The following is a 57,671-nucleotide window of genomic DNA, read 5'->3' as shown; positions in this document are numbered from 1 at the left end:
TCACTGAGCTTTTTAAGAAAACAAAGAACTTTAAGGAATTTGTTTTTAATTATTTTAAGCTCAGTGATGAGGAAATAAGACTTTTTGATATGTTTTTAAGAATTTGCGTTCGATACGATATTAAATGGCCCATTACTCCTTATCCAAAAGGTAAGGTTCGTGATTTTGCTATTAAATATGGTTTCGGTCAAAAGCATGTTGTTTTAGGCTATTACTCTTTTGAAGACGATGAAAGAGTTTTGATTGATGATATTATTGAAAGGTTTTTATAATAAAATAAAAAAATCAAGCTGAAAAAATCCAGCTTGATTTTTTATTGATTATTAACTTCGACTTGGTCGACAACGTCGACAATTTTCGACAACCTTCGACAGGATAATTTAAATATATAAATATTTTACTTTGCCTGAGAGTTTATAAGTTCCGTTTTGCTCTATAATTATTCCCAGTTCTAATAGTCTATCAAAAATTGAATATGCAGTTGATCGAGGTAATTTATTTTTTGAAATAGCTTTTTTTACAATCTCTTCTCTACTTCCAGGATATAAACTTTCATCAATAAATGTTTTTTGCTTTTCTGTTAGCGAAATTTCATTTAAATATTCTTTTACAATGTTTCTCATTAGAGTTCTTACCAATTTTTCGTCAATTCTTATAATCTTTTGAGACAACGCTTCAAAAATAATCTTTTGTGTAATCCAGAATGCATCTCGTGGATTACCATCTGAAAAATCAGCAATTAATTCCAATGATTTATCATCAAAAAAATCAATATGTTCTTTTAACCTTTTAATAAGAATTTCCTTGATTTCAGATGAGGTAAATTCTCTTAAAAAAATTATATCTTTTATTATATTTTCAAGGTTTCCACTTTCATTTCTATGCATTCTATCATTTTTATATTCTCTATATATAGAATACGGCAATGAAACAATTACAATAAGTCCTTCTTTTTGCAATTCCAATTTTAAACTATCCAATACGATTAATACATCACGTTTTTTTTCTTTATCCAATTCATCAATTATTATAATCACTTTATTATATTTTTTTATCAATTCATCAGTTAATTTATTTAAATATTCTTTTGCTTTAAAATAATTAAAACGTGGTGCTTTTTGATTTTGAGAACCAACTGATGCATTTCCAATAAAACTTATTCCTAATGAAAATCCCTTAATATATGAAATTTCTTCAAGAATCCATTCTTTAATTTCCTTTGCAATTTTTATATCTTTTTCAGATACCAAAGATAAATTATAAAGTATATCATAAAGAATTGTATCCTGATTTTCTCTTTGAGTTAATGTTATTTTTATTGTATGAAAAGGTATTTCAATATTATTTATTACAGTTGTTTTTCCAATACCAGTTTCTCCGCAAATACCATAAATTCCATATGGCTGATACTGCGTCAAAAGATTTATTAATTCAAATTCTTTTTCTCTATTCACAAGCAATTTTTTATCTGTTTTATTTAAAGGTTTATCAACTACTTTTTCAATTATCTTCCCTAATTCCATAATCTCACCCCAGATATTATTATATCACATTAGTTCGACTTAATCGACAACGTCGACAATTTTCGACAACATTCGACAGGATATTTAATCAAGCCGCTTCCTATTCCAAAAAATTGCTTGACAAAATTATCTATCAAGGAGTTTTTATAACAAAATCCCTAGAATCTAGGGATTTTGTTAATTTTATGATTTTTCATTTTTTATAATACTGCGAAATGTAATCATCAATAAAATCATTCCATAATCTTCTTACATCGATATTTTTTATTCCATAGGATATATATAATCCCAATGTGTCCATAGTTACAAAAATTTTTTGAGCTAATAAATTTATATCTACATCTTCTTTTAACTTTCCATTTTCCGATATTTCCTGTAATTTTTCTCCGATTTTATTTAGAACCTTTGTTATATATTCTTCAAGCAATTCCTTTATTTCTTTGTTTTTTAGTGATTGTTGAAATAATACCATAGTAATATTTTGAGATTTTTGATCCTGTTCATATATATCTATAGCCATAAAACCAAATTCTTTTATTTTATCAAGAGAATCAAAGGAATATTGGTCAAAGATTTTTACAAACTCTTCGAAATATGATTTTATTACATGATAAAATAATTCATCCTTACTTTTAAAATAATGATAAATAGCTCCTTTGGAAACTCCTGCAGTTTCCTTAATTTTATTTAAACTCGCATTTTCATAACCATTTTCTGAAAAAACCAGATATGCTGCTTTTAAAATTTTTTCATAAGTATCTTCCATATTAATCACCAAGCTTCTTTACTATTTCATTTGCCCATTTTTTTACTTTATCTCTATCTTTTTCATTAATTTTCCTTATCCATCCCCAAAAAACTCCACTCTCAACAACTAAATCTCCAACTTTTTCTTCAAGCGGTCTTAAATAGTGATTTTTTATATATTTCTCTGTAGCTTTCCCAAATAATTGAGCCATACAAACAATAAATACAGCTGTTTTTTTCTCTTTTAAGATAGAACTATTTTCTTCTAAAAAATTCATAATTCCTTTTAGGGGTTTTTCATAATAAATAGGACTTCCTATTATAAACAAATCATAATCATATTTATTGTTAAATTCATTATATTTAAATATATCCACATCTATATTGTGTTGTTGGATATCTTCTTTAATCCATTTTGAAAAGACCTTTGTTGAATTCTTTTTGGTATCATATATTACACATATTTTCATTATTAATTCGACTCCTTATTATCTTTGCTTTCCATATAACTGATAATAGACGTAATTACATATGCTGTAATTAAAAAACTAAATATAACTCCCATTAACAATAATAGTCCAAATCCTACGAATCCTCTATATTTAGCCAGAACAAATGAACCAAAAGCTGCTCCTGTTGTTAATGTTGTCATTGTAATAGCTTTTCCTGTACTCCTTAACGCCTCTCTTAAATTCTTTTCTCTTCTATATCTATGTATCAAATGAATTCCATCATCTACACCTATACCAATAATTAATGGTAAGGCAATAATATTTACTACATTAAATTTAATATCAAACCAACCCATTATTCCTAACATTAATACAATTGCAAGTAGCATTGGTAATAACGCTAAAATCGAGTATTTCAAACTTCTAAGATCTATTAACAGAACAACAAATATCAAAATTAATGTTAATATCAATAGATTTTTTCCTTCTTCAGCAGAGATTTTCACAACCTTATAGAATAATAAGGAAGTGCCTGTAACATTATCAACATTCAAGCCATCTAAAATCTTAAAATATTCTTTTTGGAAGTCTGCATTCCATATATCTCCTGCTGGATATACTGTAGTTAAAACTTTTCCATCATCACTGACATAATTAGATTTTATTTCTTCTGGAATCTTATCTATAGTAATAAATTCAGAATCATTTAAATCCTTTTTTAGTAAATTTATCTGGCTAATAATAGTTTTTTGAACTGCTAAGTAATCTTCATAATTCTTATCCATTAATTTATTTATAATTCCAGACTTTACAATTTCATTTACTTTTTTCCCTAAATCTTTGTATCCAAAAGTATTTAAGGATAACGAAGCTTTTAGCATATTAAGATTTAACCTTCTCAATTCATTTTTTAATTTATTCATATCAAAATTAATAGGTTCTACATATAATGATTTTACCGTTTTTGCATTTTTTAACCTAACAACCTGTTTTTCTGTTTCGGGAATAAATGGAATTATACTATCTACTTCTGAAAATACTTTTACATTTTTAATCTTTTCATATAGCATCTTTGCTTCAGCCAGATTATTACTTATAAATATTGTATTATCAGGTGAAAGCTCAAATTCTTCAAGAATTTTGTTATTAATAGCTATACTTTCTAAACCTTTTGCTTCAATTTCAAGCATATTTTTTTCAAATTGCACCTTAGTTATTTTTACGGCAGAAAAAATAATTAATACAACAAGAAGAATTATACTAATCATTCTATATTTTTTTATATCATAATCAATTACAAATGTTTTTCCAGGATCTTTAAAACTCTTACCAAACCATTTTAATAATATAGGCAATATTGTTATTGCAGAAATCAATGTAAAAATAATACCTGCAGATAAAACAATACCAAATTCTCTAAATCCTGGAAATTCACTTATTATAAATATTCCCATTACTATAGCCGTTGTAACAGCACCGGCAACAATACCTCTAACGTTCTTTTCAAAAACACCATATAATGCATCTTTTACATTATTTCCTTTACTTCTCAATTCAAGATATAGGGATATAATGTGAATTGAATAATCAATTCCTAATCCTGCAAGTATTGCACCCATCATTACTGTCATAATATTTAATGAACCTATAGTTATTTTTGCATATCCTAAAGCAAGAATAATACCTGTTATCAACGGAATAATTGAAAGTATCATAAACTTAAAACTTCTAAATCCAAGATAGAATATTATAAGTATCAATATAACGGACACAGTTGTTGTAATTGCCATATCCCTTTCTGTAGTAACCATTTCATCTCTTTCAATAACAGCCGTTCCTGTTAAACCGGCTTTTACATTATAATTTTTTGCTTCATCCTTTACAACCTTTTCAATTTTATTAACCAATTCAATAGTTCTATTTAAATCATTAAAGGATATACCAGGTCTAACAATAACTATTCCAAACTTTCCGTCATCAGAAATCATATATTCTTTGCCAAATAACATTCCCTGGAAATTTTGTTTAACTGCTTCTATATCATTATTATTTATTGAAACAAGTAAATTATTAAAAGAATCAAGAATATAGTTAAATTGCCTCTTTTCCTGTTCTGAAATATGATAACCGTTATCAGGAGTTTCAAACATCTGGTTTAAAGAATCAAAAAAATCAACAATATTTTCCGAAGAATATAATTTTAAAAGAAATTTTTGTTGTTCGTCTGGTGACAACAAAAATATATTTTTTTTCATAAAATCCATGGGATTCCTGGCATATATTGCATCAACCCCATCCATTGTTTTTAATTTAGATGAAATAGCATCTATATACTTTATGATATCTTCTTTATTTCCTTCAATACCAATCATAATATTATCTATACTTTTAAAGCTCTTAGACGCTTCTTTATAAACCTGAACATATGGATCATCTGCTGGCAATAAATCCAAAAAGCCAGGTTTAATATATAACTTTGTCGTAAAATATAAGGCTACAAGAGTTAAAACCATCATTAAAGCAAATACAACTTTAGAGTGTTCAATGATTATTTTTCCAAGCTTTTTCACAAAATATCCCTCCTTCTAGACCGGCTGGTCGGTATAAAAAATACTACACCTATTTCTTTACAAAAAGATAAACATAAAATAAAAAACAGAGCACTAAAAATTTAGTGCCCTGCATTAATAATTATCTTACTTATTCAAGAAAAATTTTAAATCTTCTTCTACTGTTGTAATTGGATTAATTCCAAAATTATCTACTAATACTTTTAATACATTTGGTGAAATAAATGCTGGAAGTTTTGGACCTAATTTTATTCCTTTTACTCCTAAATAAAGTAATGCAAGTAATACTGCTACTGCCTTTTGTTCATACCATGCAATATTATATTCAATTGGTAATTCATTTATATCTTCAAGGCCAAATGCTTCTTTTAACTTTAATGCTGTTACAACTAATGAGTATGAATCATTACATTGACCTGCATCCAATACTCTTGGAATACCATCTATATCTCCAAGATCAAGTTTGTTATATCTATATTTTGCACAACCTGCTGTTAAGATAACTGTATCTTTTGGCAAGTTAGCTGCAAATTCTGTATAGTATTCCCTTTCCTTATGTCTTCCGTCACAACCAGCCATTACAAAGAATTTCTTAATAGCTCCTGATTTTACGGCATCTATAACCTTATCTGCAACCTTTGCAACCTGTTCATGAGCAAAACCTATAACAATCTTTTTACCTTCTCTTTCTGGAATTGGACCCAATTCTAATGCTTTCTTGATTACTGGTGAGAAATCTTTTGGTTTTCCATCTGTTCTATTTGGAATATGAGTTAATTTATCAAAACCAACAAGTCCTGTTGTGAATACCCTATCTTTATATGATTCTTTTGGAGGTACTAAACAGTTAGTTGTCATTAAAATTGCTCCACCAAATTCAGCAAATTCTTTATCCTGTTGCCACCATGCTCCTCCAAAGTTTCCAGCTAAATGCTCGTATTTCTTTAATTCTGGATATGCATGGGCTGGTAACATTTCACCATGTGTATAAATCTTTATGCCTGTTCCTTCAGTTTGTTTTAATAATTCCTCTAAATCTAATAAGTCATGACCACTAATTAATATAGCTGGTGTATTATATGTTCCTGTATAAACTTCTGTAATTTCAGGATTTCCATATGTTGATGTATTTGCTTTATCAAGTAATGCCATTACATCAACAGCATATTTACCAGTTTCAAGTGTTAAATTAATTAATTCATCTGCTGTAATATCTTCTCTTAATGTTTCAGCCATTCCTTTTTGTAAGAAATATAAAATATCATCATTTGTATATTTTAAAACATAAGCATGATCAGCATAAGCTGCAATACCTTTTAATCCATATATTACTAATTGTTTTAAAGATCTGATATCTTCATCTTTATCAGCTAATACTCCTACTTCAAAACCTTTTTGTGCATATAAATTAGCGTCGCCTCTCTTATCCCATTCTGCTGCTTCTGGTACTTTTTCATCAAATGATTTGCCTTCTTTTTTAGCATAAGCTTCAAGAAATTTATGCTTTACTCTGTCTTTTAAATCTAAAGCTTTTTCTATAAATTCAACCATTCTTTCAACAGAAAAGTTTACATTTGTGATTGTAATAAATAATGCTTCTGCTACAAATAAATTAGCTTCATCGTCTTTAATTCCATATTCTTTTGCTTTTAATCCCCAATACGATAAACCTTTAGTTACCCAAAGCAACATATCCTGTAAATTAGCTACTTCTGGTGTCTTACCACAAACACCCATTGCTGTACAACCTACACCTCTTGCAGCTTCTTCACATTGATAACAAAACATTCCCATATTAACACCTCCGTGTTCATTTAAAAAAAATTGATTTAATATATGATTTTGTGAATTTTTTTATTTTATCTACATATTAATTATAACCTTTTTTGTCGGTTTTTGTCCGTAACCTATGTTACACTTTTTGAATCTTAACATTTTTTACACAGAATTAAATTTATAATATTTACTTTATTATATCTTTTCTTAAATCTTTTGCTTTATGCAAGTAAACAAAATTTTGTGTATCGCTCTCACAATGAATTAGTAATCTAATAATTGCTTTTGGAGAATTTTCAAAAACGGCTTCTTGAAGTGTAAATAATGCTACATTATCCAATTTGAAGTTTTCTCTAATAACAGTGATAGGATTATAAGCAGTTATATCAGGGGTTACAGAGCAAAATATACTAATAATTCTCTTTATGTTGTTTTTTTCTACAATTTGGGTGTATAATTCTATTGTACGAGAGATTATTTCTTCTTTGGTATTATTTTCAATTGAAGTTGCACCACGTATTCCTACTATCATTAAAGCTCACCTCCAAATTATTGAAAAATGAAAGAAGGGGTATTATGAATTTTGCCATTGTAATTAATACATATATTCGTACTAATGATAATAAAAGAGATTTTTTTGATCATCCTACACCTTTAAATGATTTTGAAAACAAAAATACATTACATAAAACTATTGATAGCATCAATAAATTAAATGTTGGTAAAAACGACAATATTAGCGTCTATATTTTCGCAGTAGCTGCACATGAAGATGTTTCAAAAGATGGAATTATAATCGAAAAAATTGAAAAAATAATGGAAGGTTTTAAATATAACTTTTATATATATACTAACACAGATATTCAATGTTGTAAAGAAAAATACAATTCCCTTTTTTTCTCTTCAAAAGGATATCCTGAAATTAGAAATCAGGGCTTTATTTTCCCGATTATGAATGGTGAAGATGTGATTATACAAATTGACGATGATGAGCTTTTACGTGAAAATTATATTTTAAAAACAAAAGAATTATTAGAAAAAAATCCTGATAAATATGTTTTTACAGCACCATATGAAAAAAATGGAACTATACGAATTACTGGAGAAGATAAATTGAAAACCTGGAAGAAAACTACCTCTATGGATATTGATATTGTTAGGTTTATGAAAAGTCCCAAACCGCAGGAATCTATTTTTGGATTCGGTGGGAATATGATTATACGAAAGGAATTTGCAGAAAAAATGTATTATCCACTTGATGTTCCACGTGGTGAAGATTTTTCTTTATTACTTGCTTCAAGATTAATATATGAAAATGGGAATGAGTATGCTGAAATTAAAGAAAAAAACCCTATTTTCAAAAGCTATTTTATTTATGATAAGGATATTACTATTATTCATGAACCGCCATATGAAGCTAATGACGATTTTCTATTTTATGTTGAAAAGAATTTAAAGCGATTTATTCTTGAATGGCTTATGATAAAAGGACAAAGTAATTTTAAGTTCAATGATCTAAAAAAATATTCTTATTATCTGTATGAAATGATTGGTTATGATGATTATATTTCTAAAATTTATGAAATTCTGGAAGAATTAAAAGAATTTTATCCAAAAGAATCAATCGAAAATCTCAAAAAAGAATTAATAAGTTTTTATAATAAAAACTACAGTGAAAATAGATTTGAAAAATTTAAAAAACTACAAAAAGAATATATTTCTCTTATTAATCGAATAAAAGTTTAGAATTCCGTTAAATATTTCCAATAGCGTATAGGCATAAATTGTTTTTGAAGTTTAGAATTGTTTCTTTCTGTAATCGCTGCACTATTAAAATATGTTTTCCATAAACTCTGGTATTCAATTTCATCTTTTGATAAATTTTCCAAATCTTTAAAAAAATACTGATTTGAAATATTTATATTAATTAAATCCACCTTGCCCTTTGAATAAACAAGGGCAAGGTTTCTTTTTATATCATGAATAATCCAATTTTGATTTGAAAATCGGTTTATAAAATGCCGGGCAAGTAGAATAATAATATTATGGTCGGGTTCAAACGGTGCATAATAAAGTCCATTTGATAATTCTCTAAAACGTAATAACCCTATAAATTTATGCTTTTCATTTGACACTTTATATATTACCTTTTTTATTTTCAAAATATAGTCCTTTTCTATATAATTTATGGGGTCTTTTTTCAATTTCAAAGCGATATTGACATATTTTATAATATCAACTTCTATGTTTTCATATTCCGAAAGATAGGCTAAAAATATATTTTTCAAAATTCCATTATTTATTTTTCTTTTTATAAAATTACTCACATATTCAGCTTTTTTAAAGTCGGTTTTTATAATATTACCGTTGCCAAAAATCCCTTTATTTCCTTCTTTTAAAATTAAGTCAGGTAATTTCCTTTTTTCAAAACAATAATATGTAATAGTAAGTAATCCCTGAAATGTTCCATCATATGTAAGTATATTCATAATTTCAGCTCCTTGAAACTTCAATTGCCGTTGTGGGAAATAATGGTATTTTCATACTTAAGTTTTCAGTTAATTTTTCCCTTATTGCGTCAGGAGATAAAAAAATATTACTATAATATTTACCGTTACAGGTAATAAAATATTTTGCTCGTTTTAGAACAACACCTATTTTTTTCAAATCATCAAAGGTTATAGGTGAATATTTTCTTGCTTTAATTATAGTCAATGCTGATTTTATTCCTATCCCAGGCACTCTGATTAATTCATCATAAGATGCTCTATTAATTTCTATAGGGAAAAAATGAAAATTTCTTAATGCCCATGACGTTTTGGGATCAAGCTTTTCATCTAAAAATGGATTTTTCTCATTAAGAATTTCAGAAGCTGAAAACTTATAAAATCTCAATAACCAATCTGCCTGATATAATCTATGTTCTCTTTTCAATGGTGGTTTTATATTTATAGGAAGACGCTTATCTTTATTAACAGGTATAAATGCTGAATAATATACTCTTTTCATATTGAATTTTTTATACATACCTTCTGCCAATCTCAAAATTTGATAGTCGCTTTCAGGTGATGCTCCAACAATTAACTGTGTACTATGGCCGGCTGGAACAAATAGAGGAGTTTTTTTATATTTCTTTCTATCTTCAACATTAGCCAGAATATTTGTTCCCAAAAATTTCATGGGTTTAATTATATTTTCTTTTTTCTTTTGTGGGGCCAATAGTTTTAAACTTTTTTCACTTGGCAACTCAATATTAACGCTTAACCTATCCGCATAAAAACCTGCTTCACGTATAAGTTTCAAATCTGCTCCTGGAATAGCCTTCAAATGGATGTAACCATTAAAATTTTCTTCTTTTCTGAGCTTTTTTACTACTTTCAACATTTGCTCCATAGTATAATCAGGACTTTTTATTATTGCGGAACTTAAAAATAAACCTTCTATGTAATTTCTTCTATAAAAATTCATTGTTAACTGAACAACCTCATCAACAGTAAATGTTGCCCTTTTTACATCATTACTTGCTCTATTTATACAATAAGCACAATCGTAAATACAGGCATTTGAGAATAAAATCTTCAAAAGTGAGATGCATCTTCCATCTGATGTCCAGCTATGACATACACCACTGGTTACGGCATTTCCTATACCTTTTTTTTCATTATTTCTATCAGAACCGCTTGAAGCACATGAAACATCATATTTAGCTGATGAAGATAATATCCTCAATTTTTCATTTATATCCATATCATCACCCTATAATATAAACTTATTTATAATCTTACTACACATAGTATACTACAAAATAGTTGCTGTGTCAAGTTTTTAATTAAAAATAAAAAGGCCCCTTTCGGGACCTTTAATATAAATTATTTTCTACCGCCTCTATAACCATTTCCTGGTTGCGCATTTCCTGAACCGTTTAAAATATCGCTAAGTTCATCTGGTGAAATATATTGTGCTGAATATGTTTCATTATACCTTTCTAATAACCCCACAAATGCTCTCATATGATTTTCAGAACCGAATTTAAGATTTTCATATACCACTTTTATATCTTCATTATCTGTTTCTTTTATTAACTCTTCAAGATCATATATATCTAAGTCTTCTATTGTTGCTCCAACTTTTAAGGCATCTATGATTGAAGTTTTTCCCTGTTCAACAAGTTGATCATATAATCTTTTTAATTCTTCATTTTTAAAAACACCAACTGTATAATCTGTAATTGGATCTTCAATATCATATTTATCTAAAATAGTTTTTACTGCATTCATATGTGTTTGTTCTGATTGAGCAATGTTATAAAACGTTTGAATTCCCCAGATATCATATAATGTTAAATAAACATCTCTTGCTAATTTTTCCTCTTCTCTCATTTGTAATAAACCATCAATTTCATTTGAAGACAACTCTTGTGTTGGTAATGATTCTACTGCTGCTGCCGGATTATTGAAAAAGCCTCCTGCGAATGATACTATTACTAATATTAAAATCATACTTCCTAATAACAAACCTTTTTTCATAATACCGCCTCCTTATTCCTCGATTAATTTTCTTTTTCTTAAAAATTCTTCTTCACTAATTTCGCCTCTCGCAAATTGTTCCTTCAATATTTCAAGAGCTTTATTTATCTTCGACATCTTTATAATACTCTATAAACCTTAGAGGAGACTTAGAAAAAACTTAAAGTTACCTTAGAAAAACTTGATTTTCTTTCTTATTTATGATATTATAAACAATAGACTAATTAAATAAACAAAAGTTTAGGTGATAAAATGACAAATAGAGAAAAGGAAATTTTAGAACTAATAAAAGAAAATCCTTTCATAACCCAGGACGAATTGGCTAAGCAACTAAATATAGCCCGTTCTTCTGTTGCTGTACATATTGCCAATTTAATAAAAAAAGGATATATTTTAGGTAGAGGATATATAATAAATAAACTTGATTATGTAACGGTAATAGGCGGAGCAAATATTGATATCAACGGATTTCCAAATAAAAAACTAAAATTAAAAGATTCAAACCCCGGTAAATCAAAAATCTCACCTGGTGGTGTAGGAAGAAATATCGCAGAAAATCTTTCAAGATTAAATATAAACACTAAATTACTAACAGCTATTGGAAATGACATATATGGCAAAAAAATTATTGAACATTCTAAAAATATAGGAATTGACATTAGTGACTCATTAATACTAAACGACTTCTCAACATCAACTTATCTTGCTATACTCGATGAAAAAGGAGATATGGCTGTTGGATTATCCGATATGGAGATATGCGAAAAAATAGATATAAATTATATTAAATCCAAAAAAAATATTATTGAAAAGTCTAAAGCTGTTATACTCGATACTAATTTACCTCAAAAAACAATAGAATATATTACAAAAAACATTAACAACACATTTATTGTAGATACAGTTTCTACCGCAAAAACTGTTAAAATATCAAATATACTCAATTATGTCCATTCCATCAAACCTAATATATATGAAGCTGAAATACTTTCTGGCATAAAAATCGAAAACAAAAAAGATGCTGAAAAAGCTGTTAGAAATATTATTAATAAAGGAGTTAAAAGAGTATTTTTAACAATGGGAAAAGATGGAATTTTATGTGCTGACAAAAATAAAATGATATATATAAAAACACCGAAAATTAAAGTAATAAATGCAACTGGTGCCGGAGACGCATTTACAGCAGGAATAGTATTAGGATATTTAAACAACTATTCTTTAGAAAAAACAGCGAAAATTTCCATAGCTGCCTCGGCAATTACATTAGAGTCAGAAGGGGCAAATTCAGAACAATTATCAAAAGAAAATATAGAAAATAAATTAAAGGAGATGAAACTATGATTGAAAAATACCTTGAAATTTCACCAGAAGTAAAAAAAGCTTTAGAAGAAGGAAAACCTGTTGTAGCTCTTGAATCAACAATAATATCTCACGGCATGCCATATCCACAAAATGTTGAAACAGCTTTAAACGTTGAAAAAGTAGTTAGAGACAATGGAGCAATCCCTGCCACTATAGCTATTATTAATGGAAAACTAAAAGCTGGATTATCCGAAGAAGAAATTGAATATTTAGGTAAAAAAGGATATTCAGTAATGAAAGTAAGTAGAAGAGATATTCCATATGTAATTTCCAAAAAAATAGATGGAGCAACAACTGTAGCTGGAACAATGATTATCGCCGAAATGGCTGGAATAAAAGTTTTTGCAACCGGTGGAATCGGAGGAGTTCATAGAAATGCCCAGGAAACCTTTGATATTTCTGCAGACCTTCAGGAATTAGCAAACACAAATGTTGCAGTGGTTTGTGCCGGTGCCAAATCCATACTCGACCTTGGTTTAACTTTAGAATACCTTGAAACTTTTGGCGTTCCAGTTATTGGATACCAAACTGAAGAATTACCAGCATTTTATACACGAAAAAGCGGTTTTAATGTCAATTTCAGATTAGACACACCAGAAGAAATTGCAGAATTTTTAAAAGCAAAATGGGCATTAAACTTAAAAGGTGGAGCTGTTATTGCTAATCCTATCCCTGAAGAATATCAAATGGATTATGACACCATAACCAAAGCTATCGAAGATGCTTTAAAAGAAGCAGAAAAACTTGGAATAAAAGGTAAAGAAACTACACCTTTCTTATTGGCAAAAATAAAAGAAATAACAGGCGGCGAAAGTTTAAAATCAAATATTCAACTTGTATACAATAATGCAAAACTTGCTGCATTAATTGCTAAATCATTATAAATTACCTTATTATATAAATTTTAAAAATAAAAGTGCTTAATTCCTTCTAAATTTTGGAATTAAGCACTTTTTTTATAAATAAATTCAAGTCCATCTTTAAATTTATTGATTAAATTAAATATTTTTAATAAAAATTTTGATTTTATTATAAAAATATGATATACTATTTTATGATTTCTAAAATATGTTTTAGTTTTTTGAAAGGAAGGGATTAAAATGAACGAATCTGAAAAAAGAAATTTTATTCTTTTTGTTGTTGGAAGAATGGTTTCTTTAATAGGAAGTGGTATTCAAATGGTTGCAATGCCGTTATTTATATTAGATTTAACCGGTTCAGGTACAAAAATGGGATTATTTGCAACTATAAATATGGTTCCCGCTCTTATCATGGCACCTTTTGCTGGAGTAATAGGAGATAGATTCAATAGAAAAAAGATTATGGTACTTATGGATTATTTAAGAGGTTTTATAATTTTATCCCTTGCATATTTGACATATATAAACAAATTGAATTTATTTGTATTATTTTCATTTCAGGTTGTTATTTCTTTACTTGATAGTTTTTTCGGTGCAGCAACCAGCGCTATGATTCCTGATCTTGTCCCCGAAAAAGATTTAATGAAAGCAAATTCAATCACCGAGAGCATTAGTAGCGCTTCAATGATAATAGGTCCTGTATTAGGCGGAGTTATTTATGGATTCTGGGGAATGCAATGGATTTTTATATTAAATGGTATTTCCTTTATCCTTTCAGCCATTAGCGAAATGTTCATCCGATATGAAAAAACAAGCAAATTAAAATCTCACGTAAATGCTAAAATTATTTTAAATGATCTAAAAGAATCCATTCTTTTTATTTTTAATAATGACATTTTAAGAAATCTCATTTTATTGGCAATATCTTTAAATTTTTTATTCAACCCACTTTTTGTTGTTCTTCTTCCATATACATTTAGAGAAATTATTGGTTTTTCTGCACAACAATATGGCTTACTAGAAACATCATGGACTGTTGGAATTTTAGTAGGAAATATCTTTTTAGCTATTTTCTTTTCAAAAAGAAATCCTCAAAAATTATTTAAAAATGGCTTTTATGGTATGATTGTTCTAAATTTTTTAATAGCAATAATGGTATTTCCTGACATATTAGCATATTTTGGTAATATCTGGACAATTTTTATTATAGTTAGTATAATCTTAATCATGATGGGAATTACAAATGCATTTGTCAACACACCTATAAGCGTTTATTTCCAACAAATAATCCCAAACGAAAACAGATCAAAAATTTTCTCTGCACTTGGCGTAATCTTTCAAGCAGCAACACCAGTTGGAATGTTAATTCTTGGCATTTTAATAGATCACGTGGCAGTTCATTGGTTATTTTTAGCAATTGGTATCCTATTGTTTATAGATATATTCTTATTCTCTGGAAAAATTAGTCAAATATCCTTTGTATTACCAGAAGAAGAGTAGCACTCTTCTTCTTTTTTTATAAAGATATTGAAATATATCTGTTATTTTTTTCTCATATAAAATAGTTATAATATACGTGAAATATATATCAAATATATATAGGAGGCGATACAATGAAAATTGCAATTCCAGTATTAGAAGACAATGGGAAATCTTCCCCTATAAGCGAACATTTTGGACACGCACCATATTTTGCTTTTATTACATTAAACGACAATTCTTATGAAGTTGAAGTAATAAAAAATCCTCTTGAAGAACATGGACCTGGAGATATTCCAAATTATCTTAACGACAAAGGAGTTAATATGCTTGTAGTAAGAGGTATAGGCGGAAGAGCAATAGCATTTTTTGAGCAGTTTGGAATTCAGGTAATTAGAGGTGCTGATGGAACCGTCGAAGAAATCATCGAAGCTTTACAAGAACATAAGCTTATAGATAGAGAATATGAAGTAAAAGAAAAATTCCATAATCATTAATAACACCAGGGATAATCCCTGGTGTTTTATTCTAATATCCATTTAAATACTTCATCTTTAGAAATTGTAGCCAGTGCAATATAGTTATCAGCTGCGCCATAATAAATATAATATTCATCCTTATACTCAACCATTGCATCAGAAAACACAACAGTTGGAACGCCACCAAACTTTTCCCATGTTTCTTCAGGTTCAAGAATTGGTTTTTCAGAACGTTTTAATACTTTCGTTGGATCATCAAGATCAAGCAACATAAATCCTAATCTATATATATTTCTCGAAGCCTCTTCGACCCCATGATATAACATTAACCAACCATATTTAGTTTTAATCGGTGGCCCTCCAAGACCTATTTTTAAACTATCCCAATACCCTTCCCGAGGACTGGCTATTTTTACATAATTTCCCCAATGAATTAAATCGTCAGAATACGCAAACCATATATCAGGTTCTAATCTATGAATCATAATATACTTTCCATTAACCTTTTCAGGAAATATACCTGCATCTTTGTTTGGACTTTCAGGCAAAACAATTCCATATCTTTCCCATATAAAAAAGTTCTTTGTAGAAGCCAAAGCAACACTAATATTATCAGGGGAATATGCAGTATAACACATATAATACTTTCCATTAATAAAGGTTAATCGAGGATCCTCTACACCATATAATTCATTTAATTCCTGAGGCTCAAATACAGGTTTTTCCATTCTATTAAAATGCACACCATCAACACTCACAGCATATCCAAGTCTTGAAACCATATCTTCTCCTTGAGCTCTATATAACATATGGAATAATTCCCCGTCATAAACCACAGCAGGATTAAAAACGAATCTCGATTCCCATAAATGATTTGGTATTGGAGCTAATATTGGATTCAATGGATGTCTTTTTAATTTTAAAGCCATAATAACACCTCACTTAATTAAAATTGTATTTTTCATTTGATTTTACCAACAATCCAAAAGTAACAGCTATAGTAAAATAACCAAGACAAATTGGTATTCCGTCTTTTATTCCTCTATAAAATTCTTTCATAGTATCTCTCCAATTTTTTATAATTATAACATAAAATTATTCTGATTTTAACGAATTTTCATTAGTAAATATTATGTTAATTTCAAATTAATAAAAATTATGAAAAATTCTTTGATAATTAGATATAACCACATCTATTTTTATTTTATCCGGGTAAATTAACTCAAATACCATTTTGTCAAGAATGTAAAATGTGCTTTAATTAAATCGGTAACGTTACCGATAACGTTACCGAATAAAAATCCGAGGTGGTTTTTATGGGAAAAAGGTATGTAACAATAAAAGATATTGCAAAAGTTGCTAATGTTTCTATAAATACAGTTTCAAGAGCTTTAAATAATAAACCAGATATTAATGAAGAAACAAAAAAGAAGATCTTAAAGATAGCTGATGAATTAGGATATGTAAAAAATGCAACAGCATCATCTTTGAGAAATAGGAAAACAAAAACAATAGGAGTTATTTTCAAAGATATTACAAACCCTTTCTTTGTTGAGGTTTTAAAAGGAATTGAAAAAGCTACTAAAGAAAATGATTACAGTCTTATTTTAATAGATGTTGAAAAAAATTATGAAGTTGAAAAAAAAGCTCTAAAATTAATGTTCGAAAAACGTGTAGATGGAATATTAATTAGTCCTGTTAGAAATCAAAAACAAAAATCTGATAAATTTCAGGCATTGGTAAACCTCAATATTCCATACGTTATAGTTGGTGATCATTTTGAAGGAATGGATGCCGATGAAATATATGCTGATGATTTTAAAGGCGGATATTTGGCTACAAAACATTTAATAGAAAACGGAAAGAAAAAAATTCTTTTTCTGGACGTGTATAATCATAATTTTGTTTCATATTCAAGGTTTTCTGGTTATAAAAAAGCTTTAAAAGAATATAACATAAGATTCAGCAAAAAAATGGTCTATACAATAGAAGAAGATATGATTGCCGCATACGAAAAGATAAATGAATTAATAAAAGAAAAGGTGGATTTTGATGGAATATTCTGTTTTAACGATATTTTAGCTTATGGTGCATTAAAAGCCTTAAGAGAACATAATATTAATGTTCCAGAAAAAGTAGCTGTAGTGGGATATGACGATATTATTTACTCCTCAATTATAGATTTAACGACAATAATAATACCAAAATTTGAGTTAGGTTTCAAAGCTTTCAATTTATTATTGGAAAAGATTAATAACAAAAGGCATAAACCGGAAAAAATTATATTAGATATTGACTTAATAAAAAGAAAAACCACATAGTGGTTAAATATCAATCCTAAACAGGGGGTGTGAAGGTATGAAGAAGTTTTTAGTAGGTTTCATTGCTGTATTATTGTTGGTAAGTAGTGTATTCGCAGCATCTAATGATTTAGAGATTTTTAGTTGGTGGACCGGTGGAGGAGAAGAAGAAGGTTTATTAGCCTTGTTCCACAGATTTAATGAAATATATCCAAACATAAATATCATCAATGCAGCTGTAGCAGGTGGCGCAGGTACTAATGCAAAAGCAGTTTTAAAAACAAGAATGCTCGGTGGTAACCCTCCAGATTCATTCCAGGTACATGCTGGTATGGAATTAACAGATACATATGTAATTCCAGGATTAATGGAACCATTAACACAATATTTAAAAGACTGGGGCGTATATAATAAATTCCCAAAAGATGTTATGAATATTTGTAGCTATCAGGGAGAAGTATATTCTATACCTGTAAATGTTCATAGAGGAAATGTTGTATTCTATAACAAAAAAATATTCAGAAAATTAGGTTTAACAAAAGAACCAACAACATGGTCAGAATTTTTTGCAGCATTAAAAAAGGCTCAAGAAGCAGGATACATCCCTCTTGCCTTAGGAGATAAAAATAAATGGACAACAACCCATTTATTTGAAAACATAATGCTTTCAACATTTGGACCTGAAGGATATAAAGGATTATTCACAGGAAAAACATCTTTCGATTCTCCAGAATTAGAAATGTCATTTGTTATCCTTGAAAGATTAATTCCATACTTCAATAGAGACCATTCAGCATTAACATGGCAGGATGCTTCAAGACTTGTATTTGAAGGAAAAGCTTTATTTAACGTAATGGGTGACTGGGCAGAAGGTTATTATAAAACATTAGGCTGGAAACCTGGCGTAGACTTTGGATGGTTTGCAGTACCAGGTACAGCAGATGCATTTATGTTTATTTCAGATACATTTGGATTACCAAAGAATGCACCACATAGAGAAAATGCTCTAAAATGGTTAAAATTCATCTCAACCAAAGAAGCTCAGGATATCTTCAATCCAATTAAAGGTTCTATCCCTGCAAGAATTGATGCAGATAAATCAAAATATGATGTTTACTTAACATGGTCAATGAATGATTTCTCAAAAGTTGCAGTTGTTCCATCAATCATTCACGGTTCAGCAGCACCAGAAGGATTTGTAACTACATTAAACGATACATTAAACAGATTCCTTGTTAAAAAGAACGTATCTTCTGCTTTAAGAGATATTATGTGGGCTGCAGAAGACCAGGGATATCTTACTGAATAATAGACAAACCCGGCTTCACAGCCGGGTTTTATAAAAAAAGAGGTGAAAAGATGAGCATTCAAAAAAGAAAATCGAGGATAGGTTTTTTAATAATTCTTCCATCATTGATTTTAATAGGTATATTTGTATATTATTTTATTTTCTGGACAATAAGGACCTCTTTTTCCAACTGGAATAGCTTCAGCAGTTTATTAAGAGGTGTATATAAATTCGTTGGATTTAGAAATTATCAAAGAATATTTATGGATGCAAGATTCCAGACCGATTTGTGGAATACATTGTTTTTTACAGTATTCTTTATAGCAGGTTCTGTTGGATTAGGCTTATTCTTAGCAAATATGATTGACAAAGGATTAAAAGGTTCACGATTTTTCCAAAATCTCTTTTTATTTCCAATGGCAATTTCATTTGTAGTTACAGGTACTGTATGGAGCTGGATTTTTGCACCTGGAAATATTCCTAATGACCCTCAGGGAATTAATTTGTTATTAAAAAAATTTGGTTTAGAAAATCTTCAATGGATGTGGTACACAAGCACAGAAAGTATAGGTCACTTCAATCTTGCTTTAATAGCAGTTATAATAGCTGCCATATGGCAAATGTCAGGATATATTATGGCAATGTATCTTGCAGGATTAAAAGCTATCCCTGAAGATATTCTCGAAGCTGCAAGAGTTGACGGTGCTGATGAAAGATATATATTCTGGAAGATAAAAATGCCTTTACTAAAACCTATTACTTTAAGTGCCATGATAGTTCTTGGCCATGTTTCATTAAAAATATTTGATTTGATATATGCAATGACTGGAAGCGGACCTAATAATGTTACGGACGTTCCTGCTATATATATGTTTGAACTTACCTTCAGATCAAACAGATATGCAATGGGTTCGGCAATTTCTGTAATAATGTTACTTATGGTTGCAGTAATAATTATACCTTATCTCTACTCTTCCCTGAGAAAGGGGGCTGAATAATATGACAATAAAAAAGATGTGGATATATTCATTGCTTATTCTGATTTCAGCATTTTTTATTTTACCTTTTTATGTAACAATAATCACCAGTTTTAAACCTTTAAGCGAAATTTCAATTGCCACAATGTGGGATTTCCCAAAACATTTCTCACTGGAAGGTTTTAAAGGCGCTTTTGAAAAACTTGCTCCAAATATGAAAAATAGTTTTTATTTAACAATTCCTGCAACTGTTATTTCTGCATTATTGGGTTCTATAAATGGGTTTGCATTATCAAAATTAAGATTTAGATTTTCAAATTTAATATTTGCATTAATATTATTCGGCATGTTTATTCCATATCAAAGTGTTCTTTTCCCTTTAATTCAATTCTTTCAAAAAATAGGATTATATGGAACAATTCCGGCTTTAATTATAATCCATGTAATTTACGGTATTCCTATTACCACCTTAATGTTCAAAAATTATTATGAAGAAATTCCTGATGAATTAATTGAGGCTGCGTCGATAGATGGTGCTGGATTTAGAAAGATCTATACACAAATTCTTCTTCCAATATCTATCCCCGGATTTGTAGTTGTGGCAATATGGCAATTTACAAATATATGGAATGAATTTCTATTTGCAGTTACAGTAACAAATAATCCTTCAAAACAACCAATTACCGTTGCTCTTGTAAATCTGGCTGGTAGTCAGGTCGTAGAATGGAATATTCAAATGGCTGGTGCATTAATTGCTGCATTGCCAACATTAATAGTATATATACTCCTCGGAAAATATTTTATTAGAGGTTTATTGGCCGGTTCCGTAAAAGGATGATAGGAGGTCCCTATATGAAAATTTTTAATATAAACTACGAAAATGACTATTTTGAAATTCAAAAAGATAATTATATGGTTTTATTAAAAATGGAAGAAATTCCTGAAGGATATATTCTCAGAGGAAAAATAAAAGGAAAAATTGACAAAATAAACATCTTTGAGGATATTATAGATGAAAATATTATCGTCAATGATTGGCATAGCTGGGGTGAAACAAAAAGTATAAACATAAAGGATTATCCGGAAATAAATTCAGATTATTTTATTCTTTCTGAAAAAAAATTAATAGGATTTTTATCCTCAAATATTTCTCATAATTACTTTGAGGTAAAAAATACAACTGTCTATGGATACATGAATTTCTTTGAAAAAAAATTAGATGATTATATTGATTTTGACCCTTTAATAATTATTGAAGGGAAAAGTCCAGAAGATTTACTTGAAATATATGCTGATTATGTAAAGTTTGAAAATAATATAAAATTGAATAAAAAAAGACCTGTAGGATGGTCTTCATGGTATCAATATTTTGACAAATTAAACTGGGAAGATGTGAAAAAAAATCTTGAATTATCCCAAAAATATGGTTATGAAGTATTTCAAATAGATGATTCATGGCAAAAAGATATTGGCGACTGGGAAGCAAAAAATAATTTCCCATCTTTAAAAGAAATGGCAGAAAAAATAAAATCACATAATATGACGCCTGGAATCTGGACAGCGCCATTCAATGTTTCTGAAACATCTCAAATATTTATAAATCACCAGGATTGGCTCATAAAAGATGAAAATGGAAATCCAAAGATAGCTTATAAAAACTGGAATAAAAACATCTATACACTTGATATAACAAATCCTGATGTACAAAAACATCTATATACATTATTTAAAAATATGTATAATGCCGGTTTCGAATACTTCAAAATAGACTTTCTCTATTCAGGTGCAATAGAAGGAAAAAGATTTGATAATAATATAACTCCAATTGAAAGCTACAGAAAAGGACTGGAGATAATAAGATATGCAGTAAAAGATTCTTTCATATTAGGTTGTGGTGCTCCATTATTACCTTCTCTTGGTTATGTAGATGGAATGAGGGTTAGTGAAGATACAGCGCCTATATATACCACAGATGAATCTGTAAAATTAAATGCATATATCGCTTTAAAAAACAGCATTAACAGGTTTTTCATGAATGAAAAATGGTGGTGGAATGATCCAGATTGTTTAATCTTAAGAAAAGAGGATACTCAACTGGATTCAATTGTTCGCCAGATGTATGGTTATGCCACAGGATTATTGAATTATATGATTATACAAAGCGATAATCTCTCTCTGGATATTGAAGAAGATATATACTTTAAAGTATTAGAGCTTCAAGGTGGAATAGTAAAAGTAAAAGGTATTATGGACGGAAATTATATTATAGAGTCAATTCATCCAAAATATGGAAAGATAACACTAAAAATGAACCTTGAAGAAAAAAGATATAATATAACATTTGAAGACAATATTATTTCATTAAACAAGAAAACAATAGTCAATGAGGATAAAAGACTGTTCCATTTTTATACATTAGAAGGTGAAAATAATGCTTGAAAGACGTTATAATCCTATAACAGATGAGTGGGTAATGATATCCTCTTCCAGGCAGAAAAGACCTAACCTTCCAAAAGACAGCTGTCCTATTTGCCCGGGAGTACTGGAATTACCTGAAGAATATGATTTAGTTAGTTTTGAAAATAGATTTCCTGCTTTAAAAAGAGATGCTGAAAGTGTGGAAAACAATAGTGAAATATTAAAAAAAGCGTCTTCACAGGGAATTTGCGAAGTGGTTGTATACACCAAAGAACATAATTCCGAATTATCAAAAATGCCATTAACTCAAATAGAAAAATTAACCTCAATGTGGGCTGATAGAACTTTAGAATTATCTAAATATGAATTCATAAAATACATTTATATATTTGAAAATAAAGGAAAAGAAGTGGGAGCAACATTACCTCATCCTCATGGTCAATTATATGCCTTTCCTTTTTTGCCTCCAAGAATAAAGGTAAAAATAAATGCATTAAAAAAGTGGTATTCCGAAAGGAAAACATGTTCAATATGTGAAATCATAAATGAAGAAAAAAAACTTAACGAAAGAATCATATACGAAAATGAAACAATGATAGCTATAGTCCCATTCTATGCAAGATATCCATATGAAGTCCATTTATATCCCAAAAGGCATATTAGTTCCATATATGAAATGACCGGAAAAGAAAAGAAGGATTTTTCTAAAGCTCTAAAAATCATTACTTCAAAATATAATGGCCTATTTAATATGCCATTTCCATATATGATGATGTTCTTTCAAAAACCCTTTAATCTACATGAAAATATGCATTATTTCCATTTTCATGTAGAATTTATCTCACCAATGAGAGGACCAAATCTTATAAAATGGATAGCGAGTGTAGAAAGCGGCACCTGGGCTTTTATAAACCCCATTGAACCAGAAAAGGCTGCAGAACAACTGAGAAATATCGAGGTGAATATAAATGATTAAATACAGATCGCCGGGAAGAATTAATATAATTGGAGAACATACTGATTATAATGATGGATACGTATTTCCATTTGCAATAGATAAATACATATATATAAATTTAGAAAAAAGCGAAAAATTTGAATTTTATTCTGAAAGCGAAAATAAAATAATAATTCAGGAAAAACTCGAAAAAACAAATACATGGGCAGATTATATTATAGGTGTAATAAAAGAAATCGAAAAGATTCTTCATATAGGTATACCTCCTTTTAAGATTAACATATCTTCAACGCTTCCAATTGGCGCAGGGCTTTCAAGCTCTGCTGCTTTGGAAGTGGGAATTGCTTATGGAATAAACGACATTCTCAATTTAAATTTATCCCGGGTTGAAATTGCAGAAATTGGTTGGAAAGTTGAAAATGAATTTATTGGTTTAAGGTGTGGAATTATGGATCAATATGCCTGTTCCCTTTCAAAAAAAGACAATGCCATTTTGCTTGATACTTATACAAAACAATTCCAGCATATTCCTCTAAAACTTGGAGAATATAACTTTTTTATCATCAATTCAGGTGTAAAACATGAATTAGGGAATTCCGAATACAACAAAAGAAGGCAGGAATGCGAAGAAGTTTTAAATAAATTAAATAAAAAAACATTTAGAGATGTAAATAAAAATGATCTAGAAAAACTCAACGGAACATTATTTAAACGTGCAAAACACGTCGTTGAAGAAAATGAAAGAGTGTTAAAAACTGTAGAAGCTTTAAAAAACAGCAATATACAAGAGGTGGGGAAATACCTTTTTGAATCACATGAAAGCTTAAAAAATCTATATGAAGTTTCCTGTGAAGAAACGGATTTTATAGTTGATTTTCTAAAAAATAATGTTTTAGGTGCAAGAATGGTTGGAGGAGGATTTGGCGGAAGCATTCTTGTTTTAAGTAAAAAAAATGAATTTTATAATTTAATAGATGAACTAAATAAAAGATACCATGAAAAATTTGGTTTGAATATAGATTATTTTGAAGTTAATTCAGCTAATGGAGTAGAAAAGATAGGTGACTGATGTTGAAATATTTAAATATGGAAGCAATTGAATTGGAAAATGATTTTTTAAAAATTCATATATTGCCAGAATTGGGTGCTAAAATAGCTTCTATATTCTACAAGCCCCAAAACTTCGAGGTTTTATTTCAACCAATAAAGGGGTTTTATGAAAAAACAAAATATGGAGATAATTATGACAAATACGACACCTCAGGCATTGATGAAATGTTTCCAAATATTGATCCCGGAATATATTTAAATGGAAAAGAATTACCGGATCATGGCGAATTATGGTCAATTCCGTGGAAATGTAAAAAAGAGAATAATAAAATTTCCTGTTGCGTAAAAAGTCCTGAATTCAATTATATTTTTTGCAGAGAAATAATACTTTTTAATAATTCAATTAAATTATATTATTCAGTTAAAAATACCGGAAATGATATATTTTATGGTTTTTGGACTTTTCACGGATTACTTGCAATAGATGAAAAAAGTGAAATATTTCTGGAAAATGTGAATCAAGTTCTAAATGTCCATAACAGCAAATTCCTTGGAAAAATTGGAAATATATGTACATATCCAGAATATAATAACTACAAATTAAATAAATTTTTACCGCCATCAAGCCAAAATACAGAAAAGTTTTATATAATAAACAAAATCAATAAAGCAGAGATTACTTTAAACAATAATAAATTAAAATATACAATAGAATTTCCTGACATTCCCTATTTTGGAATCTGGAAAAACGAAGGCGGCTTCAAAAACGAATACAACTGCGCCCTTGAACCTTCAAACGGCTTTTACGATTCATTTGAGATTGCATATAAAAACAAGAAAATTCTAAAAATCCTGCCGAATCAAGTATTAAAATGGGATATAGTTATTAATCTTTCAGAATAAAAACAGATCTTCAAAAATCTGCTTTTATTTTTTAGATTTTATATGCTATAATTAGTATAGCTAACATTTACAAAAAACAAGGAGGCATATAGATGATAGTAACTGATGAAAAAATTACAAAAAAACCCAGAAAATACTTCAAAGAAGAAATAAATTTAAATGATTGGAATGAAGTAAAAAAGGTACTTGAAGATTTATTAAGCACAGAAATCAAATCTAAAGATGAATTAATTGAATTTTTAGAAAAATGGTCAGAACTTGAAAGTATTATATCAGAAGAAATGGCATGGCGATATATAAAAATGACATGTGATACAAAGGAAGAAAATTCAAAAGCTTTTAATGAATTTTATGCAAATATAGTATCACCAGCACAGGAATATGATTTCAAATTAAAAAAGAAATTCTATGACAGCCCATATAGAAATGAACTAACTGGTGAATCATTTGAACATATGAATAGATTAATATCCAGGGATATTGAATTATTTAGAAAAGAAAATCTGCCATTAATGGTAAAAGAACAGGAATTAGGTTCTAAATACGGTGAAATAATCTCAAAGATTACAGTTACATTTGACGGAGAAGAAAAAACATTATCACAGATGGGAGTTTACTTAAAAAATCCAGACAGAAAAGTAAGAGAAGAAGCATGGCGTTTAACAATGAATGCAGTTGCTGAACATCATGAAGAACTTGAAAAGCTTTTTAATGAATTAAAAGAAATTAGAATTAAAATTGCCAAAAATGCAGGGTATGATAATTATAGAGACTATATGCATGATGCAAAAAAACGATTTGATTTCACACCGGAAGATTTATATGAATTCCATAAATCTGTTGAAGAAGTTGTAGTACCAGCCTTAAAAAAATTAAATGAAGAAAGAAAAGAAAAACTCGGTGTTGAAAGCTTAAGACCCTGGGATACAGAGGTAGATGTTGATGGTAAAGTATTAAAACCTTTTGACAACGTTGAAGAATTCATCGATAATGCAATTAAAATATTATCAAAAGTGGATATTGAATTTGCTAAAAATCTTGAAAAAATGAAAAATACAGGATTTTTGGATTTAGAAAACAGAAAAGGAAAAGCACCAGGTGGTTATAACTATCCTTTATCAGAAACAGGTGCAGCATTTATATTCATGAATGCTGTTGGACTAAGTGGTGATGTTCGAACATTATTACATGAATCAGGACATGCTCAACACACATTCAGGTCAAAAGATATAAGCATATCCTTCTTAAAAGATTTTCCAAGCGAAATTGCAGAGCTTGCTTCAATGTCTATGGAATTATTAACCCTTGAATATCTTGATGAATATTATAAAAATGAAGAAGACTTAAAAAAAGCAAAAAGGGAACAATTGGAAAGCACATTAAAAATATTGCCATGGGTTATGATTGTCGATTCATTCCAGCACTGGATATACACAAACCCAGATCACACCATTGAAGATAGAGATGAATATTTTGGCAGCTTAATGGATAGATTCAATACAGGAATAGACTGGAGCGGATTGGATAAAGAAAAAAGAATAAGATGGTTAAGACAATTACATATCTTTGAAGTGCCATTCTACTATATTGAATATGCTATGTCACAACTTGGAGCAATAGCGGTATATAAAAATTATAAAGAAAATGGACAAAAGGCTATTGAACAATATAAAGAATTCTTAAGTTCCGGTTATAAGTATCCTGTTAAAAAATTATATGAAATTGCTGGAATTAAATTTGATTTCTCAAAAGAATATATTAAGGAATTAACAGACTTTATAATCTCAGAAATTGAAAAAGTAAAATAATATTGAGGGCCTTTTTAAAGGCCCTCAAATAATAATTACAATCACAGGAGTTGATTTCATGAAAAAAGCGGAAACCTATTTTGGATTCAGCACATTTTACCTATTCGGTTTTTCATTAATTCTTGTCAGTACTTTAATTCCAATAATAGAAAAGAGCTATCATATCGATCATTCATTAATAGGACTTGCATTTTCAGTTGGTTCAATTGCATTTTTCTTCTCTTCTATAATTTTTGGATATATACTTGAAAAGTATAATATGTATTACACCATAATATTTACCTTATTGCTATTTATAATTGGAAATTTCTTTTTGTTTTCCATGACAGGTTATATACATCTTTTACTTGGAATATTTCTAACAAACTTTGCAGGTGGAGGCTTAGAATTATCAATTCCATTTTTAATAGGACTATCTCAAGAAGAAAAAAAGAGCAAAACCCTTAATTTATTACACTCTGCTTTTGCCCTTGGAGCCGTATCAAGTCCTATAGTATCCTCATTAATACTGAGATACACTAATCAATGGAAATTACCATTTTTAATTGCAATTATTCTAAACATAGTTCCATTTATACTTTTCTCATTATCAAAACATGATATTTCTAAAAAACATACTGAATATCTGGCAAATCCACACAAAAAAGAATCAAAATTTATTATCACCAAAACGCTTATAATATTAACGCTATCTCTTGGAATTTATGTAGCTTATGAGATGAACTTCACATCATGGCTTGCAACATTCTTATATGAATATAGAGGCTTTAAAGTATCAGATGCGGCCATGTATCCTTCATTTTTATGGATAGGCCTTTTCCTTGGAAGAACATTACTTTCACACATGCCAGAAAAATATGGTTATAAAAACTGGCTCGTTATAGCTGTACTCATGTCATTAATCTTTTCAACATTTACGGTATTTCTTGGAAAAACACTTTTATTATCTTTAATTGGAACACTTTTAACAGGTATTGGGTATGCAACAACATATCCAACAATTCAGGCATTATTAATTGAAAAATTTAAAAACAATAAAGGTTTTGCTCTAAGTTTTGCTTCTGCTTCAACATCAGTAATTTCGGCTATAGGTTCGTCAAGTGTTGGATATATAGGAAAATTATTTGGTATTTTCTTTGGATTGCTCTTTTTAATCGGATTGAACTTTATTGAATTTCTGCTTATTTTTAGAATAGAAAAACAATAATTAATTTAGGTATTCAAATTATTTAAAAAGAAATATTATTCAAAGACCACTATATAATAAATATATTAGAAAAAGACAGTTAAAGGGGGAATACCATGAAGATAACAGGAATTGTAGATAATTACAAAGTACATCCTTTACTAAAACGCGACTGGGGGCTTTCCATACTCGTTGAAAATAACGGAAGTCTCACATTGTTCGACACAGGAAACGATTATAGAATCTTAGAACACAACATCACACATCTTGGTTTAAGATTCAAAACAATTGATAATCTTTTTTTGAGCCATTACCATGACGACCATACTGGTGGACTGGAATATATAATGGAAAACTATACTGTTAAGAGAAGCTTTATACCTTCGCGATTTCCTGAAAGAATGCTTAAATTACTCAGAGAAAAAAGTGAAGTAATAATTTGTGATTCACCAAAAGAAATTGAACCTAATATATATTCTACAGGAACTTTTGAAGGTGATATTCCAGAACATTCAATGGTTTTAAAAACTCCAAAAGGTCTTGTAGTCATAGTTGGATGTTCTCACCCAAAGGTTGAAAACATTCTTGAATTTGCTAAAAAAGAATTCAAAGATAAACTTCACGCAGTAATTGGCGGATTTCATTTCTATAAACTATACGAAGAAAAATTATTTGTTAGAATTGATAGAATTAAAAAAACAGAAGTAGAATATATTTTACCTTCACACTGTACTGGAACAGATGCATTAAATGTATTAAATGTAGAATTCAAAGGCAGGATTATGAAATTTGGTGCTGGAACAATTTTAGAAATATAATTTTTTAATAAAGGGCTTTTGCCCTTTATTTTTTTATAATTTATAATATAAATTTATAAAATTATAAAATTATAAAATATCACTTGACAATTTATAAATTTTGTTTTATAATCATAGTAGAAAGGGGGATGAAAATGTTTGGTGCAATTATTTTAATAATTATTGGATTGTCTCTAATCTTTGGTGGCGCAAAATTTTTCTGGGCTTCACTCTTTATTGGATTGGGTATTTATATAATCTACTCATACTATGAAATTTCAAAAAGAAAAAAAGAAAACAAAAAAATATTAACAAGAAATATTGAAAAGATCATTGAAACACATACACCTCAAGAAGCAGCTAAAATTATCTCTGAAAAAGTTAAAGATCCTGTTGGTTCAAAATTTGTTATTTTAGTGGATACAGAAGATGCTAAAGTTAGATTATTCTTCCCTTTTGGAATCCTTATGTCATTTAAACCATTACTTATATTTACGAAAAAAATCATAAAAAAGAAAATAGAAGAGGAATTTTCAAAAAAAGATAAGAAAATACCTATTGATGTCGATGAAATAGTAGATTTAATCATGGAATCCATGGATTTGTTATATCAATATTATGGTGATTTTATCGATGTTGAAGCAGATAATGGAAAAACTAAAGTAAAAATATTTATTGCGTAGGAGTGATTAATATGTATAAAGCACCTGTTATATGTCCAGTATGTGGCAACAAATTACACATTGAAAAATTAAAATGTTCAAACTGTAATTCCAAAATAGAAGGTGAATTTGAATTAAATGAATTTGCAACTTTAAGTAATGAAAATATAGATTTTTTAAGACTTTATCTTTTAAACAGAGGGAATTTATCAAAAGTCTCAGAAATACTCGGGATTTCATATCCAACTGCATTAAACAAATTCAACAAATTACTTAAAGATTTAGGTTATATTCAAAAAGAAACTTTCGAAGAACCAAATGAGCAACCTCAAAATACAGAATTAGAAAAAAAGAAAATTATCGAAATGCTTGCTAACGGTGCAATTTCTTCAAAAGAAGCAATTGAAAAACTTAAAAAATTAAAAGGAGAGTGAAAATATGAAAGAAGAATTATTAAAAATCCTTAATATGGTTAAAGACGGTAGCATTGAAGTAGAGGAAGCTGCTGAATTAATAGAGGCATTTTATGATAATCCACAACCAAAAAGCACAAGCCAAAATTCAAGAAAAAAACTTGTTATTAAGGTTAATTCATCAGATGGAGACAAAGTAAATGTAAAAATACCTATGGGATTAATAAAAATTGCGAAGGTTATGATACCTTTAGCATTAGCAAAAGAAGGAAAAATGAAGGATGAGGAAATAAACCAGATAATGCAATTTATCAACAATATAGATTTTGACCAATTTGAAGGAGAAGAATTAATAAATGTAGATTCTGCTGATGGTGATGTAGTAAAAATATATATAGAATAATAAATTACTATGGTTTTTAGAATACTTTAATTTTTCCATCTAGTCTTGACTAAATGTAATTTTAATGGTATAATATTTTTGCTGTGCCGAGATGGCGGAATTGGCAGACGCGGTAGACTCAAAATCTACTGAGGGTGAAACCTCGTGTGGGTTCAAGTCCCACTCTCGGCACCATGTAACCGGCTTATGCCGGTTTTTTTTATACCATAATAAAATCCCCATTAAAACGGGGATTTTATTATATCTATTAAATTTTTTCAATTATATAATCCTCAATATTCCTTTTTTCTGAATTTATATTTATTCCTATCAAATAGACTTCTTTTCCTGCATACTTTTCATAATACTTCATTTCTTTTATCTGTTTTAATGCTTCCTCTGCGCTTTGATCAAGCTTTATTTCAAATAAATATATCCTATCTTCAAAATCTATTACTAAATCGCTTCTTCCTAAGTTTGTCAATTCTTCTGCTTTTACATCTATTCCTGCTGAGGCTATTATTGTAAATATCAATGAGTGATAATATTTTTCTTCTTTTTTGTGTAGATTATACGGAACAGCGCTTATTATCTTTTTTATTTCTTCTATTAATCCTTTTATGTCATTTTCTTCTATTTTTAAATATATCTCACTTACCCTGTTTATTTCTTCATCATTAAATCCATAATTGGCTTCTAATATTAGTGTTGAAAAACTGTTTTTTACTTCAAAATTTGGATAGTCCAGTATATATTTTTTCTTTAATCCATATTTTTTTATTCCCTTAAAGGTTAAATATCCTGCCTGCGTAAAGAAGATATTTGCTTTTGCATCTTCTATTTCTCTTGTTGAGAAGTCTTCTGCACTTACTGGTGTTTTTACTAAATCCTCATATTCTATTTTTTTGCCTTTTATGTATTCATACAGAAAACTCGGTGATCCACTTTCAAACCAAAAGTTCTGGAATTTTCCTTCGCTAAAAAATCTCAATATTGAATATGGATTATATACATAATGTTCTCCGTCAAATGAAAAGCCATTATAATATCTCTTCATTTCTTCAAGCAATTCTTTTTCTGTTATACCCATTTCTTCTGATAATTCTTTTATGTAATCTTTGAAATAATATTCCAATTCTTCCTGCGTATATCCAAACATCTGTCCATATTTCCTGTTTAATGATATATCGCTTAAATTGTTTAATGCTGAAAATACTCCTGTTTTGGTAAATTTTGTTATTCCGGTTATGAATACAAATTTTACATATGCATCCTTTGTTTTTATCTTTTTATAGAATTCCCTTAAAAATCCTCTGAATTTTTCAGCTTTTTTCTTATCATTTATATGTTCCAATATTGGTGATTCATATTCATCTATTAAAATGACAACTTTTTCTTGATATTTCTCATTTAACTTTTCTATTAAATTTCCAAACTTTGTTGGTATGTCATCTATATCAGGAATTATACTATATGCTTTATAAATTTTATCAAGCATATTATCAAGAGATTTTTCAAATGATTCTATATTCCTCAATGTATTATCCGACATATCCAATTTTATTATTGGATACTCTTTAAATTCCCATTTGTCATATATATATGTATCCTTAAATAATTCCTTTTCCCCTTTGAACAAATAATAAAATGTTGATACTGTTAAGCTTTTTCCAAATCTTCGAGGTCTTGACATAAAATAAAACTTTCCACTATTTATTAAATCATATAAATATTTTGTTTTATCCACATATATATAATTTTCTTCTATTATTTCCTTATAATCTTGTATTCCTACTGGTAATTTCTTCATCGTTTCACCTCCATGGCTTTCCACATCTTTTTCTAAAAAATTTCTTCACGCTTTCACAAAGTAAGCTATTTTATATTATTCTTTCTATTTTAATTATATCATATTATATTAAGAGGTAATGTTTGGTAAAGGATAAATATCCATAATCAAAATTAAAAACAAACATAAAGAGTAAAGAAAAAATTATTTCAGTGTATAAGTCTTTTTATTATTATATAGTATAATAATTACGAATACAATTATAATAACTCTGGAGGTGGGAAAATGCCAAAGGTTTCATTTACATATGAAATTCCGGAAATCGCAGAAAAAAAATTAAAGGACGCTGGTTTCGATGTATGGGTTAACAGAGAAGAGAGAACATTAACCCATGAAGAAATAATAAACCTTGCAAAAGAATCAGATGCATTAATAACATTATTAAGCGATAATATTAACAAAGAAGTATTGGAAGCTGGAAAAGGAAAATTAAAAGTTGTTTCCAATTACGCTGTTGGATATAATAACATAGACGTAGAATCAGCTAAAGAATTTGGCATCTACGTTACCAACACACCAGGTGTATTAAGTGATGCTACTGCTGATTTAGCATGGGCTCTTTTATTTGCAGTTGCAAGAAAAATCGTCGAAAGCGATAAATTTGTGAGAGAAGGAAAATTCATAGGCTGGAGACCTCAATTATTTCTTGGCTATGACATAAAAGGAAAAACACTTGGAATAATTGGAATGGGAAGAATCGGAAAAGAAATGGCAAAACGTGCTTTAGGATTTGATATGAAGGTTTTATATTATAAAAGAAATAGATTAAGTGAAGCTGAAGAAAAAGAATTAAATGTCGAATATGCACCTTTAGAAGAATTAATAAAAAAATCAGATTATATATCATTACATACACCTTTAACTCCAGAAACACATCACTTATTAGATGAAAAAGAATTCTCAATGATGAAACCAAATGTTATAATCATAAATACTGCAAGAGGTCCTGTAATCAATGAAAAAGTTCTTATAAAATATTTAAAAGAAGGAAAAATAGCTGGTGCTGGATTAGATGTATATGAAGAAGAACCAAAAATTCCAGAAGAATTATTAAAATTGGATAATGTAGTTTTAACCCCGCATACTGGAAGCGCTACATTTGAAACAAGGGACAAAATGGCAGAAATGGTTGCCGATAATGTTATTGCAGCCTTAAAAGGAGAGGTTCCGCCAAACAATGTTTATTAATCTAATTGAAATATACGAAACTTTAAAAAAAGAATATACAATTCCTGAAGGTTGGTGGCCTGGCGAAAATCAATTTGAAATAATGCTCGGTGCATTATTGACACAAAATACAAATTGGAATAATGTAGTAAAATCCCTGGAAAACATTAAAAACAAAAACCTTTTATATCCAGAAAAATTATATGTTTTAGATATAGAAGAACTACAGAAATTAATAAAACCAAGCGGTTTTTTCAAGGTTAAAGCTAAATACGTGAAAAATCTATTAGAATGGTTCAAAAAATATGATTTTTCATTTGAAAAACTGGAAAAAATAGATAAAATCACCTTAAGAAACGAATTACTTTCTGTAAAAGGTATAGGGAAAGAAACTGCCGATTCTATACTATTATATTCACTCAACAAGCTAAGTTTTGTTATTGACGCATATACAAAAAAAATGTTTTCGAGATTAGGGTTAAATATAAAAACCGATTATGATGCATACCAAAAATTTTTTGAAGAAAATCTCCCCGAAGATATAATGATATATAAAAATTATCATGGATTAATTGTAGAACATTCGAAAAATATCTGCAAAAAGAAACCTTTATGTGAAAATTGTATATTCAAAGATCTATGTAAATATAATAAAGGCGCTTAATTTAGCGCCTTTATTATTATATATACTTAGCTGCCATTGTTATATATGTCATTGCAAGTAATCCTTCAAAGATCGTACTATAATCTTCACTAACAAGCTTCACCTTTCTTCCGTCTATTCTCTCAACTAAAGGCATAGATTCCACCATATCTGCCCTTAACGTATCAGAAAATTCGACAATCATTTCAACTGGTGACTCAAACTTAAATAATTCAAAATCTTCCTTTTTCATGCTTAGCATCTTCCTCGTTGCATTTTTTATTTCTTCAATCAATTTTTTCATTGGCTTAAATTTTGCAGAAAATCTTCCGAGAGACTCTTTAGTTGAAACATATACAAGTTTATTATAATGCTCTTTTAATTCCTCACCAAGTTTATCATCACCAACAACCATTGCAAGCGGAACATTATACAAACTTCCATATGCAGCATTAATCAAAGTTTCATTCACTCTTACACCATTAATCCAGACATTGTGTATTGAAGAACTGGAATAAGTATGATCCATTGTGGCATATCTTGTTCCAACACCTGCATGATAACCAAAGAATATCATTCTATCAAACGTTGAATCCAATCCAGCCATCATATAATATTTCCTTATTCCTCCGCTAATTAATTCCACATTTGGAAATTCATCAGTAACACTCCATAAAATATTATCCCCCATTGCATGAGAATCTGAAATTACTACTTCATGTTCTTTTAATTCTTCAAGCATAGCTCGTAACTGTATCATTGCATAATTCTGTTTATAATCTCTTCCTTTCGAAACATCGTTCCAGTGATTAACACCAGCCAATCCTTCAAAATCAAATGAAATATAGATTTTCATTATATCCCTCCCAAATTTTATTAATACTACAATTAAATTATACAATATCTTATAACTTTTATGCATATTATCATGCTATAATATCAAAAACAAGCAATGGAGGTTAAAAATGAAAAAATCCATCTTTTATATAATACTTGCCGCATTATTAATGGGAAGCACATTTCCTATTCAAAAGCTTGGATTAAACAATATAAATCCTCTGGCATATACAACATTAAGATTTTTCATTGCTTTTATTTTTTCTTCGATAATATTTAAATTTGGTAATTTCTTTTATTCTTCGATACTGGGAATAGTTTTATCAATTGGTTATATTTCACAAATTGTAGGTATAAAATACACCACAGCAACCAAAGCAGGTTTTATTACCTCACAATATATAATTTTTATTCCTATATTTGCATATTTAATCAACAGAGAAAAAATCAACAAATTTCAAATAATCGGATTAACCTTTTCCATAGTGGGTTCTTACCTGTTATCTGGTGGAATTAATGGATTTAATATAGGAGATATGCTAATGATAATATGTGCTATCAGCTTCGCTTTGCATATAGTACTAATAACAAACTTCAGTCAAAAAGTGGAAGAAAAATCGCTTTTAACATTTCAGTTTTTAACTGTAACTATTATCAGTGGAATTTTCTCTTTAATTTTCAAAGCATCATACAATATAAATGCTATTTCATTATTAACAATATTTTATTCTGCAATAATTGGAAGTATAATCGTTATCTTTCTACAGCTAAAACATCAAAAAAATATAGGAAGTAACCTAACAGCTATTCTATTCCTTACCCAACCTATATTTTCAGCATTACTATCTTTTATTATTTTAAAAGAAACTTTAAATGCTACACAATTTTTAGGAGCTATTATATTGATATTAAGTATACTTATCGCTAATTCAAAATATATTTTTCAAAAAAATAACAGGGGGGAATTTCAATGAAAATAAAGGTTATAATTGTTATTATATCCACTTTAATTATTTTACTAAGTTGCTCTTTTTTAAAACCCAATTATGAAAATAGATACTTCGTATATCAATTACAGAATATAAACATTCAGGAAATAATCACATATCCTGTAAATTTTCTTGTAATGGACTATTCCCGAACAGGTTTAGAGGATGGTAAATATACATACGATGAAATAAAAAAATTAAAAGGTGTTGGAATGGCACCAATCTGCTATCTTAGTATTGGTGAAGCTGAAGATTATAGATACTATTGGCATGATGAATGGAAAACTAATCCTCCTTCATGGCTTGGACCTGAAAACCCTGATTGGGAAGGGAATTATAAAGTAAAATACTGGAACGAAGACTGGAAAAAGATAATTTACGATTATCTTGATAAAATAATTGACATGGGCTTTTCAGGTGTATATCTCGATATAATCGATGCATATTATTATTGGTCAAATGAAGGTGAAGCACCACAAGTTGATCAAAGACCTATTGAAGAAACAGCAAAGGACATGATAGATTTTGTTGTGGAAATAGCAAATTATGCCAGAAGTAAAAAAGAAAATTTCTTGATTATACCTCAAAATGGTGAAGATATACTGGATTACGATAATAATGGAATATATTTAAAAACCATTTCTGGAATTGGAATAGAAGATTTATTTTATGATTCAGAAGAACTCGACAACGGAAGTTATTTAATACAAAAAAGCACTGAAACAGAATATAAGCTAAAATACATAAACAAAATCCTATCTTCTGGAAAAGTGGTATTGAGCGTAGATTATGTGGTCGATGAAGATAATATAAACATCGATATAATAGACGATTATATCAAAAATTGCAGAGATAGAGGAATAATCCCATATCCAGCATATGTTGATAGAGAATTAGACAGACTATCCACAATTATTTATGATATAGAAATACAATAAAAAACATTTATTATCTTTTTCTCATGTTTAGGCTTAAATACGGAAAAATACAAAAACATTCCCTGATAGAATTGTAATATAATTCTATCAGGGAATTAAAGAAATTAAAAATTATTTTTACCAGATTAAAATTGCCCCAAAATCTGACATTGGTATCTTCCAATTAATTCTTACAGAATCTGGCTTTAAAACATTTATCTGCATATATCCCATTGACCCTGCAACATAAACAACATTATTATTTGAATCAAATTTCACATCATAAATATAACCATAATCATAATTTTTAATTTTAACAGGCGATGTTATCTCAGAAATATTTTTTGTATCATAAGCTGCTATTTTTGTTGGATTTGTTTTGTCGCTTATATCTACTATTACAAACTCTGAATTTCCAGCTGCAAGATATGCGTAATTCCCATCTACATATACTTTCTCTACATTATAAAAATAACCTGGACTATACGCCCCCACCTTTACTGGATTTGTCTTATCACTTATATCCACTATTTCTAAGCCTTTATAACTATTTGCAACATATGCATAATCACCATCCACATATATTCCTATAGCAAAACCTAAACCAGTAGTATTATACTCCCCTATTTTTCTTGGATTTGTTTTATCACTTATATCCACTATTACCAGACCTTTATCAAAACCTGCTATATATGCATAATCACCGTCCACATATACTCCGTAAACCTTAGTAAAATTATTATAGTTTCCTACCTTTTTGGGTTTTGTTTTATCACTTATATCTACTATTACAAGTCCAGAATCTCCAGCTGCAAGATATGCATAATTTCCTTCCACGTACACTCCCTCTACACTATAAAAATAACCGGGATCATAATCTCCTACTTTTTTAGGATTCGTTTTATCACTTATATCCACTATTTCCAAACCATGATAATAATTTGCTACATATGCATAATTATCATCTACAAAAACATCTCTTGCTGTACCTTCAAGATAAAGAGTATATGTTTTCCTTGTTGTTTCATTATATATAGCAAGTCCACTATCTCCCGCTGCAATAATATCATAATCATCCACATGAACACCGCTATATGCAGAAGGATTTGAATATTTATCTACATATTCATAAATTGGTTTATCAAAACTATATTGATTACTAATATCAACTACCGCATACCCATCCCCTGTTACATAAGCATAATCACCTGAGATCACGCCATGATGTACTGAAAAATCATCAAAATATGAATCAATAAGATACGCTTTGTTTAAATCAGTTATATCAACAGCTTTTAATCCTCCTTCAGTTCCAAGAAATATATTTTTTTGAACACCATATATTTTTATACCAATAATTTCATATGCAGAACCATTTGTTGAAACTGACGTTACCTTTATTGGATTTGTTTTATTTGTTATATCAACTATTACCAACCCATTATCATAATCTGCCACATATGCATAATTTCCATCTATATATACTCCATAAGCTGTCCCTGTATCATAATTTCCCACTTTTTTAGGATTTGCTTTATCGCTTATATCCACTATTTCCAGACCTGAAATACCAGCTGCAAGATATGCATAATTTCCATCTACATATACTCCATAAACATATCCTGTATTATACATCCCTATCTTTTTAGGATTCGTTTTATCGCTTATATCCACTATTTCCAGCTTATCAAAAGTTGCTATATACGCATAACCATTTGTTACTACAATATCTCGAGCATCCGATGGCATATACGCACCATCATGCTTTTCTATTAATTCTGGATTTTTTACATCGCTAAGATCAATTATATCAAGATCTTCGGTATACAAATATACACCGTCAAAACAGAAACTTGTAGATTCATGCGGCAAATCTATTGATGATACAAATACCGGATGTTCCGGATCTGAATTTACATCATATATCGCAAGCATACCATCACCATACACAAACATATAACCATTTTGAATCATTTTCTTTTCTGTTGTAAATGACCATACTTTACTTGATATCTCCTCTCCTTTACGATTTTTCGCAACCACTTTCCAATAGTATGTTTTACTTTTTTCAAGTTCAGGTATATTTACAGAAGTTTTATCTAAATCTTTATAAACTAGTTTCATCGAATTCTGTGATTCTCCAAAATACACATCATAACTTATAATATCTCCTTCTGAACCTATTGATCCTTTCCATTTCAAACATAGGTGATTTATATTTACATTTTTTGCTCCATCTACAGGCTCTGGAGTAGTTGGTGCTATTGTTTGAATATTTTCTTTTGCTTTTTCCGATTGGTGAAAACAGGATACCATAAAAAACAGCATAGTTATTGTCACCATCAAAAATACAATGACTCTTTTCATCATCCTGCCCCCTTATTTTCAATTGAATAAAATATTAAATTACCAACTATAATGTATCATTTTTTTTTTTTTTTTTTTTTTTTTTTGAATTTTTATTAACTAAATATTTTAATTTAGAAAATTTTTTGTTTTTATGATGATTTCACAAATACTAAATGGTTTCAATAATAATTGAAAGATTTCATTCAAAATTTAGAAGTATCATAATAAATATGGTATAATATTTGCAGAGTAAGTGAAATAACTTTATATTATATTGAAAATAATACTATTTCTATAAAACCACCAATTATACCAGGAGATGATTGTATGGAAAGAATAAAGGTTAAAAATTTTATAGTTCTTAAAAATATAGATATTGAGTTAAAACGGTTAAATGTTTTTATAGGAAAACAGGAAAATAGAATGAAAATATTAAAATATTTAAAATTTAGTAATTTTATAAGCGAAGCCTATTGGCTTCGTTTTTTTATTAGCATGTTATAATTAATTAAGTGGAAAAGTTATAGTTGACAGCAGGGAGACAGATATTGATGATAGAAATTGTAGCAGTTTCTGATGAAGAAAAGGGAAGTATTCATAAAATAATTAAAAAATGCGACATTTTGCTTGGTTGCGGTGATTTATCACCGGGATATTTTGATTTTTTATTGAATACATTAACCCCTAAAATTAGCTTAATGATTTATGGAAATCACGATAAAAAATATTTCAAAAAGTTTGAAGATATAAATTTAAACGATTTTTCTGATATCTATACAGGAATTAAAGTAATCCACAATGAAATTATAAATATCAAATCAGCTCTTAATATTTCTGAAGATGTGTATATTACCGGATTTTCCGGTGCACTATCTTATGGTAAAAAGCCATTTCATTTTAAAGAAAAGGATGCAAAGGCTTTTTGCCACAAGTTAAATCGCAGCAAATTTTTAAATAGATTTAAAAAACTGGATGTAATTATCTCCCATTCGCCACCTGGAATTTCAAATATTTTTGATGATATGGATGATTATCACAAAGGTTCAAAACAATTAGCAAAAATTTATTTAAAATATTTTCCAAAAATCTGGTTTTATGGCCATATTCATCCAAGATATACCAGCAAACCTTTAAATTTTAAGATTTATTATAAAGGGAGAATTTCATATTTACTTAATACAGTTCCTTTTAAGTATGTATTATATGATGAAAATTTGCATGATATTGTAAAAATAAAAGGTGAAAATGGAAGGATTAAATTAAAGGAAATTTATTTATGATTTTCGGGGAGAGGATATAATGAATCGATTTGACAGCGCAAAGGAATACAAAAATGCAAAGAAAAAAGGGGAAAGGGAGTTATTATACTGGGAAGGTAGAGGGAAAGACGGATATTTACCTTCTTTAGAACATTTGCTTCAAAAATATGAAATTAGTGGAGAACAATACCTTGGAACGATAGAAATACCACTAAAAAAGGTTAAAGGCACTTATTACGAATCCCGAAGAAGTGCATTTTCAAAAAACTTTCTTCCATTGTTAGAAGAGACAAGTGAATTTGCAATTAAATGGATGAATCTTTTTGAAGCACAGCAGGAAGAAGGCATAAGGGAACCTATAGTAGCTTATGAATTTTTAAATTATTTTTATGTTGTAGAAGGAAATAAACGAGCAAGTGTTTTAAAATATCTCGAAGCACCTTCAATTGTAGGAAATGTAAGAAGGATAATACCAAAATATGATGAACTGGACCCTAAAATTAGAATTTATTATGAGTTTCTTGATTTTTATGAAAAAACAAAAATAAATATGATATGGTTTAAACGGGAAGGAAGTTTTAAGGAACTTGAAGAAATCCTTTTGAAACATGTAAAGGAAACCAATCAAAACCCCAATGAATTTTTCAAATATTTTGAAAAATTTATATACTGGAACTTTAGAAAGGTGTATCATTCTCTTGGTGGCGAAAGTCTTCCTTTGACTACCGGCGATGCCTTTCTTGAGTATATAAAAAAATATGGAATTGAAGATAATATTTTAGACAAAGAATTAAAAGCAAGAGTAAAAGAATTAATTAAGGAGCTTGAAACTGTTTATTTAGAAGAAAAAAAAGATTTACTACATGAAATGTTAGCTTCTTTTATTAAATTGTCAGCTGCACAGGAAAAGACTTTAAATATAGCTTTTGTGTATAGAAATACTATTAATGAAAGCACCTGGGTTCAGGCTCATGAAATTGGAAGAAATTATATTGAAGAAAAGTTTAAAGATAAAATTCATACTACATATATTGAGAATGTAAAAAAAGAAGATTCATATGAAGTTATTCAAGAATTGGTGGATAAGAATTATAATTTAATTATTACTACAAGTTTTGATTTTATGGATTCAACTTATAAAGCAGCTGTAAATAATTTGTCTGTAAAGTTCTTAAATTGTGCGGGATATAAGAGTTATAGAAATCTTTCTGTATATTTCGGAAGAATATATCAACCACAATTTTTAACAGGAATGATAGCGGGAATTATGACGAAATCAAATAAGATAGGGTTTATTGCGCCTTATCCATTACCTTTATTTGTAAGGAATTTAAATGCTTTTGCTATAGGAGTTAAAATGGTAAATCCATCAGCTGTTATTGACGTAAAATGGACAAAAGAATGGATAAACTATGAATTAGAAAAGGAATTAACGGTGAAACTTATAGAATCTGGAAATGATATAATAGCTTCTAATCTCGACACTCTTACTCCTCTGGAAATTGCCGATGAGCATAATGTATATAGCATAGGATATAATATAAAAAAAGATGAATTATTTCCAAAAACCAATATAGCAGCTGCAACATGGAATTGGGGACCTTTTTATGAAAAAATTGTAAAAAAACTTTTGAATGATGAGTGGGAGATTACCACTTCAAAACATCTAAAGGACTTAAGAAAGTACTGGTATGGAATGGATAGAAAAATTGTAAGATTATTTAAATCGAAGAATTTGCTTCCCGGACAAAGCGAGAATCTTATTGAATTAATGAAAAACGCAATAAAAAACAGGGAATACGATGTGTTTAGCGGTCCAATTATAGATGCAAATGGTAATATAGTAGCAACAAATGATGAAAGTATTACAGATGAAGAATTATTAAAGATTAATTGGTATCTTGATAATATAAAAGGAGAACTGGAAAAGATTATATTTACCACTGATTAAATTTAATAACAAAGTGCCGGAATTAATCCCGGCACTTTAATTTTATATTATTTATTAGAAATAAATTTTTATATTTAATGAGATTGAATTTAAATCTTCCATTGATTTTAATGAGTGTTCATCTGATTCGGCATATGCATATTTTAACTGTATTGAAGGCTCAAAGTTATCAATTCCATTATATGCAATTTTTAATGTTCCCATGTATCCGGGTTCATATTTATCATTGATTTTTGAAAACGCTGCTAATCCAAGACCTTCAAAGGATACATTGTTTATCTTTGCTTTTATATACATATCGCTTCCAAATGAAATATGCCCTTTTAATTCCTCTGTTGGCAAACCGTTAAATCCTTCAATTCCCAATGTAAAGTCTTCTCCGTGTGTATATTCGATACCTCCTACAGCCTTTACATAATACTTTTCAAAAATGTCCACTTCTGTTGAATCTTTTGTCTGAACTGTTGTTGTTGGATTTTCAGGATTTGGAACATAATATGTTGTATCTACTTTTATATATGTTTTTTCTGGCATAATTAATGCTGCTTCGCCATGATAGCTTATAGAATCAAAGAAATAGGATATCCCCTGAAAATCTAATGTTACTACATTTCTATATGGTCTGTATAATGTTGTTTTTGATGTTCCTGTTCCATCTTTTGAATAATTTATTTCTATTGTTTCTGGAACTGTAAAGTGATAATGGTCATGAGCATAACCTAATTTGATATTGTAATTTGAAATATCCATTGAAACCTTTGCACTATAATCGCTATTTACAGGCAATAATTCGTCTATATTTTTTGTTTCTGTATAGATATTTTTAACTTCATATATATCTGGTAAGACCATTAATGTTTTAAATGCATATGTAAGTGTTGCTGCGTTCTCAGAAATTATTGTTTCGTTTATTGTTTTTGGATATAGTATAAATGAAGGTATATCGTCATATGTTTTTGGTGTAAAGGTTAATTCATATGTATAGTCTGCAATGTATCCATTTAAATATATTCCATCTACAGGTAATGTTTTTAATGGTTCAAATGGATTAATTCCATCATGTGCTGGAATTGTTACTGAAGGACTGTAAAATGTTGAACTGCCGCTATCAGGAATAAACCTTCCGACTCTTAATGTTGCTTCATCAAGATAAATATCTGCAAACGCTTCATTGAGTACATATAATGCCCATGGTAATGATGGAGATATTAAATATACTGATGATGGCATCAATGCTGCATACTGTGTTGTATCAATATCTGAGTTAACATTTAAATCAAAACCGTCTAATTTGAATAAATCTATTGAAAATCTATAATAAAGATTGTCGAGTTCATTTTCAAGTGTAATATTTGTTTTTAATCCACTAAATGTTGTTGATGCATTATTTGAGAAATTATAACCGTATATATAATTTAAATCACCAGAAAAGCCAAATAATGTCAATGCTAACAATGTGAGCGATATTATTGTTACTATGCTTTTTTTCATACTCTCGCCTCCAAAATCTTATTTTTTATTTTTATTATTGATACTTCAAAACAGGTTTTGAGATATTTCTCTTGTTAAAGAATTTCTTTGTAATTGGAATATCAAATTCAACATTTTTAATAATAAGTATTGTTGAGTGATTTTCTTCAATGTTGTTTAATTCTATTCTTGTTGCGAGAATATGACCCGAATAATCTTTTACATCGCTAAATGTCATTACCTTTATTAATTCTCCATTTTTGTTATAAAAATCTATTTTTTTAAAGAGCATGTTTTCTTTTTCTATTAACGCTACTATCTTTCCATAATCACTGTCCTTTTCATGTGGAATTATTTCTACTGTATATGATTTATCATCTTCATTTATAAGATTTGCATCGTAATCGCCGTTTTGTTCGTTGTATAATAATGAAATATCGTTGTATTTAAAGTCTGAACCTACAAATTTTCCATTTTTTGCACCGCCGGAAATCCTCTTTGTTTTTCTATATGCTGGCATATAAAGGTAAATTTCATCGTCTGATAATGTGAGCAATGTAATTCTTTTTACTTCTGATGGCTTATTAAATCTTACAAGCGCAAGTGTGTCGTCGCCATCATGCATAATATACATATCAAATTCCCTTTCCCTGATATTTCCATTAGCGTCTTTTAACTGCATGATCACAAGTGATTTTTCTGTTTTGAAATTATCGTGTGCGTCTTTTAATTGATCCAATACTTCCTGCCCTGTAATTGCAAATGCGGAAACAACTGTTAAAATAATTACTGTGAGTAATACCAATCCCTTTTTGTAGTTCATGCTTTCTCCTCCTCCATTTTTAATTTTCTTTTTAGTAATGATTCTTTTGAGAATTTATTTAAAAGATTTTCATTAAGCATTGTCATTAATATAGGGAATATTGTTAAAGTCAATATAGGAGCCACTAACATAGCTGTTGCAGTTAAAATACCAAACTGACTTAACATACCTATTTCTGAGAATATAAATGTTGCAAATCCAAGAATAACTGCAAGAGAGTTAATTAATATAGCCCTTCCAGAGGTTGCTGATGTTCTTATTGCAGCCTTAAACTTATCCTTTGTAAGCCTATATTCTTTCTTAAATCTTGTTAAATAGTGTATTGTGTAATCTATACCTGTACCAATAGTAATTGATGCAATTGTTACTGTTGCTGCATTTAATGAAATACCTGTTAGCCCCATTATTCCAAAGTTGACAATTATAGTAAGAGTAATAGGAATTAATGCGAGTATTCCAAGAACCACAGAATGCATTTGAATTGCAAATAATATAAATACAAGTGCATAGGCAAGCATCATACTTTCTTTTTGATTGTCAAATACCATATCATTAACCTTGTTTGTCAATACCGGAATACCGGTAACCCTTACCAATAACTTCTTATTTCCCCCTGGAATTACAACTTCCTCATCATTTACATATTGTGAAAGTTCTTTTATATAATTTTCTTTTAATCCTGTATTTAATGATTTCAAAGTATTTTCCACATATAATGCCTTTAATGTTGGTTCGTAATCATATACAAAATATTCATAATATTCTGAAATATATTCATCCACTGATTCTGGATCTTTTAAATATGCATTGAATGTATTCATATCAATTGTTTCTTCACCATATTCAGCAAGATAATTATTAAATAGATTTAATATCATTGTTTTATCCATTCCTGAAATTATCTCGTTTATATCAGCCTTTCTTGCTTTTAACATTGTATTTAAAACTTCTTCTGTATATGTTCCATTTCTTGCTGCTATGAATTGTTTAAGTTCGTGTTCAAATGCTTTTATGTGTTCTGGATTTCCAACGTCAAATTCTTCTGTATTGTAATCTGTATAGATATAATCATTAATATATTTTCTTAAGTCATTTTCAAGGATTTTAACCTTGTTAAAACTCTTGGTGTTTACCATCATTTGAGAAATTCCCTCGTTCTTTTCAGCGGATAATATCTTATCTATTCCTTCACTACCTTCAATCATCATATAATCCTGTTCCATTGCTGCGTTTGAACCAGGAATGTACTTTACGCCTGTAAATCCTTCTGTTAGATTTGCAACAACATCACCTATATTTGAAATCTGTGAAATAACATCATAATTCTTTGCAAATAATGAAATATCTCTAATAGATCTATTAAAGTAGAAATCCCTGAATGTATTGTCTCCTTTAGCCACTAAATCAACGAATATATAATCATTTCCACCATAATTATTTCTTAAGAACTTAGAACTTTTAACCATTTGTGTTTTGTCGCTCATGAAATTTTCTATTTGCATATCAGATTTGATTTTTGGAATATAGAATGTTGTAAATAATACAAGAATTGCTATTATGGACAATGTAATGGCTCTATGATGTACAATCTTATCTGTAAAGTTTCTTAAAAACGGACTTTCTCCGTCTTCAGATAATGTTACCTTCGACTTTGGCTTGAAAATTAAAAGCATTGCTGGAACAAATATAGTTGCCATTAGTAATGCTAAAGCTATACCAAGTGAGGTAAATATTCCCAATTGCCACACAGGAGTAAGATCAGCTGTTAACAATGATAAGAATCCTGCGATAGTTGTTAATGCACTTAAAACAACTGCTGTTCCTACATGCTTCAATGTTTCATTTACAGCTTTTTCTGCTGAAATACCCTTATGCAATTCTTCATAATATTTACTGATAATATGAATTGAATATGCTGTTCCTATACCAACAACTGCAATTGGCACTGCTGATGTTGTTATGTTAAAGTCTATTCCCAACAATTCCATTATTCCAACTGTCCATATATCAGCAAGCAAAACTGAAATGATAGGCAATAACACACCTGCTATGTTCTTATAACTAAAATAAAGAACAGCCATAACGAGAATTAAAACAATAGGAATTAACTTTAATAAATTATCTTTTACTATTTCCTCTATTTCTCTATTCGCAATTGCTGTACCAAAGATATAATAATCAACACCTGCATCTTTAAATACATTTTCAACCTTTAAACCTGCTGATTTCTCTTCAACATCCTTTTTTAATCCAATTGCAAATAATACGCTTTTTTCGTTATCTGATATAAATTTTCCTTTAATCATATCATCGTTTTTTAATTCATTTTTCAATTCTTCTGGACTATACGATTTAATGCTTGAAAAATCAAATGTTGATTCAAGGTTTCCAACTGAAATATCTCCATCTTCTGTTGTGCTAATCCTTGGAGCATTAACAGGTGAAATAACATTATCAACTACATCAAGTTTCTTTAATTCTTCCGTGAGTTTATATATCTCTGGAAAGTGTTTATACACATCGTCATACTTTACTGCTGTTAAAATCATGCCGTTTAAACCAAATGTATCTGCCACTTCGTCATAAATCACCTTGTCAGGATCATCTTTTGGAACATAACTTGATATATTATCATGAACACTGACCTTTGCTGCATAAATACCAAAAACAATTGTTAAAACCGCTACAAGAATAACTATAAATATAGAATTTTTACGGTTTAACTCCATCTTATCTCCTCCTCCTTTTGGTGGCAATTATTGAATACTTATCTTCACGTTTATAATATATACTCCTCAAATGTTTCAAAATTATTTAAGGATTAAGAATTTTTTGGTGGCAGATAATTAAGACTTAATTAATGTGGTAAAATATAAAATGAAAGGAGAGATAAAAATGGATTTGATAAAAAAATTAAAAGATGATAGCAGCGCAGAAAGATTTTTAATAGAAGCTGGAATATTGAATATAAAAAGCGAATGTCCATATTGCGGAAGCAAAGAAGTTTATACAATAAGAAGAAATCATTTTAAATGCAAATCATGCAGGAGAGAATGGTCAAGATACAATGGTACTATTTTCAAGGATATAAGAATTAAACCTTTGAAGTTTGTAAGAATTGTTCATGAATTAGCCGAAGGAAAAATGATAAAAAAAATCTCTGAAGATTTAAATGTTTCCTATAATACCGTTTTAAAAATACGAAAGCTTATTTTAAAACGATTTATAAAAAGGATATTTGGTGTCGAAGATGTAGGAGATTTTTTTGCTGTTGGTATAAAATATAAAGATAATAATATAGATATGAAATATTTCGAGGAATGTAATATTGAAAACTTAAAAAATATTGAAAACGAAAAGCTTGGAAGGTTGTATATTTTTAAAGATATAAATAATTACGATGTTTTCATAATCTTTTCTGAAAAACCCATTAAAATACTCGAAAAAAATTCCAAAAAAATTAATTTACAGGAAGCTCGTAAAGAATTCCATGAGTTTATAAAACATTTCTCAGATAGTGTGGTAAAAGGAAAACTATCCAATGGTAATTCACTGTTGTTTGCACTGGCACAATCTCATGTTGTAAGCACTCATGGTAATGAACGCTTATTCTATATTTTTTTAGAATTATTAAAACAAAAATAAGGGCTGTTTCAAAAGAAACAGCCCTTGATTTATTAATGTTGTAAATATATAAGGTAATATACAAATGCAATTGCAAGTACCCAGTTTAACCAGTGAATTTCCTTACCTTTTCCTGATAATACCTTAACTAATGGATATGCTATTAAACCAAGAGCAATACCATTAGCAATAGAATATGTCAATGGCATCATTATAATTGTTATAAATGCTGGAACAGCTTCTGTTGTATCTTCCCATCTGATTTTTGTTAAGTTTTTCAACATTAAAGAACCAACAAAAATCAATGCTGGTGCTGTTGCTGCAGCTGGAATTGTTAATCCTAAAGGTGAGAAGAATAACATAAGAAGCATTAATACAGCTACAGTTACTGATGTTAAACCTGTTCTTCCACCCTGTGCAATACCTGTTTCACTTTCAATATATGTTGTAACTGTTGAAGTTCCAAATAATGCACCTACAGAAGTACCTATAGCATCAGCCATATATGCTCTATTTGATCTTGGGAAGTCTTCTCCATCTTTTATAAATCCAGCACTTTGAGCTAAACCTGTTAATGTACCAAGTGTATCAAAGAAGTCAACAAAGAAGAAGGTTAATACCACAACCCAGAATGAACCACTTACTAAATCACCCCATGAAAGTTGAAGTTTCATAAATGTTGGTGAAATATCAGGAATCTTTCCGATTATTCCCTGATAATGTGTAACTCCAAAAATTGGGAAAGCACCTATTATTGTTGATATAATAATACCAAGAAGAATCGATCCTGGAACTCTTAACGCAAATAAAACAGCTGTTATAATTAAACCAATTATTGCAACTAATGCATTTGGATCAGTTAAATCTCCCAATCCAACAAATGTTGCAGGATTAGCTACTATAATACTTGCATTTTTCATACCGATAAATGCGATAAATAAACCTATACCTGCACTTGTGGCAAATTTTATATTTTGAGGAATAGCTTTTACAACAAAACTTCTTGCCCCTGAAGCTGTTAATAAAATAAATACAAGACCTTCAACAAAAATTGCACCCAATGCAACCTGCCATGGAATCCCCATTTTCAAAACTACAGTATAGGTAAAATATGCATTTAAACCCATACCTGGAGCAAGAGCAAATGGATAATTAGCATATAATCCCATTACCAATGTTGCAGCTGCTGCACCAAAAATTGTAGCAACCATTACAGCACCAAAATACTGAGTATAAACATCGCTTCCAACTTCTGCACCTGGAGCCATAGCTGTTACCAGAATACTTGGATTAACAAATAAAATATAGGCCATACTTAAAAAAATAGTAATACCAGCAAGGATCTCAGTTGTTACAGTTGTACCGTTTTCTCTTAACTTAAAGAACTTTTCCACCCCATAACACCTCCTGAGTTTTAAAAAATATAATATACCTTTAACATTATTGTATAAGTAATAGTTTACAAAATTATTTCTAATTTATTTAAATTAAATAAAATTTAATATTTTAATCATAAAAAACAAAAGCATCCCCCAGGAAGAGAGATGCTTTATTACAATTATATTATCTCTCTTCCTGTAGTCAGACAGTTTACGGCTGTCTGGTAGAGACTCCCGAGCCATATTCCCGGGATTATACAGGAAGAATCCTTGTTCACCTATTTACTTTTCATACCTTACCATTTTCTGTTTCGCCATGATCTTTTATATCATTATTTTTTTCCTTTTTAACTTCATATTTTTCCTGATATTCTTCAAAAATTTTATTAAATTCTTCATGATACTTTTTAAACACTTCTAATACCTCTGGATCAAATATAGAAGGTTTGGTTTTAAAATCACCGTTAACTATAATATTATAAGCTTCTTCATGAGAGTATCCAGCTTTATACGGTCTATCGCTTCTCAATGCATCATAAATATCAGCAAGCGCAACAATACGAGCTTCAATAGGAATCTCCTCTCCTTTTAACCCAAAAGGATATCCAGAACCATCATATTTTTCGTGATGATATAATGCTATATTTTTAGCCATCTGGAAATATTCATCATTTCCAAATATTTCTTCAGCATATAATGTATGTTTTTTCATTTCCTCGTATTCTTCAGCCGTCAGCCCTCCAGGTTTATTCAATATATCATGATTTATCATCAATTTACCAATATCGTGTAAAGGTGCGTATGTTTCAATATCATTTACAAATTTCGCATCAAAACCCATTTTTTCTGCTATTAACCGCGAATATTTCGCAACCCTATCAATATGAAAACCTGTTATTTCATCATATTTTTCAGCTATTGCAGAAAGATGCGAAGAAAATTTTCTATAAGAAACCCCAAGATCATTATATGCATCTTCCACCTGATTATATAAATCTTCAAGTTCTTTATTTGTAGCTTCTAATTCTTCTGTTGATGCACTAATTTCATCAAATAATTCTATCATTTCTTTTATAGCTAAAAATTCAACTTCTTTTAATTCTTCTAATTCAGTAAAATGGAATTTTTCTTTTTTTATTGGTTCCAGAATATTCACAAAATCATTTTCAGACAAAATCATAAAACTCTGTCTATCCATAATTCTTAATTCTTTTAAGAAACTTTCCATGCTCTTTATTATTTTATTAAATTCCTGTTCAAAGGTTTCCATAAGACTTAAATTTCTTTTTTTGAACCACAAATTCACATAAATCAATAATAATATAATTATCGAAATAAAAATATTGTATATAACATATTTTGTAATATCAATAGAGGTCACAAGAGTTATATTTTTCCATTTCTTCTTTAAGTTAAGATATATCCTGAAGTTATCAGTTGTAATAAAATTAAATTTATTAATATTCAAATCAGATAAAATCAATTCTCCTGATTCATCAATTATCGAAAAATAGTATGTTGAATTATGCAGTAAATTTAAAGCATTTAATTCACCTATTAAATATAAGGAATTATATTTACTTACAATATATATTTTCTCAGGTTCATTTGAAAATAGCTCAGTTTTTAAAATTAATGTATCCATATTCTTCATATTTTGCAGTTTAAAAAGAAGTATCTGATTAATATATTTATCTTCAAACAATTCATCTGGTAGCGTTTTTCTAACCTTTCCTGTTTGTTCAACAGCATAAAATCTTTTAATGTTAATGTCTTTAAGCAGCTTTTCATCATCAATAATGCTAATATACTTTAAATGATAAAAATAATGATTCATAACATCTGAAAAAGCGTCATAATTATTCTGCGAGTAATTAGAAAGATTGCTATATGACATATAAAACGAAAAAGTCCAGATTAATATAATAATTGCGAAAAATACAACATTCTGGATAATAGATTTTTTAATATAACTATGCAAGATATCTCCAAACTTCATTCTTGAGCCCCTTTGATTTTTATATTAATATATCATTGATATATTAATTCAGTGTAAATTATAACAAAATCCCCCGCAAAAAAAATTACGGCATGGAAACAAAAAATTTAAATCTGTTCCAAAAATAGAAAATATTTTCTTTTTTATCTATTTGCAAAAATAATTTATTATTTTTAATATTCTTGGTATAATAGAAGTGGAGATGAATTTTTAGAGGGGGATAATATGATTGATACTAAATTAAAACATATAATAAATAAATATAGCTTAAGTTTTGATGAAAAAAAATTTCAAAATGTAAAAAAAATTATTCAATATTTAGGAGAATTGGACGAAGAAATACTGGAAAATATAATTCTTGAAAATTATACCATTGGAGAATCCTATTTTTTCAGAGATGAAAATCTATGGAATATATTAAAAAGAAAAATCCAGACAAAAAATAATTGGGATATTTTAAGCCTTGGTTGTTCAAGGGGAGAAGAGGTTTATACAATGTCTTTTATATTAAATGATTCTGGAATAAATTATTCCATAAAAGGTGTTGATTTATCTTATGAACGCATCCAACAGGCAATAAAAGGGGAATACAAATTCTGGAGTGTTAGATTTCTTAAAAAGGATTTAATTGAAAAATATTTTGAAAAAAAAGATAACTTTTTTTATGTAAAAAATAATTATAAAAGGGATATATCCTTTATGCAAAGAAATATAATATTGGAAGCAAAGGATAATTCGAAAACATATGACATTATATTTATTCGTCGAGTTTTAATATATTTTGAAGAATATCAAATTAGCAAAATTTTAAATGATTTAAAGTTACTATTAAAAAAAGATGGTTATTTAATTCTGGGTAAAGGGGAATTTTATCCAGAATTGTTGGAATTATTTGAACCGGAATTTTATGATGATATTGTTCTGTGGAAAAATTCAAAAAATAAAATATTAAAAAAGAATACTAAAACTTCGCTATTTAAAAATAAAATCAACTTAAAATATCTGGAAAAAAAGAATTTACAACCTTCAAAAAATAATATTGAAAAAAACATTTTAAAAGACAAAATATTAAAAACATATACTCATGTTACTTTAGAAGAAGAGCTTGAAATAATTGAAGAAATGCTTAATAAAGAAAATTTCATTATGGCCTATGAAAGAATCTCACATGCTATTGAAAAATATCCTTTAAATTATCTTTTATGGAAATACAAAGGTTTTGTAGAATTAAGGCTTGGAAAAAATTTTAAAGATTCAATATCAAAAGCTATATATTTAAATCCTGACGATCCAGAATTATGGCATTTAAAAAATAGTTGAGGTGTTATAGATGGAATATTATATATGTGAAATAAAGGATATTGAAAACAGAACACGAAAAATAGCTATCGAAAATAATATCATAGGGATTTCAACATCTTTTATCCCTGAGGATACAGGAAAACAGTTTATAGGTTTTTCAGAATTTAACGGGAATTTATACCCTGTTGTAACCCTTCCGCTGGAAGAAAAGCTCGTTTTAAAAATCTTTCTAATATATGAAAAAATGGCTTTTGGCGTAACCTCAATAATAAAAAAAACAAAAATCGACAAAGTGCACATTATTTCTGAAAAAATGCTTGAATTATTCCCTGAAATGAAAATATATTCCGGATATTTTGAAGACGAAGGGGAAGATATACTTGTATTTAATATTGAAAATGCATTAAAACAGGATATGCCAGACGTAATAGTAAAAAACAGAAAAATTAAAAGAGGGACACATCAAAAATTATTACAGGATTTCTTTATTATAGATGGCAAATATGCTGTTGAAAGATACAAAATACTTAATATTTCCGGTATTGAAAAATTTGCCCCTTTTTCATTTAAAGAATTTGACGGATTTGTTGAATATAAAAATGAAATTTTCCCTGTATTGAAAACTGACGAAGAATTTAAATGGCTCGTTATAAAAAAAGGTTTTAGCCTTTTATGTAAAAATATCCAGACAACAAATGGTGAAGTTATATCAGATGAAAAGAATAAAAAGTACTTAAAAGTTGGCAAAAATATATATGAAATTCTGGAGTGATATAAATGGAAATGGATTTTTCTCAGATATATTTTGATGAAATGGAAGAACGATTAAACGAAGCTATTGAATTATTGAAAAAATATCTTGAAACTCATGATCCCATTATAATAAAGGATTTACATAGAATCTTTCATACACTAAAAGGTTCTGCTGGGCTGGTGGGATTAAATAATATACAGAGCTTTATGCATGTTCTCGAAAGTGAATTTAAAAAACGTTTAGACAATGAATTGGAAGAAGATTTTGTTGCCAGGATAATGAAGATTTCAGCTGAGATTGTAAATAAAAAAAAGGATTTAACTCCAGATGAAGTTAAATATTTTTCTTCAATTCTTGAGGGTAAAGAAGATATTGATAGTTCATCTGGAAGAGTTTCCATTGACTCAGTTCACATAGATTACTTTGAAAAAATCTTCGAAGAAATACTTAAAGCAGAAAATCTATTAATTCAGGGAAATAAAAATAGCGCTTTAAAAAATTTAAAACAACTTAGAAAATCCATACAAAAAATTATAGAAGATTCGAAGTTCATTTCTTTAAACAAAGTACTTGAAGATTTTGAAAATCTTGTTTATCAGGAAGCAGTTTTTAATAAAAAGAAAGTCCGTTTAGAACTTTTTGTGGAAGATGAAAAAATAGGAAAAAAAGACGCAAAATTTTTAAGAAATATTCTTGTACATCTTGTAAAAAACGCAATTGCACATGGCATTGAATTACCCGAGGAAAGAATTAAAAATAATAAAAAAGAATACGGAAAAATAACCATAAAAAGCTATTCAAAAGGCGAATTTTTATATATAGAGGTCACAGATGATGGTAAAGGTATAGATATAGAAAAAGTCAAAGAAAAAGCAAAAGAAAAAGGAATTACTTATGAAGATCCATACGAAATAATTTTTGAATCTGGATTTTCAACAAAAGAAACTGCTGATTTGTCTTCTGGAAGAGGTGTTGGTCTTGATTCTGTAAAAGCTTTTGTAGAATCAAGAGAAGGATTTATAAAGGTAAAAAGCACTCCTCAAAAAGGAACAACATTTATAGTTTCATTTAAAACAGAATTAACTTCAAAAAAAGTTTTAATTGTAAAAAGGCAACATGAAATCTTTGCAATTTTTTCAAATGAAATCCAGGAAGTCCTTAAAGATGCCGAAATTATTAATGACGAAAAAATAAATTACAAAGGAAAAATTATGGATTTAATAGACTTTAAAGAAGGTGATTTTAAATTTATAATCGCCGGAAGAAATAAAGCTATTGCTGTAGATGAAATAATAGGTTATTTTGAAACATTTGTACTACCATATGAAAAAGATTACATTGTTGGGTTTGCCAAAAATATATTTTCTTATCCCGTTCCAATAATTTCAATTGAAGAAGTAAACATTAATAAAAAACGCATTTCAAACAAAGAAAAAACTATTCTTGTTTTAGACGACTCCACATTAACCAGATTTGTTATTTCAAAACTAATAAGAAACGCTGGATTCAGAGTAATTGAAGCAAAATCTGGGGAAGAAGCAATAGAGAAAAAAGGATATGATGCCGCAATATTAGATGTTGAACTTCCTGGAATTTCAGGTTATGAAGTTGCCAGAATATTGAGAAATAGAAATAAAGATTTACCAATTATTATGTTAAGTACAAAAGACTCACCAGAAGATATCAAAAAAGGTCTTGATTTAGGAATAAATGCATATCTATCAAAAAGCGATGATCCAGAAAAAATCGTAATATTATTAAAAAAATTTCTGGAGGTGTAAATTATAAAAAAAATTGTAATAGGTGCATCTGCAGGCGGACCAAATACATTAAAAAAGATATTTGATATAAAAGAAGAATTAAAAATACCTGTTGTACTTGCAATGCATAATCTTTCAAGTCAGGTGGAAAACTTTAAGGACTTTATTGAAGATTTCACCAAACAAAAAGTATATATTATAAATAACATAACCTCCTTAAATGCTGGAATATACATTCCAGAAGGCGGGAAAGACATTATTTTTGTAAATGAAAATACAATTTCCGCAGTTGATTCACAGGATATCATTGCACCTTCAATAAACCATCTATTCAAGAGTTGCGAAAGCTTTGTAAATGATGACTTTTATTTTATACTCCTTGGTGGATTGGGGCAGGATGGAACAAATGGCTTAAAAGTATTGGAAAAGAAAAATGCAAATATATATATTCAAAAGCGTGCGAAATTTCCATATATGACAAATGCCGCAATGAGAAGTCTCAAAAGATACAACAAATTAGATATAGAGGGTATTAAAAATCTTATTTTAAAAATAAACAGGGGTTGATTGTATGAAAAAAGTACTGGTTCTTGACGATAGTATTTCATGGCGTATTTTCTTAAAAAAAAGTCTGGAACAATATGGGTATGATGTTGAAGTAGCTGAAAATGGACTTGAAGGAATTAATAAATTTTTTGATTTTCTTCCTGATATTATAATTTCGGATTATGTAATGCCGCAAATGAACGGAGTTCATCTTTGTAGATTTATAAGAAGCTATGCTGCATTTTCCAATGTTGGAATTATAATTCTAACAGGAGCAAATGAATCAATTAATGAATTTTGGGCAAAAAAAAGCGGCGCAAACATGTTCTTAAGAAAAGACGCTGACCCAGAAGAACTTATGAATAAAATCAAAGAGTTCATTGAAGATGGGAATTATTCAATTGAGTGGACAAGAGAATTTCATAAATTTAGAATGGAACCGTTTAGAGAGTTAGTTGATATTCTTGAAGAATCCTTAAAAATGGAAGTAATAAAATCATCGATATTAAATTTAGTAGAAAAAATGGACGATGAAGAACATATAATGAGAGAGATTTATTTAATTCTTGAAGAATTTTTTAATTTTGAAAATGCCTTTTTTATGCTAATTTCTACAAGTTTTGGAAGAATGTATTCCTTTTCAAAAGATAAAAACTACTCATGCAGTGTTTTAAAAGATTTTCTATTTTCGAATTTTAAAAAACCTACCACACCATCTGAATGGATAATAAAAGGAATGTATGATGATGCCGTTTCAAAAGTGCCTGACAATTATTCAGTTTTTAACATTGAATACAACAAAATAGAACAGGGATTAATTCTCTTTGAAAATGTAAAAAATGAACATAATATGGTATATGTTATGAATATGATATCAGAAACGCTTGGTATATTATTCAAAACATTAAACAATTTCTATGATTACAAAACAGCAGCTGAAAATGATGGTTTAACAGGATTACTCAACAAAAAGAACATACTTGACAAATTAAAAGAATTTCTCATTACATTTAGAAGAAAGAATTATCCACTATCAATAGCAATGATCGACATTGATGATTTCAAAAAAATAAATGACACTTATGGGCATGTAACAGGAGATAAAGTTCTCAAAAATATTGCAACAATAATAAATTC

Annotated in this window: 52 protein-coding genes, 1 tRNA gene and 1 riboswitch (2 of these 54 cut by a window edge); of the genes, 34 read left to right on the top strand and 19 right to left on the bottom strand. The window is 28.7% G+C overall.

Annotated features, from left to right (window positions below):
• Positions 1-272: the final stretch of a hypothetical protein gene (locus tag XO11_RS10210; RefSeq protein ID WP_175418596.1), read on the top strand. 1,150 nt of this gene lie to the left of the window's left edge; only the last 272 of its 1,422 coding nucleotides appear in the window; its start codon lies beyond the left edge, outside the window; its stop codon occupies positions 270-272.
• Positions 273-380: 108 nt separating this feature from the next.
• On the opposite strand, the gene XO11_RS10205 is transcribed toward XO11_RS10210, so the two are convergent.
• From XO11_RS10205 to aroH, 6 genes are all read right to left on the bottom strand, one after another.
• Positions 381-1,523: an ATP-binding protein gene (locus XO11_RS10205; RefSeq protein WP_014297527.1), complete on the bottom strand. Its 1,143-nt coding sequence runs from the start codon at positions 1,521-1,523 to the stop codon at positions 381-383.
• Between the two features lie 193 nt (positions 1,524-1,716).
• Entirely contained in the window at positions 1,717-2,289 is a 573-nt protein-coding gene (locus XO11_RS10200) for a TetR/AcrR family transcriptional regulator (protein ID WP_014297526.1), read from the bottom strand.
• A gap of 1 nt (position 2,290) precedes the next feature.
• Positions 2,291-2,740: a flavodoxin domain-containing protein gene (locus XO11_RS10195; protein ID WP_175418595.1), complete on the bottom strand. Its 450-nt coding sequence runs from the start codon at positions 2,738-2,740 to the stop codon at positions 2,291-2,293.
• A gap of 2 nt (positions 2,741-2,742) precedes the next feature.
• Positions 2,743-5,292 carry an MMPL family transporter gene (locus tag XO11_RS10190; RefSeq protein WP_175418594.1) on the bottom strand — a complete coding sequence of 850 codons (2,550 nt, stop codon included), beginning with the start codon at positions 5,290-5,292 and terminating at the stop codon, positions 2,743-2,745.
• Positions 5,293-5,418: 126 nt separating this feature from the next.
• Positions 5,419-7,080 (bottom strand): hydroxylamine reductase, encoded by a 1,662-nt coding sequence (gene hcp / locus XO11_RS10185; RefSeq protein WP_175418602.1) that lies wholly within the window; start codon positions 7,078-7,080, stop codon positions 5,419-5,421.
• A gap of 175 nt (positions 7,081-7,255) precedes the next feature.
• Positions 7,256-7,600, bottom strand: coding sequence for a chorismate mutase (aroH, locus tag XO11_RS10180; protein ID WP_075780776.1), 345 nt, complete (start codon positions 7,598-7,600; stop codon positions 7,256-7,258).
• A gap of 44 nt (positions 7,601-7,644) precedes the next feature.
• Between aroH and XO11_RS10175 the strand changes: the two genes are divergently transcribed.
• Positions 7,645-8,814, top strand: a complete 1,170-nt coding sequence (locus tag XO11_RS10175; RefSeq protein ID WP_175418593.1) for a hypothetical protein — start codon at positions 7,645-7,647, stop codon at positions 8,812-8,814.
• On the opposite strand, the gene XO11_RS10170 is transcribed toward XO11_RS10175, so the two are convergent.
• From XO11_RS10170 to XO11_RS10155, 4 genes are all read right to left on the bottom strand, one after another.
• Complete coding sequence (locus XO11_RS10170) at positions 8,811-9,557, bottom strand: TIGR03915 family putative DNA repair protein (protein ID WP_014297520.1); 747 nt, start codon at positions 9,555-9,557, stop codon at positions 8,811-8,813. The two genes, XO11_RS10175 and XO11_RS10170, sit on opposite strands and share 4 nt — an antisense overlap.
• A gap of 4 nt (positions 9,558-9,561) precedes the next feature.
• Positions 9,562-10,815 (bottom strand): putative DNA modification/repair radical SAM protein, encoded by a 1,254-nt coding sequence (locus XO11_RS10165; protein ID WP_014297519.1) that lies wholly within the window; start codon positions 10,813-10,815, stop codon positions 9,562-9,564.
• 122 nt (positions 10,816-10,937) lie between these two features.
• Complete coding sequence (locus tag XO11_RS10160; RefSeq protein WP_175418592.1) at positions 10,938-11,594, bottom strand: DUF2202 domain-containing protein; 657 nt, start codon at positions 11,592-11,594, stop codon at positions 10,938-10,940.
• A gap of 12 nt (positions 11,595-11,606) precedes the next feature.
• Complete coding sequence (locus XO11_RS10155) at positions 11,607-11,711, bottom strand: SHOCT domain-containing protein (protein WP_175418591.1); 105 nt, start codon at positions 11,709-11,711, stop codon at positions 11,607-11,609.
• Between the two features lie 135 nt (positions 11,712-11,846).
• On the opposite strand from XO11_RS10155, the gene XO11_RS10150 reads away from it, so the two are divergent.
• The 4 genes from XO11_RS10150 to XO11_RS10135 all read left to right on the top strand — a co-directional run bounded on the left by XO11_RS10150 (position 11,847) and on the right by XO11_RS10135 (position 15,792).
• Positions 11,847-12,935, top strand: a complete 1,089-nt coding sequence (locus XO11_RS10150; RefSeq protein WP_175418590.1) for a PfkB family carbohydrate kinase — start codon at positions 11,847-11,849, stop codon at positions 12,933-12,935.
• Positions 12,932-13,840 (top strand): pseudouridine-5'-phosphate glycosidase, encoded by a 909-nt coding sequence (locus XO11_RS10145; RefSeq protein ID WP_014297515.1) that lies wholly within the window; start codon positions 12,932-12,934, stop codon positions 13,838-13,840. Before XO11_RS10150 ends, XO11_RS10145 begins: the two co-directional genes overlap by 4 nt.
• A gap of 216 nt (positions 13,841-14,056) precedes the next feature.
• Positions 14,057-15,316: an MFS transporter gene (locus XO11_RS10140; protein ID WP_175418589.1), complete on the top strand. Its 1,260-nt coding sequence runs from the start codon at positions 14,057-14,059 to the stop codon at positions 15,314-15,316.
• Between the two features lie 113 nt (positions 15,317-15,429).
• On the top strand, positions 15,430-15,792 hold the full coding sequence (locus tag XO11_RS10135; protein ID WP_175418588.1) for a NifB/NifX family molybdenum-iron cluster-binding protein: 363 nt from the start codon (positions 15,430-15,432) through the stop codon (positions 15,790-15,792).
• Positions 15,793-15,818: 26 nt separating this feature from the next.
• On the opposite strand, the gene XO11_RS10130 is transcribed toward XO11_RS10135, so the two are convergent.
• Entirely contained in the window at positions 15,819-16,703 is an 885-nt protein-coding gene (locus XO11_RS10130) for a glycosidase (protein ID WP_175418587.1), read from the bottom strand.
• 387 nt (positions 16,704-17,090) lie between these two features.
• Here XO11_RS10130 and XO11_RS10125 point away from each other — a divergent pair, with 387 nt between their 5' ends.
• The 15 genes from XO11_RS10125 to XO11_RS10055 all read left to right on the top strand — a co-directional run bounded on the left by XO11_RS10125 (position 17,091) and on the right by XO11_RS10055 (position 31,111).
• The gene (locus XO11_RS10125) at positions 17,091-18,095 is read left to right on the top strand and encodes a LacI family DNA-binding transcriptional regulator (RefSeq protein WP_175418586.1); all 1,005 of its coding nucleotides are present in this window, start codon (positions 17,091-17,093) and stop codon (positions 18,093-18,095) included.
• 37 nt (positions 18,096-18,132) lie between these two features.
• A complete protein-coding gene (locus tag XO11_RS10120; RefSeq protein WP_014297502.1) occupies positions 18,133-19,383 on the top strand; it encodes an ABC transporter substrate-binding protein in 1,251 nt (416 codons plus the stop codon).
• 50 nt (positions 19,384-19,433) lie between these two features.
• Positions 19,434-20,360, top strand: coding sequence for a carbohydrate ABC transporter permease (locus tag XO11_RS10115; protein ID WP_014297501.1), 927 nt, complete (start codon positions 19,434-19,436; stop codon positions 20,358-20,360).
• Position 20,361: 1 nt separating this feature from the next.
• Positions 20,362-21,177, top strand: coding sequence for a carbohydrate ABC transporter permease (locus XO11_RS10110; RefSeq protein ID WP_175418585.1), 816 nt, complete (start codon positions 20,362-20,364; stop codon positions 21,175-21,177).
• Positions 21,178-21,191: 14 nt separating this feature from the next.
• On the top strand, positions 21,192-22,778 hold the full coding sequence (locus XO11_RS10105) for a glycoside hydrolase family 36 protein (protein ID WP_175418584.1): 1,587 nt from the start codon (positions 21,192-21,194) through the stop codon (positions 22,776-22,778).
• On the top strand, positions 22,771-23,733 hold the full coding sequence (gene galT / locus XO11_RS10100) for a galactose-1-phosphate uridylyltransferase (protein ID WP_175418583.1): 963 nt from the start codon (positions 22,771-22,773) through the stop codon (positions 23,731-23,733). Before XO11_RS10105 ends, galT begins: the two co-directional genes overlap by 8 nt.
• On the top strand, positions 23,729-24,784 hold the full coding sequence (locus XO11_RS10095; RefSeq protein ID WP_041639164.1) for a galactokinase: 1,056 nt from the start codon (positions 23,729-23,731) through the stop codon (positions 24,782-24,784). Before galT ends, XO11_RS10095 begins: the two co-directional genes overlap by 5 nt.
• Positions 24,784-25,668: a hypothetical protein gene (locus tag XO11_RS10090; RefSeq protein ID WP_014297496.1), complete on the top strand. Its 885-nt coding sequence runs from the start codon at positions 24,784-24,786 to the stop codon at positions 25,666-25,668. Before XO11_RS10095 ends, XO11_RS10090 begins: the two co-directional genes overlap by 1 nt.
• A 92-nt stretch (positions 25,669-25,760) precedes the next feature.
• The gene (locus tag XO11_RS10085; RefSeq protein ID WP_175418582.1) at positions 25,761-27,476 is read left to right on the top strand and encodes a M3 family oligoendopeptidase; all 1,716 of its coding nucleotides are present in this window, start codon (positions 25,761-25,763) and stop codon (positions 27,474-27,476) included.
• 58 nt (positions 27,477-27,534) lie between these two features.
• Positions 27,535-28,683: a sugar MFS transporter gene (locus XO11_RS10080; RefSeq protein WP_014297494.1), complete on the top strand. Its 1,149-nt coding sequence runs from the start codon at positions 27,535-27,537 to the stop codon at positions 28,681-28,683.
• Positions 28,684-28,778: 95 nt separating this feature from the next.
• Positions 28,779-29,480: an MBL fold metallo-hydrolase gene (locus XO11_RS10075; RefSeq protein ID WP_014297493.1), complete on the top strand. Its 702-nt coding sequence runs from the start codon at positions 28,779-28,781 to the stop codon at positions 29,478-29,480.
• Between the two features lie 134 nt (positions 29,481-29,614).
• Positions 29,615-30,142 carry a hypothetical protein gene (locus XO11_RS10070; protein WP_014297492.1) on the top strand — a complete coding sequence of 176 codons (528 nt, stop codon included), beginning with the start codon at positions 29,615-29,617 and terminating at the stop codon, positions 30,140-30,142.
• 11 nt (positions 30,143-30,153) lie between these two features.
• Positions 30,154-30,555: a DUF2089 domain-containing protein gene (locus XO11_RS10065; protein ID WP_014297491.1), complete on the top strand. Its 402-nt coding sequence runs from the start codon at positions 30,154-30,156 to the stop codon at positions 30,553-30,555.
• 4 nt (positions 30,556-30,559) lie between these two features.
• Positions 30,560-30,937, top strand: coding sequence for a hypothetical protein (locus tag XO11_RS10060; RefSeq protein ID WP_175418581.1), 378 nt, complete (start codon positions 30,560-30,562; stop codon positions 30,935-30,937).
• 85 nt (positions 30,938-31,022) lie between these two features.
• A tRNA-Leu gene (locus tag XO11_RS10055) sits at positions 31,023-31,111 on the top strand.
• 73 nt (positions 31,112-31,184) lie between these two features.
• Here XO11_RS10055 and XO11_RS10050 read toward each other — a convergent pair.
• Positions 31,185-32,726, bottom strand: coding sequence for an ATP-binding protein (locus XO11_RS10050; RefSeq protein WP_175418580.1), 1,542 nt, complete (start codon positions 32,724-32,726; stop codon positions 31,185-31,187).
• 264 nt (positions 32,727-32,990) lie between these two features.
• Between XO11_RS10050 and XO11_RS10045 the strand changes: the two genes are divergently transcribed.
• Both XO11_RS10045 and XO11_RS10040 read left to right on the top strand, forming a co-directional pair.
• Entirely contained in the window at positions 32,991-33,953 is a 963-nt protein-coding gene (locus XO11_RS10045; RefSeq protein ID WP_175418579.1) for a D-glycerate dehydrogenase, read from the top strand.
• A complete protein-coding gene (locus tag XO11_RS10040; RefSeq protein WP_175418578.1) occupies positions 33,943-34,596 on the top strand; it encodes an endonuclease III domain-containing protein in 654 nt (217 codons plus the stop codon). Before XO11_RS10045 ends, XO11_RS10040 begins: the two co-directional genes overlap by 11 nt.
• 16 nt (positions 34,597-34,612) lie before the next feature.
• Here XO11_RS10040 and XO11_RS10035 read toward each other — a convergent pair whose 3' ends face one another.
• Entirely contained in the window at positions 34,613-35,431 is an 819-nt protein-coding gene (locus XO11_RS10035) for a M55 family metallopeptidase (RefSeq protein ID WP_175418577.1), read from the bottom strand.
• A gap of 109 nt (positions 35,432-35,540) precedes the next feature.
• On the opposite strand from XO11_RS10035, the gene XO11_RS10030 reads away from it, so the two are divergent.
• A complete protein-coding gene (locus XO11_RS10030) occupies positions 35,541-36,386 on the top strand; it encodes a DMT family transporter (protein ID WP_175418576.1) in 846 nt (281 codons plus the stop codon).
• Entirely contained in the window at positions 36,383-37,339 is a 957-nt protein-coding gene (locus tag XO11_RS10025) for an MJ1477/TM1410 family putative glycoside hydrolase (protein WP_175418575.1), read from the top strand. The genes XO11_RS10030 and XO11_RS10025 overlap by 4 nt, the downstream gene beginning before the upstream one ends.
• Before the next feature lie 117 nt (positions 37,340-37,456).
• On the opposite strand, the gene XO11_RS10020 is transcribed toward XO11_RS10025, so the two are convergent.
• Positions 37,457-39,685 carry a hypothetical protein gene (locus XO11_RS10020; protein WP_175418574.1) on the bottom strand — a complete coding sequence of 743 codons (2,229 nt, stop codon included), beginning with the start codon at positions 39,683-39,685 and terminating at the stop codon, positions 37,457-37,459.
• A gap of 309 nt (positions 39,686-39,994) precedes the next feature.
• Here XO11_RS10020 and XO11_RS10015 point away from each other — a divergent pair, with 309 nt between their 5' ends.
• Genes XO11_RS10015 through XO11_RS10005 form a run of 3 tightly spaced genes read left to right on the top strand, consistent with a single transcriptional unit; the run spans position 39,995 to position 42,877 of the window.
• Positions 39,995-40,171, top strand: coding sequence for a hypothetical protein (locus XO11_RS10015; protein ID WP_175418573.1), 177 nt, complete (start codon positions 39,995-39,997; stop codon positions 40,169-40,171).
• A 47-nt stretch (positions 40,172-40,218) separates the two neighbouring features.
• Complete coding sequence (locus XO11_RS10010) at positions 40,219-40,947, top strand: metallophosphoesterase (protein ID WP_175418572.1); 729 nt, start codon at positions 40,219-40,221, stop codon at positions 40,945-40,947.
• A gap of 19 nt (positions 40,948-40,966) precedes the next feature.
• A complete protein-coding gene (locus XO11_RS10005) occupies positions 40,967-42,877 on the top strand; it encodes a BMP family ABC transporter substrate-binding protein (protein ID WP_175418571.1) in 1,911 nt (636 codons plus the stop codon).
• 54 nt (positions 42,878-42,931) lie between these two features.
• Here XO11_RS10005 and XO11_RS10000 read toward each other — a convergent pair whose 3' ends face one another.
• From XO11_RS10000 to XO11_RS09990, 3 genes are read right to left on the bottom strand one after another with little or no spacing between them, the layout of a single operon-like run.
• Positions 42,932-44,368, bottom strand: coding sequence for a hypothetical protein (locus tag XO11_RS10000; RefSeq protein ID WP_175418570.1), 1,437 nt, complete (start codon positions 44,366-44,368; stop codon positions 42,932-42,934).
• 34 nt (positions 44,369-44,402) lie between these two features.
• Complete coding sequence (locus tag XO11_RS09995; protein ID WP_014297478.1) at positions 44,403-45,170, bottom strand: outer membrane lipoprotein-sorting protein; 768 nt, start codon at positions 45,168-45,170, stop codon at positions 44,403-44,405.
• Positions 45,167-47,899 (bottom strand): RND family transporter, encoded by a 2,733-nt coding sequence (locus XO11_RS09990; protein WP_175418569.1) that lies wholly within the window; start codon positions 47,897-47,899, stop codon positions 45,167-45,169. Before XO11_RS09990 ends, XO11_RS09995 begins: the two co-directional genes overlap by 4 nt.
• Positions 47,900-48,065: 166 nt before the next feature.
• Between XO11_RS09990 and XO11_RS09985 the strand changes: the two genes are divergently transcribed.
• Positions 48,066-48,815, top strand: coding sequence for a transposase (locus XO11_RS09985; protein WP_014297476.1), 750 nt, complete (start codon positions 48,066-48,068; stop codon positions 48,813-48,815).
• Positions 48,816-48,847: 32 nt separating this feature from the next.
• Here the strand turns inward: XO11_RS09985 and XO11_RS09980 are convergent, their stop codons facing one another.
• Positions 48,848-50,188: an NCS2 family permease gene (locus tag XO11_RS09980; RefSeq protein ID WP_014297475.1), complete on the bottom strand. Its 1,341-nt coding sequence runs from the start codon at positions 50,186-50,188 to the stop codon at positions 48,848-48,850.
• Between the two features lie 164 nt (positions 50,189-50,352).
• Positions 50,353-50,454: riboswitch (purine riboswitch) on the bottom strand.
• Positions 50,455-50,462: 8 nt separating this feature from the next.
• On the bottom strand, positions 50,463-52,172 hold the full coding sequence (locus XO11_RS10440) for an HD-GYP domain-containing protein (RefSeq protein ID WP_014297474.1): 1,710 nt from the start codon (positions 52,170-52,172) through the stop codon (positions 50,463-50,465).
• A gap of 225 nt (positions 52,173-52,397) precedes the next feature.
• Here XO11_RS10440 and XO11_RS09970 point away from each other — a divergent pair, with 225 nt between their 5' ends.
• The 5 genes in view from XO11_RS09970 to XO11_RS09950 are tightly spaced (at most 10 nt apart) and all read left to right on the top strand, a layout consistent with a single transcriptional unit that may run on beyond the window.
• Positions 52,398-53,492, top strand: coding sequence for a CheR family methyltransferase (locus tag XO11_RS09970; protein WP_175418568.1), 1,095 nt, complete (start codon positions 52,398-52,400; stop codon positions 53,490-53,492).
• Positions 53,493-53,502: 10 nt separating this feature from the next.
• The gene (locus tag XO11_RS09965) at positions 53,503-54,246 is read left to right on the top strand and encodes a hypothetical protein (RefSeq protein WP_014297472.1); all 744 of its coding nucleotides are present in this window, start codon (positions 53,503-53,505) and stop codon (positions 54,244-54,246) included.
• 5 nt (positions 54,247-54,251) lie between these two features.
• Positions 54,252-56,009 (top strand): response regulator, encoded by a 1,758-nt coding sequence (locus XO11_RS09960; protein ID WP_014297471.1) that lies wholly within the window; start codon positions 54,252-54,254, stop codon positions 56,007-56,009.
• The gene (locus XO11_RS09955) at positions 56,010-56,555 is read left to right on the top strand and encodes a chemotaxis protein CheB (protein WP_014297470.1); all 546 of its coding nucleotides are present in this window, start codon (positions 56,010-56,012) and stop codon (positions 56,553-56,555) included.
• Between the two features lie 4 nt (positions 56,556-56,559).
• Positions 56,560-57,671: the 5' portion of a diguanylate cyclase gene (locus tag XO11_RS09950; RefSeq protein WP_014297469.1), read on the top strand. 289 nt of this gene lie beyond the right edge of the window; the window shows 1,112 of its 1,401 coding nt (coding positions 1-1,112); the start codon lies at positions 56,560-56,562; its stop codon lies off the right edge, out of view.

The organism is Marinitoga sp. 1138 (assembly GCF_013363265.1).
Lineage (GTDB): Bacteria > Thermotogota > Thermotogae > Petrotogales > Petrotogaceae > Marinitoga > Marinitoga piezophila.
The sequence above is the reverse complement of the archived record's forward strand: the minus strand, read 5'-3'. Positions and strand labels throughout refer to the sequence as shown.

Excerpts from the sequence above, each read along its gene's own strand:
- XO11_RS10205 (WP_014297527.1), bottom strand. The coding sequence starts at position 1,523 with ATGGAATTAGGGAAGATAATTGAAAAAGTAGTTGATAAACCTTTAAAT.
- XO11_RS10200 (WP_014297526.1), bottom strand. The coding sequence starts at position 2,289 with ATGGAAGATACTTATGAAAAAATTTTAAAAGCAGCATATCTGGTTTTT.
- XO11_RS10195 (WP_175418595.1), bottom strand. The coding sequence starts at position 2,740 with ATGAAAATATGTGTAATATATGATACCAAAAAGAATTCAACAAAGGTC.
- hcp (WP_175418602.1), bottom strand. The coding sequence starts at position 7,080 with ATGTTTTGTTATCAATGTGAAGAAGCTGCAAGAGGTGTAGGTTGTACA.
- aroH (WP_075780776.1), bottom strand. The coding sequence starts at position 7,600 with ATGATAGTAGGAATACGTGGTGCAACTTCAATTGAAAATAATACCAAA.
- XO11_RS10175 (WP_175418593.1), top strand. The coding sequence starts at position 7,645 with ATGAATTTTGCCATTGTAATTAATACATATATTCGTACTAATGATAAT.
- XO11_RS10170 (WP_014297520.1), bottom strand. The coding sequence starts at position 9,557 with ATGAATATACTTACATATGATGGAACATTTCAGGGATTACTTACTATT.
- XO11_RS10165 (WP_014297519.1), bottom strand. The coding sequence starts at position 10,815 with ATGGATATAAATGAAAAATTGAGGATATTATCTTCATCAGCTAAATAT.
- XO11_RS10160 (WP_175418592.1), bottom strand. The coding sequence starts at position 11,594 with ATGAAAAAAGGTTTGTTATTAGGAAGTATGATTTTAATATTAGTAATA.
- XO11_RS10155 (WP_175418591.1), bottom strand. The coding sequence starts at position 11,711 with ATGTCGAAGATAAATAAAGCTCTTGAAATATTGAAGGAACAATTTGCG.
- XO11_RS10150 (WP_175418590.1), top strand. The coding sequence starts at position 11,847 with ATGACAAATAGAGAAAAGGAAATTTTAGAACTAATAAAAGAAAATCCT.
- XO11_RS10145 (WP_014297515.1), top strand. The coding sequence starts at position 12,932 with ATGATTGAAAAATACCTTGAAATTTCACCAGAAGTAAAAAAAGCTTTA.
- XO11_RS10140 (WP_175418589.1), top strand. The coding sequence starts at position 14,057 with ATGAACGAATCTGAAAAAAGAAATTTTATTCTTTTTGTTGTTGGAAGA.
- XO11_RS10135 (WP_175418588.1), top strand. The coding sequence starts at position 15,430 with ATGAAAATTGCAATTCCAGTATTAGAAGACAATGGGAAATCTTCCCCT.
- XO11_RS10130 (WP_175418587.1), bottom strand. The coding sequence starts at position 16,703 with ATGGCTTTAAAATTAAAAAGACATCCATTGAATCCAATATTAGCTCCA.
- XO11_RS10125 (WP_175418586.1), top strand. The coding sequence starts at position 17,091 with ATGGGAAAAAGGTATGTAACAATAAAAGATATTGCAAAAGTTGCTAAT.
- XO11_RS10120 (WP_014297502.1), top strand. The coding sequence starts at position 18,133 with ATGAAGAAGTTTTTAGTAGGTTTCATTGCTGTATTATTGTTGGTAAGT.
- XO11_RS10115 (WP_014297501.1), top strand. The coding sequence starts at position 19,434 with ATGAGCATTCAAAAAAGAAAATCGAGGATAGGTTTTTTAATAATTCTT.
- XO11_RS10110 (WP_175418585.1), top strand. The coding sequence starts at position 20,362 with ATGACAATAAAAAAGATGTGGATATATTCATTGCTTATTCTGATTTCA.
- XO11_RS10105 (WP_175418584.1), top strand. The coding sequence starts at position 21,192 with ATGAAAATTTTTAATATAAACTACGAAAATGACTATTTTGAAATTCAA.
- galT (WP_175418583.1), top strand. The coding sequence starts at position 22,771 with ATGCTTGAAAGACGTTATAATCCTATAACAGATGAGTGGGTAATGATA.
- XO11_RS10090 (WP_014297496.1), top strand. The coding sequence starts at position 24,784 with ATGTTGAAATATTTAAATATGGAAGCAATTGAATTGGAAAATGATTTT.
- XO11_RS10085 (WP_175418582.1), top strand. The coding sequence starts at position 25,761 with ATGATAGTAACTGATGAAAAAATTACAAAAAAACCCAGAAAATACTTC.
- XO11_RS10080 (WP_014297494.1), top strand. The coding sequence starts at position 27,535 with ATGAAAAAAGCGGAAACCTATTTTGGATTCAGCACATTTTACCTATTC.
- XO11_RS10075 (WP_014297493.1), top strand. The coding sequence starts at position 28,779 with ATGAAGATAACAGGAATTGTAGATAATTACAAAGTACATCCTTTACTA.
- XO11_RS10070 (WP_014297492.1), top strand. The coding sequence starts at position 29,615 with ATGTTTGGTGCAATTATTTTAATAATTATTGGATTGTCTCTAATCTTT.
- XO11_RS10065 (WP_014297491.1), top strand. The coding sequence starts at position 30,154 with ATGTATAAAGCACCTGTTATATGTCCAGTATGTGGCAACAAATTACAC.
- XO11_RS10060 (WP_175418581.1), top strand. The coding sequence starts at position 30,560 with ATGAAAGAAGAATTATTAAAAATCCTTAATATGGTTAAAGACGGTAGC.
- XO11_RS10050 (WP_175418580.1), bottom strand. The coding sequence starts at position 32,726 with ATGAAGAAATTACCAGTAGGAATACAAGATTATAAGGAAATAATAGAA.
- XO11_RS10045 (WP_175418579.1), top strand. The coding sequence starts at position 32,991 with ATGCCAAAGGTTTCATTTACATATGAAATTCCGGAAATCGCAGAAAAA.
- XO11_RS10040 (WP_175418578.1), top strand. The coding sequence starts at position 33,943 with ATGTTTATTAATCTAATTGAAATATACGAAACTTTAAAAAAAGAATAT.
- XO11_RS10035 (WP_175418577.1), bottom strand. The coding sequence starts at position 35,431 with ATGAAAATCTATATTTCATTTGATTTTGAAGGATTGGCTGGTGTTAAT.
- XO11_RS10030 (WP_175418576.1), top strand. The coding sequence starts at position 35,541 with ATGAAAAAATCCATCTTTTATATAATACTTGCCGCATTATTAATGGGA.
- XO11_RS10025 (WP_175418575.1), top strand. The coding sequence starts at position 36,383 with ATGAAAATAAAGGTTATAATTGTTATTATATCCACTTTAATTATTTTA.
- XO11_RS10020 (WP_175418574.1), bottom strand. The coding sequence starts at position 39,685 with ATGAAAAGAGTCATTGTATTTTTGATGGTGACAATAACTATGCTGTTT.
- XO11_RS10015 (WP_175418573.1), top strand. The coding sequence starts at position 39,995 with ATGGAAAGAATAAAGGTTAAAAATTTTATAGTTCTTAAAAATATAGAT.
- XO11_RS10010 (WP_175418572.1), top strand. The coding sequence starts at position 40,219 with ATGATAGAAATTGTAGCAGTTTCTGATGAAGAAAAGGGAAGTATTCAT.
- XO11_RS10005 (WP_175418571.1), top strand. The coding sequence starts at position 40,967 with ATGAATCGATTTGACAGCGCAAAGGAATACAAAAATGCAAAGAAAAAA.
- XO11_RS10000 (WP_175418570.1), bottom strand. The coding sequence starts at position 44,368 with ATGAAAAAAAGCATAGTAACAATAATATCGCTCACATTGTTAGCATTG.
- XO11_RS09995 (WP_014297478.1), bottom strand. The coding sequence starts at position 45,170 with ATGAACTACAAAAAGGGATTGGTATTACTCACAGTAATTATTTTAACA.
- XO11_RS09990 (WP_175418569.1), bottom strand. The coding sequence starts at position 47,899 with ATGGAGTTAAACCGTAAAAATTCTATATTTATAGTTATTCTTGTAGCG.
- XO11_RS09985 (WP_014297476.1), top strand. The coding sequence starts at position 48,066 with ATGGATTTGATAAAAAAATTAAAAGATGATAGCAGCGCAGAAAGATTT.
- XO11_RS10440 (WP_014297474.1), bottom strand. The coding sequence starts at position 52,172 with ATGAAGTTTGGAGATATCTTGCATAGTTATATTAAAAAATCTATTATC.
- XO11_RS09970 (WP_175418568.1), top strand. The coding sequence starts at position 52,398 with ATGATTGATACTAAATTAAAACATATAATAAATAAATATAGCTTAAGT.
- XO11_RS09965 (WP_014297472.1), top strand. The coding sequence starts at position 53,503 with ATGGAATATTATATATGTGAAATAAAGGATATTGAAAACAGAACACGA.
- XO11_RS09960 (WP_014297471.1), top strand. The coding sequence starts at position 54,252 with ATGGAAATGGATTTTTCTCAGATATATTTTGATGAAATGGAAGAACGA.